Raw genomic sequence first — 40,414 nt, 5'->3', positions numbered from 1 at the left:
CGAGAGCCATTCATCTCATCACTTCCGCTATCGCGGTAAGTGAGAGGCTTCTGTCAGTTCAAGCTAAATTAAGCGATTGTTTAGATATTGCGAATTAGGAATCATATCATCTCAGGACTTACGCAACTGGTACATTAGTAGGGTGCGTCAGATGTTGAAAATCTGTTCTTTTTGACTCAATTATCGCTTCTGACGCACCCTACACGAGACTTTGATGATGACACTTGCGTAAGTTCTACATCTGCTTTTCAATGACAGTCATGGTGATAGCCGAAGACTGAAGTTGTGTTTATATATATTTTAATATGTTTAAACCTGGTGAAGCAAAACAAATCTTGAGCGTTCCCTGTTCCCTGTTCCCTGTTTTCTGTTCCCTGCTGTATATCTTCATTATTGGCTTTTAACTACGAACTCAAACATAATTACTCTTCATTATTGCTGTTGCTGAAATTCACCTTTTCATAAATTTCATCTAGGGAAATTTGCAAATCAACGGTATTAAGCGATAGGTTAGCAGATTCGCCTTCTAATTCTGTAAATAACCATTGCTCCTGCCTCCTGCCCTCTGCCTCCTGCCTCCTTCAATTTTGCCTTCTTCTACTAGCTACCTAGCACCATGAACAACCCATCTTTGATTTTCCTCATCCCATAATAGAGATAACTGCACAGAAGCCGATGATCTTCTACCGTTTTTCATGAAGTACGTCAACCTAGTATTAACTGTAGCTGTTTGTTCATTACCTTCTACTATACTGGTTTCTTCAATATTGACACTTTCTACCTGTCCTTGCCACCAGCCTATATAAGAACTATAGCCATTGGGGTGCAGTCGGCGATTATTTTGAAAACTAGGACTTAACTGATTCCACGCCGTCTGATATTCTCCTTGATTGATAGTTGCATAATAATTTTCTACTGCTTGTGTTGGTGAGGGGCGAGACACTTCTGAAGTTTCATAAGTATCAGGTGTGGTGGTTTGGGGATTCTCAGCCGTGGGTGAATCAACTGGGGTGCTAACAGGTGGTAAATTTCTGATGACAGGACGATTTATCTGTGGTGTAGAGTTTTGGTTAGTGTCTTGATTTGTGGTGGTTGCAGGAGGGTTAGAAACTGGAGGTTGTATATTTTCCGTAGTGTTGTTGTTGATGGTAGATTCACTAGAGGGTATTGTTGATTGTGCTACTGGTTGATTTGGTCTAGTTAAGGCAAAACCAATTAAGACAGATGCACCAATTAAACCCCCAGCAATTAAACTACCAAGTAAGATTCCCCGATTGCCATTGTTTTGAATGCTATTGGTTTGAGTCACAGGTTGAGAAGATGGAGAAGCACTTGGGCTAACGGCGACGGTTTGGGGTGGTGTGGCAGTAGGTGGTACTGTGGCTACTGGGGGATGCTGATAAGGAATGGTTGGCGGTTGTGGTTGTGGTTGTTGATAAGGGATGGTGGGGGGAAAGCTGACAGCACCTTGTTGCAAAGCTTCTAACATTTCTCTAGCTGTGGCGAAACGTTCTCTGGGGTGGTAGGCGATCGCGCGATCAATTACAGCTGCTAATGTAGGGCTAACACTCAAGGCGTATTGATGCCATATAATTTCCCCAGTCCGAGGATCTGTTTCTAATTCCTGTGGTTGTTTCCCCGTCAGCACATAAATTGCTGTCACGCCTAAACTATATAAATCACTAGAATACACTGGTCTACCTGCGGCTTGTTCACTCGGCATATATCCAGGCGTACCAATGACAATTGAACTGGTAGGATTACCTTGGGAATTGACAACTGTTCCCATTGATTCCCGCACCGCACCAAAATCAATTAATACAGGTTTGCCATCACGATGACGCAAAATGATGTTATCAGGTTTAATATCCCGGTGAATTATCCGTTTAGAATGGACGTACTCTAAAACTGGTAATAAGTTAACTAAAATTTCTCTAACTGCGCTTTCAGTAAATAAACCTTGCTGGCGAAATTTGGCTGTGAGTGTTTCCCCTTCTATCAATTCTTGAACTACATAAAATTGCTCGTTAGATTGAAAATAAGCGTATAAAGTCGGGATTTGGTCTGTGTAGCTACCCAAATCTTCTAAAATTGTGGCTTCCCGTTGAAACCGTTCTTGTACTAATTGGTAAATTTGGGGGTTGTTGTGAATCGGTTTTAGCTGTTTAATTACACAACGACGGTTAGACGGCATTTGGGTATCTTCGGCAATAAAAGTTTCCCCAAATCCCCCTCCTCCTAAAGTCCGAATTACTCGATAGCGATTGTTTAATAATGTTTCCATAAATATAGGAATCCGATTTGATTAATAAAATTATTTGTGTAGGTAGGGAACAGGGAACAGGGAACAGGGAACAGGGAATGGGGAACAGGGAACAGGGAACAGGGAATGGGGAACAAGGGGGAGAGGATTTTCCCTTTTTCTCCCTGCAAAGAGTCCCAATTCCTCTTTTTTCCCAATCCCTAATCCCCAGTCCCCATTCCCTTAAGTTCCCAACATTTGTAAGTTGTGCAAGGTGGAATAAAGTCCTCCTGTTTTTAACAGTTCCTCGTGGCTACCTTGTTCGATTAATTCACCTCGCTTTAATACAAAAATCCGATCTACATCCCGAATTGTAGATAAGCGGTGAGCAATAATAATTGCAGTTCGTCCGATTAATAACTCGTTTAATGCTTGTTGTATTAATGCTTCTGTAGCCACATCTAAACTCGCGGTTGCTTCATCTAAAACGAGAATTTGAGGATTCCGAATTGCTGCACGGGCAAAGGCTAAGAGTTGCTTTTGACCACTAGAAAGATTTGTACCTCTTTCTCGAAGTTGGGTATGATAACTTGCGGGTAATTGTGCTATGAACTCGGCGATGTTGGTTTTTTGGGCTGCTGCTTCAATTTCTTCTGGGGTATAGTAATCACCCAAGGTAATGTTACTTTTAACGTCACCCGCAAAGACGAAACCATCTTGTAAGATGACGGACATATAACGGCGTAGTTCGGCTTGGGGTAACTCTCGAATATCTACGCCATCTACAAGAATGCGCCCTTGGGTGGGTTCGTAGAGACGACACAACAGGCGGATAATCGAACTTTTACCCGCACCTGTAGGCCCGACTAATGCCACTTTTTCGCCGGGATGAATCACAAAATCTAAGTCTTTGAGAATGTAATCATCATCTTTGTAGGCAAACCAGACATTTTCAAACCGGATTTCTCCCAATTGCGGTGTCTGGTGGGTGTCTTCAGATTCTAAATTAGCGATGATTTCGTCGATGTAACCGAATTGTTGATCGAGGAGGGAAAAGCGGGGATTGGCGCGATCGCTTATTTCTATGGGTTCATCTAAAAGATCACTCACCCGTTCCATTGCTGTAAAACCAGATTGAATTACAGTGAATTTTTCGGCAAAATCCCGCAACGGATCAAACAATCTTTGGGCATATAAAATGAATGCAGATAATGTCCCAAAAGTCAAGTTATTACCTAAGAGTAACCAACCACCCAACCATAAGACTCCGGCGATCGCAATTAAACCAATCCATTCTAAAGTTGCAGAAACTGCCGAATCGTAAAATATAGTTTCATCTGTTCGCTGGTTGTAACGTTGGTTAGTGGCGCGGAATAATTCAGCATTATACTGTTCTCGCCGGAACAACTGCACAACGTTAATTCCCATGACATTTTCTTGTAACTGGGAATTTAAAATGGATAGTTCTTCTCTGGCTTTATAATTAGCTTGGCGATATCGTCGCTGAAAATAAATAATTAACCCACTCACTGGTAGCAACATCACCAGTAGTAAAGCCGCTAGTTGCCACTGAATGGAAAACATCAAACCCAAGATTACCAGCATCGAGAACATATCAGAGATGATGCCAATAGCCCCGGTAGAAAACACATCCCCTAATACTTCTACATCGCTAGTGATGCGAGTGACTAATTTACCTACAGGTGTACGGTCAAAAAAACGTACTGCCAAAGATGTCAGATGATGAAACAAATCTTGACGAATTCCGGCAGTAATTGTCTGTCCTAACTTCTGTAGTAAGTAGCCTTGAACACCAGTAAGTATTGCCCGCAGCAAGATAGTAGTGAGCAATAAACCTTGGATGATATAAAGTCCTTGAAACAAAGGACGATTTTGCAGAAATGTGTACGTACTAGGTTCATTACGAATTAAAGATACAGCCTGTCCAATTAACAGGGGCTGCACAGCATTAGCTAAGGCAATCGGTAACAGCAGTAACATGGCTGTGATTAGCAGTTTGCTGTTACGGCGGGCGTAAGGTACGAGACGAAGGAACAGTCGCCAGTCATTGTTACGCCAATGGTGTTTTTTGTAAGATTTGCGAGATGATTGGTAGATGCTCATAGTAGGAGCATTATATTAATTTTTACAATACTAGCAGCAGTTATTTATCCGTCTCACGGTGACATTGGCATTTTGGTTAATTTTCTGCCTATCATGCCTGAGATAGAAACCGCAAGATTGAGATTATGGATTTTTGACAGTGCAGTTAGATAAGATAGTAGCGATCGCTCGTCCTGAGAATATACCATCAAGGCGGGTCATTGAGAAAGTGGGTATGAAGTATCAAAAACACGCTCACTACTACGGTGTAGATGTAGTGTATTACACCCTATCTCAATCAGAATGGCGACCAAATGATGGTTTTTATAGAATTTTGTGACGGGTGCGAAATTACGGGAAATACAGAGGAGTAGGGGAGCGGAGGAGAAAAACTAATAACTAATGACTAATGACTAATAACTAATGACTAATGACTAATGACTAATGACTAATAACTAATAACTAATGACTACAATCAAGTGATAACTTGGTTGATAGCCAATAACAATTCATTAACAGTGTAGGGTTTAGATAAAAAACTATCAGCACCAGTATTGACTATTTCCTCCAGTTTATTTTGAGATATCAATCCACTGGTAGCAATAATTTTGACTTGGGGGTTAATTTTTTTTAAGGTACGAATAGTAGTGAATCCATCTAGTTCTGGCAGGATGATATTCATGAGGACAGCACTAATTTTATGTGCATATTTGGCGTAAAGTGCGATCGCTTCCACGCCGTCACCAGCAACCAGGGTTGTGTATTCCTTGCTTTCTAAAGATGTTTTCGTCACTTCCCTAATTCCCGGTTCATCATCCACAATTAAAATTAACTCTCCTTTGCCTGTAGCGGGTGACAAAAAATCTGTTTTAATTTCTGTCGTATCTCCCACGGCTGGCAAGTAAACTTTAAATGTAGTACCATTTCCTACTTCACTATGGACATTGACAAAACCACCATGACTTTTAATAATACCAATTGCAGTAGACAAACCTAAACCAGTACCTTGTCCGACTGCTTTGGTAGTAAAAAACGGCTCAAAAATTCTATCTAAATATTCTTCAGGAATCCCCACGCCTGTATCTGATACTGTAATGACTATGTATGCTCCCTCTTTAGCCTCCAAATTCATGCGGACATAATTTTGATCAATTAGTAAATTTTCAGCCACAATTTTGAGAGTGCCACCATGAGGCATTGCATCACGGGCATTAACACAAAGATTCATCAGTACCTGGTGGAGTTGGGTACTATCTCCAGAAACTTGCCATAAATCCTTGGCTATATCTGTGGTAATTACAATAGATTTGGGGAATGTTTCTCGCAAAACTTTAGTCAGTTCGACAATGATGTGTTTGAGTTGCAAATGAATGCGTTTACCTTCGACACCCCTGGCAAAAGACAGTATTTGTTTCACTAAATCCGCACCGCGTTTAGCATTAATTTCTAAAATTTCTAACAAATGTTGAGTACGTTCATCGGCATCAGGAAACTTCAGTGGCAGTAATTGCGCTCCTGCTAAAATTGGGGTCAAAATATTGTTGAGGTCGTGAGCAATGCCACTAGCTAAAGTGCCAATACTTTCTAGGCGTTGGGTGCGAAACAATTGGGCTTCTAAATGTTTTTTCTGAGTAATATCTGTATCTACAGACAAAATTGATTTAGCTTTTCCCTGTTCGTCATGGACTAGACTCCAGCGACTAGCCACGATAATTTCTTTACCTTTTTTGGTAACTTTATTTAATTCCCCTTGCCAGTTACCTTGAGATATCACCTGTAACAGTGCAGCTGCAATTTCTGGAGTAGGTTCTATAAACAAAAGTTCACTGACATTTTTGCCGATAGCCTCTTGCGCCAGCCAGCCATAAAGTTTTTCTGCGCCTTGATTCCAAAACAGAATTTTATTTTCTAAATCACGGACACAAATGGCATCAGTAGTGATATCTAGTAATGCTGCTTGTTCACGGATTTTTGCTTCTGCGAGTTTGCGATCGCAAATATCAATACTCGCGCCAGTTATACCGACGATTTCTTGGGATTCATTCCGCAATGGTTCAACAGTTAAGTCGTAATATTTCGTGCCTTCATCCGTCGTAATTGCTACTTCATCTCTTGTACCTATACCTGTAGATAGGACATGATATTTAATTGCTGTCAGACGTTGGGCATCTTCATCTGGCATCATTTCCCAGTCTTGTTTACCCAAAATTTCCTCGCCTGTCCACCCAGCCAAGGGGTTATAAACCCAGGTATAACGTAAGTCTCTATCTTGATTAAAGACAAAAATAGGAGAGTTTTTTAAGGCTACCCGAAATCGTTCCTCACTCTGGCGGAGGGCTTCTTCAATGCGTTGGCGTTCAATGGCGTAGCGCATCGAGCGCAGCAATAAGTCGCCTGTAACTTGTCCTTTGACTAAATAATCCTGCGCTCCTGCTTGCATCGCCCGTAATGCCAAGGTTTCATCATCTGTACCAGTCAAAACGATAATCGGAATTGTCTTAGCTTGGCGATAAGCTCGCACAAAGGTGTCTAGTCCTTGGCTATCAGGTAAGGATAGGTCTAATAGAATGATATCAAAGGGTTGACTTGCTAAAAGCTCAAATGCCTCAGAAAGTTGCTCGACTGCTTGTAACTCTACCTTAGTTTTATTTACCTCTTTTAATAACTCTTGGATTAAAAAAACATCCCCAGGATTATCTTCTACTAATAAGACTTTGAGAATTTTACCTGCCATAACCTCTACTCCGGTGGCAGTTTGACAATCGCAAACCAAAAGTTTTCTATAGCTTGTACAATTCTAACGAATTGATCAAAGTCAACGGGCTTAGTTATGTAACAGTTAGCAGCTAAGTTATACGCCTTTAAAATGTCTTCTTCTGCTTGGGAAGTTGTCAAGACAACGACAGGAATACGTTTGAGGTTGTCATCAGTTTTAATTTCGGCTAATACTTCCCGCCCATCTTTTTTAGGTAAATTTAAATCTAGTAGCACTATATCAGGTTGAGGTACTTGAGCATATTGTCCCTGTTTTCGCAGGTATGCTATGGCTTCCACTCCATCTTCAACCACATTGAGGTTAACTGAAATTTGACTATCTTCTAGGGCAATACGTGTTAGTTCGGCATCGCCTGGATTATCTTCTACTAACAAAACCTCAATTACCATAATTTCTGCTGTTATATTGACGATAGTTAACTGGCTGGCTCTGGAATTGAGAAGTGAAACACCGAGCCTTGACCCGGTTGTGACTCAACCCATATACGACCGCCGTGACGTTCTATAATCTTCTTACATATTGCCAGTCCAATGCCAGTACCTGGGTATTTACTTCTAGTATGTAGGCGTTGAAAAATTGCAAAAATCCGGTCAGCATATTGCGGTTCTATACCAATACCATTGTCTTGGACTGAGAATAGCCATTGGGCATTGGGGACTGGGGACTGGGTATTGGATTTTTCTCCTCTGCTCCCCTGCTCCCCTGCTCCCTTGCTCCCCTGCTCCTCTGCTCCCCTGCTCCCCTGCTCCCCTGCTCCCCTGCTCCCCTGCTCCTCTGCTGTGCCTAACTCTCTGGCTACGCTGATATGAATGTGGGGTGGAATGTCTTTGCGGAATTTGATGGCGTTTGCAATCAGGTTTTGAAATACTTGGGTGAGTTGGGTGGGATCTGCTGTTACTGTTGGTAAAGGATCGTGGGTGATGACTGCACCACTATCTTCAATCGCAATTTTCAGGTTGGCGATCGCTGTTGCTAAAATATCAGCAGCATCAACTGACACAAAGGGTTTTCCACGGGTAGTCAGTCGTGAATAGTTCAATAAGTCGTTGATTAAGGTTTGCATCCGTCGCGCCCCATCTACAGCATAGGTGATGAACTGTTGAGCATCAACGTCTAGTTGCGGTTTATATCTCCGTTCTAATAGTTGTAAGTAGCTAGTCACCATCCTTAACGGTTCTTGCAAGTCATGGGATGCAACATAAGCAAAATTTTCTAGTTCCGCGTTAGAACGTGCTAGTTCTTGACTTTGACGGGTTTGTTCTTCTAATAGCTGCGCTTGCGATAACGCTATACCCATTTGGTTGGCTAACTGCTGCAATAAGTCTAACTCAAAGCTTGTCCATTGCCGGGGTGAGGCGCACTGATGGGCGATTAATAAACCCCAGATACCATCTCGATGCAGAATTGGAACTACGAGGTTAGCTTTGACACCAAACTGTTGCAAAAATTCCCGATGGCAATCCTGAATATCTGCCTGTTTAATATCAAAAATTGCGCTGACTCTACCTTGACGATATTTATCTACGTAGTCTTCCTGAAAACAGGGGTCAACAATGTTTTTTCCGAAAACTACAGGCCAGCCAGGAAGTACGGCTTCTTGTTCTACTGTTCCTGAACCATCAGCCCACAGGCGAAAAATCAATACTCTGTCTGCTTGTAAAAGTTTCTGCACTTCTTGGACTGATGCTTGCAGAATTTCTTTAATATCAAGGGTTTCTCGAATTTTGAGGGTAATTTCGGCGAAGAGTTGCGATCGCAAATTTTGTCTTTTCAGTTCTTCTTCTGCTTGCTTGCGCTCAGTAATATCTGTGTGAGAACCTACCATCCTGACTACATTACCGTTTTCATCCCAACGCGCCTGTCCTCGATCTAAAATCCATTTATAGCTACCATCTTTGCACAGTAGGCGATGCTCGGTAATATAAAACGGTGTTTTTCTCTCAAAATGGTCTTGAATTGCTTGCATTACCCAGTCTAAATCATCTGGATGTACACGCTTTGACCATTCCTCTATGTAATTGCTGATTTCGTCCTCGGCATACCCCAAGATTTGTTTCCAACGTGGGGAGAAAAAGACTTCATTTGTTTTTAAGTTCCAATCCCAAATACCATCATTGTTACCTTGTAAAGCTAAATGCCAACGTTCTTCACTTTCTCTGAGTGCGATTTCTGTCTGTCGCCTTGTGGTAATATCTTGAAAATAAACTGATAAACCGTCTTTACCGGGATAGGCGTTAACTGCAAACCATCTGTTCAGGGTTGGATAGCATTCTTCAAATGCGACACTCATCTGTTGGGCGATGGCTCGGTGATACTCTTGCTCAAATAAGGTTCCTATTAATTCGGGAACCGCTTCCCAGATATTTTTGCCTAATAGCTCAGTTTGATTTTTCTGCAATAGCCTTGCTGCTTGACTATTGATATAAGTGAATCGCCACTGTTTATCTAAAGCAAAGAAACCATCGGTAATACTTTCGAGTATATTACGAATGCGATCGCTGACAGCTTCCGATTCTAAGCGTGCTATTTGCTCTTGCTGCATCAGCTTTTCTGTAATCTGAGATACATCTGTCACACTGCGCCGCAATTCCAATTGGTCAATAACCAAGCGACTTAAAGCTACCAGTGCGTCTACTTGTTGTTGACTGAGTTGTTTTGGCTGATGGTCAAGAACACAAAGAGTTCCTAACATCTGACCTTGGGGCGTGAGTAATGGCACACCTGCATAAAAACGGACATAGGGATATGATACTACTACGGGATTAGTAGACAGGCGAGCATCTGCTAAAGCATCGGGAACTACGACAACCCCCTGTTTTTCTTGACATAAGTAAGAAAAACCAATACTACGGGGCATTTCTGACACTTCTATGCCCAGTTTCGCCTTAAACCACTGACGATGTTCATCGATGAAATTGACTAAAGCAATGGGTGTACCACAAATAAAAGCAGCCAACCGAGCCAAATTTTCATAAGCTTCTTCAGGTTCAGTGTCTAGAATTTGGTACTCGCGCAACGCTGCAAGTCTCGCTTGTTCCTCTGAATTAAAATCAAATTTCATAAAATTTTTTTAACAATTTTTTAACTCTAGATAAACTAACTATCAGAACTTTGTGATTAAAATTTTTTGATAAAAAATTAGCCTTAGACTAATCACAGTGTAGACAAAATTTAATAAAAAATCATACAACGTAATTTCAATCATGGTAGGGTGTATTAGCGACAGCGTAACGCACCTTTTTCAAGCCTTTCTGACTCTTGGTAGGATATGTTATCCATAATCAAAAAACATCCCCAACTTTTTGACAAAGCCGGGGATATTTCCGCAAAAATATAATGAATTAAGCTGGTGTCAACACAGCCTCTCTGATACGCTCAACTAAATCATGTAAATTACCTGTATTGAGACGATAACTCAGAGGATGAGCAATTAACCGGGCTGTACTTTCATACAGAGTAGTAATTTCAATCAAACCATTTTCGCGTAAAGTCCGCCCAGTCGAGACTAAATCGACAATAGCCTCAGACATCCCCGTAATTGGGCCGAGTTCTACAGAACCGTAAAGTGGTACTATTTCCACAGGTAAATCTAAACTCTGGAAATATTCACTAGCACAGTTGACATATTTAGAAGCAACCCGACTGTGAGGTGGTAAATCTAAAGGTGATTTGTAAGGACTAGAAGCTTTCACAGCTACCGACATCCGACAATAACCAAACCCCAAATCAACTAAATGGGCAACTTGTGGTTGTTTTTCCTTAAGAACATCGTAACCAATAATACCGATTTGTGCCTGACCGTATTCCACATATACAGGCACATCTTGACCTCTAACTAATAAGCCTTTAGCTTTTCCGCTAGCGTCAGTAATTTGTAGTTGGCGATTGCCTGAGTCTAAAAAAGCACTAAAATCTAAACCTACAGATTGTAGGAGGCGGATGCTATGTTTAAGAAGTTCCCCTTTCGGTAAGGCAACAGTTAACATTCTATTTCTTGGTATCCTTGGCTATGGACATTAAATGTCCTGATTTAAGCATAGGACTTACGCAATCATGATGATCAAACTTTTTTGTAGGGTGCGTCAGAATCGATAATTTGGTAAAAATCAACAGATTTCCGACATCTGACGCACCCTACTAATGTGCCAGTTACGTAAGTCCTGAAGCAGTTCAATAATATTGAGAATATCTCTATTGCTTACTCAACAGCATGAGAATTTTATTAGTGGATGATGAAGTAGAACTAACAGACCCTTTAAGCCGTGTTTTGACACGAGAGGGTTATACCCTAGATGCCGCTTATGATGGTACAAGTGGAAGCATCATGGCACAGTCAGGTAGTTACGACTTACTTATTTTAGATTGGATGCTGCCAGGAAAAACAGGGTTAGAGATTTGTCAAGAATTGCGCCAGCAAGGGAAAATTACACCTGTGCTGTTTCTGACGGCTAAAGATACTCTAGATGACAGGGTACAAGGTTTAGATGCTGGTGCAGATGACTATTTAGTTAAACCTTTTGAATTACGGGAGTTATTAGCTAGAGTTCGCGCTTTGTTGCGTCGTTCTGGTTCTCAAAGTTATGAAGCGACAACGACTAGATTAACTGTAGCTGATTTAGAACTAGATTGTGAGAATCAAGTCGCCTACCGTCAAGGGCGAGTCATTGAATTATCGCAGAAAGAAAGCCAGTTGTTACTATACTTTATGGAACATACTGGACATTTACTAACTCATGCTCAAATTATGCAGCATCTCTGGCAAGATGAAGAACAACCCAGCAGTAATGTCATAGCTGCATTAATTCGGTTACTGCGGCGGAAAATTGAAGTAGGTAAGGAAACACCTTTAATTCATACAGTTTACGGTAAAGGCTACCGCTTCGGAACTGCTTCTGTGGAATGAGTGCAGTATTAGCCAGCTTGGTTTGTAGTCAGGACTTTAGTCCTTAATTAATTTTCTCAGGACTAAAGTCCTTACTACGAACTTGTTATAATAAATCGCCGTATCTACAAAAGGTTAATTTGTGTTTTAATTTGATGCTGTAATTGTTCACGCAATTGATGGGCGCGTTGATAAACTGCTTTTCGTCCTTTGCTGACATGATTACAGTCTGTGTTGATGTTGACTGTTGCTACTGGTTGAATAATATAACGCAAGCGAGTTTTCATCGCCCAAACACCCATTGAGGGAAAGAGAATTAACATCAACATCAAAGGTGATAAGGGACAGAATGGTAATTTCAAGAATTTTTGTAATTTTTTCAGGTTAACTGTCCAGGGATGTAAAGATTCGTTACCGATGCAAATGACTGGCAAAATCGGAATATGATAGCGATCGCTCAACTGTAAAAAACTCACATCAAACTTTTGTAGTTGGTAGCGTTTCCCCCAACCTTTTAACGGCCCTCGTACACCTTCCGGTGCATATAACAAAATCTTACCTTGAGAAATAGCTTGCTCAAAATTACTTAACTCTGCGCGCACAGCCCCTAAAACCTGCGACCATTTAGGAGGTAGCCACCACACTACCCAAGGATGCTCAAATAATGATACTTCTGCTAAAGGTTGTGCTGTCCAACCTCGTGCTTCACCTAATAAATAACCTAAACAGATAAAGTCCCAAGGAAAACACATCCCTGCATGGTTCATCGCTACAATTATCGGCCCTGTTGTGGGTAAGTTCTCGATTTGCTGCAATTCCCCACGAAAATAATACTTCACTATTGGGGCTAAAATTTCTTCACGAAATGCTTTTTGATAGTGAGGGTTAAATTCTTCAATATCGTTTCTAGGTGAACGACAACCCAAGCGCAACCAGCGAATTACAAAAGCTAGATAAAATCCTCCTGGTATTAAAAATAGTAAATATTCTCGCCAATGCCAACCATCTGGCTCTGCGTGATAATGTTGCCAATGGCGGTTAAATAAAATTAGCCAGCCGGGAGGATACCATAAACAAAACCAGTCAAACCAGTTAAATTTATATTCGTGGTTTGAGGGTTTTTCTAGTTGGTTTTGTATCAGGTTTTGAGAGTTTTGATTAACCACAACTACTGAGTAGATAAGATATCATTTACTATTTGGCTGATATCTTAGCTTGATAAGTTTGTTGTGTGTATCTGGCTGTAGGCGTAAGATTTATTACATGAGAGTTATTCTGTTGGATTTATTTTTTAAACGCAAAGGTACGCGGAGGAAACGCGGAGGGGCGCGGAGGTTTAAGAGTGGCTTTGTGTTTGGTGTTTGTTAAAATTGGGATGCTATGAGTTGAAGTTTATGGGAGTGGTAGGGATGTTATTGGAGTTCAAGCGCATCTATGTTCCACCTGGACAAAAAGTATTGTTACGAGATGTCAGTTGGGAAGAGTTGGAAGCAATTCTTGAAGAGTTGGGAGAACATCGGGCTGCCCGTATTGCTTATGATAGGGGAATATTAGAAATTATGTCTCCTTTGCCAGAACATGAATACGGCAAAGAAATTATTAGCGATTTAGTTAAAGCACTATTAGAAGAATTGGATATTGAGTTTAGATGCTTAGGCTCTACAACTTTTAAAAATCAATTCATGGCTCAAGGAATAGAACCTGATCAGTGTTTTTATATTGCCAATGAATCTAAAATTCGTGGTAAGAAGCGACTAGATTTAACTGTCGATCCTCCGCCAGATTTAGCTTTAGAAATTGATATTACTTCGCGCACACATCCGAATATTTATAAGTCACTACAAGTTCCAGAACTGTGGCGATTTGAAAATGGTAATCTACAAATTAATATTTTGCAGGATGGTGTTTATATTGAGTCTCAAATCAGCTTTAATTTTCCTCAAGTGCCTTTAATAGATGTCATCCCCCAATATCTTGAAGAAAGTAGAATCATCGGCAGAAATGCCACTCTCAAAAATTTTCGATTTGGGTAAGGCAGCAAATACAATAAATCTAAGATTGGTTAGGCAATATGACAATTATAGTTTCAGACACTATCACCCTGGAAAATTTTTTAAAACTTCCATACATAGATGAGTCACCAGCATGGGAGTATCTTAACGGTAAGGCAATTCAAAAAACTATGCCAGGTGGAAAAAATAGCCTTTTGCAAAAACGTTTAGTTGGAGTTATTGATACAGCAGGCAGTAATTACGAAGCTTTCCCTGAGTTGCGTTGTACTTGCGGAAATCGTTCAATCGTGCCTGATGTTGCGGTAGTTGCTACTAATCAAATACCATTAGATGAAAATGGCGATATTATTAGCACTGGTATTGATTTTGCACCAGCTTGGATAATTGAAATTCTTTCTCCTGACCAAAGTCAGACTAAGGTAACAGGTAATATTCTTCACTGTATGAAACATGGTACTCAACTAGGATGGTTAATAGACCCTAGTGAACGCTCAGTTATAGTTTATCAGTGTAATTGTCTACCAGATTTATTAACTGAATTAGATGTATTACCAGTCCTAGCAGATATGAATTTAACTCTTTCTGTTAATGACATCTTTGCTTGGTTGCAAAGAGTCAAATAATAAATTTCGTTAGCTAAGAGATGCAATTAACTTGACAACTCTTTCTTTCACTTCATCTCTAACACGCCGAAAGGTTTCTATTGACTCTCCTTGTGGGTCATCTAATTGCCAATCTTCAAATACTTCTCTTAACACCCACGCTTCTGGTAAATTCACACCGCAACCACATAATGAAATTACTATATCGTAATCTTCAGGATTAAAATTATCTAACGATTTAGAATACTGCTGACTAATATCAATACCAACTTCTGACATGACTTCAACGGCAATTTGATCTACTTCATTGATTGCCAAGCCTGAACTTGTAACGGTAATTTTTCCCTCTCCTAATGTTCGTGCAAAACCCTCTGCCATTTGAGAACGACGGGAATTATGCTTGCAGACAAACATCACGTTTTTCATAACTTATCCCTCTAAAGTTCAACAGAGGTGATTTTCACCTCTGTCTAGATATTTCCATCTATGCACAACAAGATTTATTGGCTGTCTTCACTTCTCCTACTGCAACTGTAGCACCCACATTATTTTCTGGTGCTGTGTCTGCTACTTTTACTACAAAAACCTCCCAACGGTTACCATCTGGGTCTGTCATCCAAACTTTATCTTGCAAAGCGTAGCAACAATCAGTATTGTCCTCTGTAAATAATGCTAGTCCTGCATCAGTAAAACGTTTGATGGCTGATTTCACTTCTTCGGTACTTTCAACTTGTACACCTAAATGGGACAATGCGCCGCCAGTCTGCACACTGTTAGTGACATTCAGCGTTAGGTTTAAAGCTGGGTTACTCACATCAAATTTGGCGTAGTCAGCTTTATATTTTACAGGCTCTAAGCCAAACATAGCCCGATAAAAGGTCACGGACTTCTCAAGATTAGTCACATTTAAAGCGACATGGGTTTTCATCACTGTCATAATTTTTATCTCGGTACTATTTAAAATATTGATAAGCATCAATATTTATCCTTATCAATATATTGCTAGGATATATTGATATCTGTCAATATAAAAATATGAATTTTCCTCAATCAATGTCTAATTGTTGTAAATCGGTACTTTCAGGCTTTATCAAACCTCAAGAAGCAGTCCAAACAGCAGCCATCTTTAAAGTTTTGGGAGAACCGGCTCGTTTGCAATTGCTGAGTTTTATAGCGAATCAACCAAGCGGTGAAGCCTGTGTATGTGAGTTAACAGAACCGCTTGGACTATCCCAGCCAACAGTTAGCCATCATCTCAAGGTGTTGTATGAGGCTGGTTTGTTGGCAAAAGAACGACGTGGTACTTGGATTTACTATCGCCTTATCCCTGAACAAATTGAAGCTTTGCGTGAGGCTTTGACGTTACCTCGCAAAACTTCTTAATGTCTCTTACTGAAAAGAATTAATACAACGTGGATCTGGCAAACTCGCTTTTTCTGGTTCGCGCGGAAACCAGGGTGCTGTTCTTTTACAAAATTCCACTAGCATTAACATAACTGGGACTTCGATTAAAACGCCTACTACTGTGGCGAGTGCAGCACCAGAATTTAAGCCAAACAGCATGACAGCTGTCGCGATCGCAACTTCAAAATGGTTGCTAGCTCCAATTAATGCGGCGGGTGCAGCGTCTTCATAGGAGAGATTGAGCTTTAATGCTGCCACATAACTAATGAAGAAAATAAAATTAGTTTGAATAAACAGTGGCACAGCAATTAATAAAATGTGTAAGGGATTGTTGACGATTAATTCACCTTTAAAGGCAAATAGCAAGACTAAAGTAATTAGCAAAGCGGTAATGGCAACAGGACTAAGATACTTTAGAAATTGCGCTTCAAACCATTCTCTACCTTTATATTTGAATATCCAGTAACGGCTATAAATCCCAGCAATTAAAGGCAAACCGACATAAATTAACACTGATAAAACTATTGTTTGCCAAGGTACGGTTAAATCATTTGCTGCTAGTAACCACCTGCCCAAAGGTGCGTATAGAAATAGCATGGCAAGAGAGTTAACTGCTACCATGACTAATGTGTGTCCCTGATTACCGTAAGACAGATAACCCCACATCAACACCATCGCTGTACAGGGAGCAATTCCTAGTAAAATTGCCCCAGCTATGTAGGAATTTGCGATCGCAACTTCACTACCTCGAATTAATTCTGTACCAGTAATTAACGGACGAAATAGCCAGCCTAAAAAGAACTGGGCAAAAACTACCATTGTGAATGGTTTAATCAACCAGTTCACCACCAGGGTAAGAATTACAGGCTTGGGGGTGCGGATAGCATTGACAGCTTGGCTAAAGTCAATTTTCACCATGATGGGGTACATCATGAAAAATAGACATACCGCAATCGGAATTGAGACTTGGTAGACGCTGATTGCATCTAGTTTTACCGCTACCTCTGGAAATAACCTCCCTAGAGCGATTCCGGCGAAAATGCACAAGAATACCCACAATGTCAAGTATTTTTCAAAAAAACTGAGATTACTCTTGGTTTGACGATTTAGACTCATCGCTTTTACCTTGATACATCGGTTTTTAGTCTCCGTCTCCACCTTTCCAGGCGATCGCTTTACTCGGTTTGGGATTGGGTAACTTCAGTGAAACTACTGCTGCCCCTAGTACAAAAAACATCGATGTCCACAGACAACCTACTAACCCCAACCATTGATAGACCAAACCTGATAAAACCGTTCCAGCCAACCGACCGCCAGAGTTAGCCATATAATAGAAACCAACATTTAGGGCTACTTTGTCATCATCGGTAAATGCCAACACCAGATAAGAGTGAACCGCAGAGTTAAAGGCAAACACCACACCAAAAAGCAGCAGTCCCCCGACAATGGCAATATTAGCGGGTATACCTAATTGTAGAGCTAGAGCGATCGCCGCAGGTACAGATGTGAGAGTAAAAGTCCAAAACTGGATAGTTTTAGATTGTGGTGGACGACCAGAACCAAACCGCCGAAGCAATGTTGGGGCTGATGATTGAATAATGCCATAGCCAATCACCCACAACGCCAAAAAACCACCAACTTGATAAAAAGTCCAACCTAAAACCTCACGCAAGAACACTGGCAAAGCCACCACAAACCAGACATCCCGCGAACCAAATAAAAAGAATCGCGCCGCCGAAAGAATATTAATTTCTGGACTCTTAGAAAACAGTTGGCTAAACTTAACTTTCTTTTTAATTTTGCCCATCCCTTTCGGCAGCATCAAGCCAGTAAACATCAGCAGGAATAAACCAGCAGCCATCACTAACAGGGCATTGACAAAACCAAATCCACCTAACAAAGCACTACCGACAAAAAAACCAACTCCCTTGAGGGCATTTTTAGAACCAGTCAGCACCGCCACCCATTTAAACAAAGAAGACTGGGCATCTTGGGGAACTACCAAGCGAATTGCACTTTTAGAACTCATCTTAGTTAAGTCTTTGGCAATTCCAGAAAATGCTTGAGCCGTCATCACATAAAGCACAGCCAACCACTGCGCCCAGCTAGGGTTCAGATATGCCAGCATCACCAAGGAGAAAATCTGTAACCCGATGCCAGTATAAAGAGTAACCTTTAATCCTAATTGTGAGCCAATCCAACCGCCTAAAAAGTTAGTGACAATACCAAAGACTTCGTAAAACAGGAATAAAGAGGCGATTTGTAAGGGAGTATAGCCAATTTTGTTGAAATAGAGTAACACTAGCATTCTCAGCGCACCATCAGTGATAGTGAACCCCCAATAGGCCAGTGTTACCAGAATATAGTTTTTGAAATTTGCTTTAGAGGCTGTAGTAGTCATGGGGAATGGGGAGTAGAAGCAGGGATGAGGGGGATGAGGGGGATGAGGGAGTGGGGGAAGATGGGGGAGAAGAGGGAAACAAGGGAGAATTGTTTACCCAGTCCCCAGTCCCCAGTCCCCAGTCCCTAGTCAAGAGTCCCTAACTAAGACTCAATGCAACTTTACGGGCGAGTTCAACCATGCGGTTGGCATAACCCCATTCGTTGTCATACCAAGCCAGAATTTTTACTTGTGTCTCGTCAACAACCATTGTGGAAAGGGCATCAATAATCGATGAACGAGGATCATCTTTGTAATCAATAGACACCAAAGGACGTTCCTCATAACCCAGGATGCCTTGAAGTTCTCCTTCAGCAGCAGCTTTTAACAGGTTGTTAATTTCTTCTACTGTGGTTGGTCGTACAACCTCAAACACGCAGTCTGTTAAGGAAGCGTTTAGTAGTGGCACTCGGACTGCAATACCGTTGAGTTTACCGTTGAGTTCGGGATAAATTAACCCAATGGCTGTTGCTGATCCAGTTGTAGTAGGAATGAGAGATAAACTTGTCGCCCTGGCGCGGCGCAAATCTTTGTGAGGTGCATCGACAAGTGTTTGAGTATTGGTATTGTCATGGATGGTGGTCACTATCCCATGTTTAATACCTAAACCTTCGTGAATGACTTTCACTACTGGTGCTAAACAGTTCGTGGTACAAGAAGCCGCAGTTAAAAGGTGATGCTTGTCTGGTTCATAGAGATAGTCGTTAACCCCCATGACAATATTTAAGGCTTGTTCCTTCACTGGAGCAGCTACAATTACTTTCTGTACTCCCCGCTTAAAATAAGGCTCAAGGGTTTCAGGTGTGCGAAACTTGCCGGAACATTCCAGCACTAAATCAACACCGAATTCTTCCCAAGCTACATCCCCCGGTTTGCCATACTCACTAAAGCTGAGGGGTGTACCATCAATTACTACCCGTTCACCTTCTGCTTCTACTTCTGGTGTCCAACGTCCATGTACAGAATCAAATTTGAGCAAGTGGGCGGCTGCGACTGCACCACCTTTGATTTCGTTAATATGGACGAATTCTAGTTCTGGCCAGCCCCAGGCGGCTCGTAATGCTAGCCGTCCAATTCTACCAAATCCATTAATACCAACACGAATTGTCATGAGCTTAGATAAATAAATTTCTGAAACTAAAACTGCTTTTGTTTGCGTAACAATTCACTCAGTGTTAGGTCTAACTGCGCTTTACCACCAAATACTGTGCCGGCTTTGCCTTGGTTTAAATGCACATAATCAATTTGATAAGCTTCCTGTGGTAAAGGTACATAACCGACACTGCTAGCAGTCTTTGGTGCTTGCTTAATGTAAAAATCTACAAATTGGTAAACTGAGCTTTTATGTTGGGCTGACCAAGGATTAACGTAGATAAATAAAGGTCGAGAAAGTGGTTGATATTTGGATTTTTCTACAGTTTCTCTAGATGGCAAAATTGCACCTTTACCACTATCTACTGCTAGCACTTTTAGCTTATTTTTATGCTCTTCATAGTAGGCGTAGCCAAAATAGCCTAAAGCATTTGGATCTTTACTAATTCCATCTGCCAAAATTTCATCGTCTTCACTGGCTGTATAGTCATTGCGGCTGGCTTTGGCTTTTCCGGTGACGGCTTCTGTGAAATAGTCAAATGTTCCTGACTGTTTACCAGCACCATATAAATTCAATGGGCGATCTGGCCAAGTTGGGCGGACTTGATTCCAACGGGTGATTTTTCCTTCAGCCGCAGGTTGCCAAATCTTTTTCAGTTCCGCAATTGTGATGTCTTTCGCCCAATCATTCTGAGGATGGATGACAACAGTTAAAGCATCAAAGGCAATGGGTAATTCTATATACCTGACACCGTTTTTATTACAGGCTGCCATCTCTGCCTGAGAAATTGGTCGAGAGGCATTATTTATATCTGTTTTCCCGGCACAGAATTTCTCAAATCCGCCACCTGTACCGGAAAAATTCACCTGTATTTGCACATTATTTTTAGCGTTGGCTTGGAACTCTTTGGCGATCGCCTGGGTAATGGGATACACCGTACTCGAACCATCAACTGTCACTTTTGCCACCTTCTCAGAATTAGCTACTTCCGTAACTTTTGCTGGTTGTTGAGTTTGAGTTGATGAGTTGGATGTGGCTGTACAACTACTTGCTACAGCTAATATCCCAAATGCGAGAGCCAATTTCTTTGCTACTGCGTTCATTGACCTCACCTGGACGGGTGATATAAATTGTATATTTATATCATTTCAAAAAAAATTGATATGTCAAGCCAAGTCAGGCTATATACACAAATATTCATCAAAAAAAGTTGATATATCAGGAAATATTATCACAGGGGCGTGCAGGGAGGGTTTGCCCCAAATGGCGGTAATCTGCTAAATATGCTTCTAATACGGCGAATTGAGGTAAATTCAGGCTGTAATAAATCCAACGTCCTTGTTGACGGGAGTTAACTAAGCCAGCTTCTTTGAGAGTCTTGAGGTGAAAAGACAATTTTGATTGACTCACCCCCAAAGCTTCGCACAAGTCACAGACACACAATTCTCGCTGGCGTAGCAATTCCAATACATTCATCCTAATGGCATCGGAAAGGGCATGAAAGCCAGCAGCAATTAAGTCAGAGGTGTTAGCAGTGGGGGTTTGCATGAGTTAATTCGGTTAACAATATCCTATTGTGAAGCTCATACCAGGGCTTCCGGGCGATAACGAATACCAGCTTGTTTAATGCGATTTAAGGCTTCACCCAAGCGATCGCAATCTGCAATCAAGCTAATACGCACATATCCCTCACCGGCTACCCCGAAAGCGTTACCAGGGGTGACAACAACGCCTGTCTGTTGCAACAAGTTCAATGCAAAATCCGTTGAACCCATACCTACAGGACATTTCACCCACAAATACATCGTAGCTTTGGTTTTAGGAATATCCCAACCCAACTGTCCAAACCCTTCAATTAAGAAATCACGACGGGTGCGGTAGCGTTGCTGGACTTCGTGCAGGTAAATATCAGGCAGTTGTAAGGCTGTCTCGGCGGCAGTTTGCAAGGCGGCGAAAATTCCATAATCCAAGTTGGTTTTTAATGTCCGCAAGCCTTGGATAATATGACGATTACCGACAACAAACCCAATGCGCCAACCAGCCATATTATAGGTTTTAGATAAAGTGTGGAACTCTACACCAATATCTTTTGCCCCAGGAATTTCGAGTAAGCTAGTGGGTTGATAACCATCAAAAGCTAGTTCGGCATAACATAAGTCATGCACTAGAAGAATTTCATATTTTTTAGCAAATGCGACGATTTCCTCAAAAAACTCGCGGGGTGCAGTGGCGGCGGTGGGGTTGCTGGGATAGTTGAAATAGAGTATTTTAGCTTGTCTGGCGACTTCTTCAGGAATGGCGGTTAAATCAATTAACCAATCATTTTCCGGTTTCAAAATCAAGCTGTGGATTTTACCACCAGCAATTACTGGCCCGCGAAAATGGGCAGGATAGGCGGGGGAAGGAACTAATACCACATCGCCAGGGTTAATATAGGCGATCGCTAAATGACTTAATCCTTCTTTAGAACCTAATAGGGGCAAAGCTTCACTATCAGGGTCTAACACTACATCATAGCGACGCTTGTACCAAGTCGTAATCGCACGGCGGAAACTGGCAGTTCCTTCAAACGGGGGATAACCATGATTGCTGGGGTCTTGCAAAGCCTTCATGGCTGCTTCTACCACTGGCTGTGGTGTTGCACCATCAGGGTTTCCCATCCCTAAATCAATTAAATCAATGCCTTGCTCTCTAGCCTTAGCTTTTAGTTCATCGAGACGGGCAAATACATAAGGTGGTAGTTGCTGTATCCGATCTGCTGGGGTAATCCAATCCAAACTCATTCCTCAACCTCGTCAGTTATTCCCCTGGTGGAAACACGATTAACCAAGTCTCTACTATCTGTTGGTGCAGTGGTAGAAACCATCGCCGCCATTAACTGTTCCAACGCAACTTTAAATGGTAGTCGATGAATGTCAGATTCAGGTGCTAACGCGACTTCGGCGGCTGTTTGCAGTTCACCGAGGGTAATATTGCCCAAACCCAAATCTGCTAATTTTTGCGGCAGTCCAATCTCTGCGTAAAACTTTAAGAGTTGTTGTCTAGCTGCGGCTGCTAATTGGTTGCCTTGTACCATTTCTTCTAGACGCAGTTGGACTAAAATCCCGAAAGCGACTTTTTCGCCGTGGATGCTGCTGTGTCCGGCAATGTGAGTTAAACCGTTATGGACTGCATGGGCGGCGACGGTGCGACATTGCGCCCCACCCAAGCCACCAATTACCCCAGCGAGTAAGACAGTAGCATCAACAACTTCTCGCCACATTTCACTCCCTGGCTGTTGTAGGGCTGTGGCTGACTTTTGAAATAAGATATCGCGTAAAACTCGCGCTTGTTGAACTGCGGCAATAATTAAAGTTTGTTCTGAATGACCGCTACTAACTGATGCTTCGTACCATTTAGCGATCGCATCCCCAATACCCGCGACTAATGTATGTGGTGGTGCTGTTTGAATTAAATCATAGTCAAGAATGAGTAAATCAGGACAGCGAGACAACGCCACATCATAGAGAAATGCGCCTTCCTCAGAATAAACATTCGATAACGCCGTCCAAGCCGCACAGGTAGCTGCTGAGGTGGGGATGGTAGCGACTGGTATCTGTAATTGATGGGCTACTAATTTAGCTGTATCTAAGGCTTTACCACCACCAACACCGATAATTAAATCAGCTTTATGTTCTTTGGCTGCTTTTCTCAGAGATTTTAAGCCAACTTCCGAACAATCTGCACCATAAGCAGCTTCAGCCACGTGTAGATTCTGATTTTCTAAAACAGGTTGTAAAATCTGCTGACTGATAGCCAGCGTGTTATTACCTGCCACAATCAAGGGACGACTGCCCAATTTAGCAATTTCTGCGGCGGCGGTGTCCAATATATTAGACCCTCGCATCACTTTTGCCGGGGCGATTGTGAGTGTGAGTATGTTAGTAGAAGTTTGAGTAGACAATGTTTGAGTAGATATTGGATTAGACATATACTCTAGTTTGCCAAAACCTTAATGTTTCTTCATAAAATTAAATTTATAGACATGGTGAATAGCGATCGCTTACTCACCAGTTTTGTCTTGACTGTTGGAGTCATGCGCGGGTATTGCCCATGCCCCAGAAATTCCGAACTATCAAAGTTTTGAATAACTCTATGGTTTTTTAACGATACCACTATCAGAATGCGCTATGAAAGTAAATATTAGCGTGTTTCACAGATATGAGACCGTGTTAGCTGGTGTTACCCGTACATGACACTGTTAAATTTCTGTAGATCACATCTTAATCCAAAATTAACAAATATTGTATATCTAAATACAAAAAAATCATTTTCAAATGTTTTTGCAGTTAGCGTTGATGAAAAACTCAGTATGGACAATCAAACCGAATATATTGCCGCTCTCATCAATTTACACCGTGGACTTAACCGCCAAGGGCCAGGTGATGCAGACTTCTCCCGCCACATACTGAATAATCTTCCGACTTTACCAGCAAAGCCGCGCATTGTGGATCTGGGATGCGGTAGTGGTGCAGGTGCATTGCTGCTGGCTCAATACTATCAAAGCAAGGTCATAGCGGTGGATACCGCCGCGATTTTTATCGAGGAACTCACAGTCCGCGCCCAACAGGCTGGACTTGAGCATCTGATCACCCCAATTCATGCGGACATGGGTAAACTTGATTGGCCAGATGCTTCCGTTGACCTGCTATGGTCGGAGGGTGCTGCATATAACCTAGGATTTGAATATGCTCTGAAACTCTGGCGTTCCCTGCTGGCAAATGATGGTATCGCCGTTGTATCAGAGATGAGTTGGTTTAGTGATCAAGTACCTGAGCCGGCGATCGCATATTGGCAGACAGCCTATCCGATGATCGGTAGTGAGCAGGAAAATATTCGACGGGCGACAACAGCAGGTTTGAGCGTGCTTTCCACTCACAGATTACCTAGTAGTGCTTGGTGGATTAATTACTATGAACCACTGCGCGAAAAAATCAAGCAGATAGAAATTACCCCAGTTACTCAAGCCGTTATTCATGAAATCGAAGAGGAAATAGCACTTTTCGAGAAATTCAGCGATTTTTATGGCTATACTTTCTATATTATGCGACCAACACCGGATACAGTTACGACTTCAAACCTCATTGGCAGTTCTTGAGACTCTGCGGACTGAAGACATGAGGATGATTTAAGACTCGCTCTAGAGAGTTACAAAAGATTTATTTAAATACCAGTCTTTTGGGACGGCAATAGAAACTTAAAGAAGATAAAATATAGTGATAACTTTCAATTAAAAACTTATTTAAGTTACTCAATGTCACCTGATATAAAATAGCATTAGTTTGTTTTTTTCGACATCATAAAATCACATTGCTTCTGTGGTCATATATTATTTTATTATGCTGCGGTTTCCAAAAATATCAATTCATCCCGCATTAATGCAAAGTCAATGATTTTTCTAGCTATGGAAAACCAGGATATTCCGAGCCATCTTGAACATATTTACTTACGTCACAGACTATCCTCAGACTTGCCTGTTCATAATTAGATAGGCAGTTTAAGTCATAAGGGCCTCCAATAAAATAATCACTTTTTAGTTTATTCCTTAAATCAGTACGAATTGTCACAGTACCATCGATTAATGTAGAACTTTTAGTAATAAGACGCTCTGCTGCTAATGTGAGAATATTTAACCCGACAATTCCACCTAAGAGGACTACTAAAGTAGAGCTAATGAAGGAAAAACTTTTAAAATTTATTGGTTTCATGAGTTTATCCTCTGTTATTTAATAACAGCTAGTAAAGTTATGTAGTTGCTACTTCCTATAATTAATTAAATAGGAATGAAAATATTTACACAGCCAAGAGACAGATATTAATATCTACCTATTGATGGTGGTAATTTTAAGAAGGTATTAGGAGAGGGATAAAAGGGGGGATAGGGGGTGAGGTTTGAGAAACTTTGAAGTTAATCAAAATACTTCTCAAACAACCTATTAGACTTATCCGATTTGCGGATAAGCCTAGGAAAAAAAGATGGATTAAGCGTCAGCTTTTGGCAATTGAGCAAATTTGTCGGGATATATTTCGATTGCCATACTATTATCCTCACGACTAGCGAGCGATCGCTTCACTTCCCCCAGGTAAACTGGTATAGAAAGCCCTGGTTCTGGGTGGATGATAGTCCGCGCCCGAATCGTTAATTTATCATCTCCTTGTCTACCAGACCGACCGAAAGAATAAAGATTACTTGCAGCTTGAAGTAGTGTAGCTTCTACCTGAGAAGGTGTAATCTGCGGTGATGTGGCAATAACCGCCTGATTTGAACCGTTATCATAAACTAAGGTGTACCTGACTGCACCAGGAATAACAGTCCGACTTAAAGGCACCAGTGACAGTGCAAATAAACCAGCAGTCAGCACCAACATAAAGCCAGTCGTACCTACTAGCCGAAAGCGGATACCCCATTTAAACAGAAAAGCGAGAATTGCCAAGGCAGCAAATACCAGAGTGGCAATACCCGACCATTGAGTATATTGAAGAAAGTCAGCTGTTGTGAGCATACAGATTGGCTACTTAGGTGTTTTGAATCCATAACCGACACACCTATTTTACTGAGTAGCTTGTCCCTATATGACATCACCTTGATTTTTTAGTTAATTCTTGGTAAAAAAAATCCTCTAATTCTTTGTCTACATCTATGGCGTAGCGTAATTCTCTTTCTTTAATATGAGGAAACCATGTCACCCCAAATCTTTTCCGTAAACTGCCCCCTACTTGAGCAGCACGTCTGATATCATTTTGCATATATAAAGCAGTCAAAAAAGCAGACACTCTGGCTTGATCATGGAAATTATTTCTCGTACAACTACTACAAGCTTTTTCAATGGCTTGCGTTAAATTATCCCGATTGACGTTTCCTGATGTTTCTTGAATAAAATCTCTAATCTTGAGTTGAACTTCAGGGTTAGAGAGTAGTTTCACAGATTCTAATAGTAGTGTTTTGACAAAAAGTTTAGGTATCCCCATATTAATACACTATTACTCATACGCAAGTAAGCACCGCTACATATTCTGATAGTTTAGGCGATTTCATCACTTTTGGTAAATAATGATGTCGAAATATACGCCTAACATAACCTAGAATAATTAAATTTTTAATAGAGATATTTATGGCAAGTAATAGAGATATTGCCATTACTTAATATAGAAAGTTTCACCCAGAAATCCATCGGACATTGTTCTATTGAATTGCCTGTTCTAATTTGAATATCTTCAGATAATTGGCACTGTTGAAATTGTCCTTTTTCATCAAACCAGATATTGCCTTGAGCTTTACAGGGAAAATTAGATGTTCCTGAAGCACTAGCAACTTGTAATGTTGTATCTTGTCTGAGAGTACAACTGGCTAAAGAACCATTGCTATAACGATTAATAGTACCTGGTTCACAACTAATAGCAGCTTGGGCAGGTTGAGGTAGAGAAAAACTCACACTAATTAGACTTAATGAAGTTAGCACATAAGCAAACTTGAGAGATGATAGCTTCATAGGAATAGATAGAATTATCCAAGGCAAAAATCCAAAAAAAGTCATCTTTGTTAAGATGACCGTTATGCAGTAAACCTAAAAAGATTTCTACACCTTCCCAACAATCAACAAAAATGGCTAACTCATGTTAGCCAAATTCAAAGCCACAAAATGGAATATAAACATCATTTTATTTCCTAAGATATCTAAATAACCGCAGTATAACCACTGAAATTTCAATATTGGTTATCAATGGGCTATCAAGTTAGTGATTAGTGGAATCTACTACCAGGCTAATCATCATTGTTTATGAATTTTTTATCTGGATTGTAGTGATAAGCAGTACCACAAATAGCTGCCATCAGTAACCAAGAGATAGTATTCAATCTAAAGTCAAATAAAGTGATATCAACTGTATTAAATAGCAACCATGCCACAAAAACCACAAGGTAACTGAAAATGATTAATTTATCCTTTGGAACGAGATATTTTGATGGTTGTAACAGTTGGATACCGGCAAATAATATCCAACCTAGTAACCCGAAAAATAACACAGCACTGGGTAATCCGGTTTCGGCAGATAGCATTAAAAACAAGTTATGAGGATGACCTAAATCAATATTCATCTGCGCTTTATAAAGGGCGGGAAAATTACGTAAACCCCATCCAGTCCAAGGATGTTGTTGAGTTAAATACCAAGCAAATTCCCATTGGGTTTTTCGCATTAAAGCCACTGGTCTATCGGGATATAATTGATCGTTGAGCCTAGCCCAAAAGAACACCGGAACAATACGACGGAAGAGTTGAGCAATTGGTGAGGGTGCAAAAGCGGCTAAAAGTACACTAGCAACTACGGCAGTAACTCCACCGACTAGCAAACGCCAACCTAGATAAACTGCGAATGCTAAACAAGTCAGAATTGCGATCGCCCATCCATTCCTGGAGTTAGTTAAAATCAACGCGGCAAAGTCAGCAATTAAAATGATGGGCAGTAGAGAGTAGGGAGTAGGGCATAAAAATTGACGATTCTTCCTGATACCCAGTCCCCAGTCAAGAGTCCCCAGTCGCCGTTCTAGCAATAAACCTAATCCTAGGGTAAAGACTATTGCTAAGTAAGCAGCAAAGATGTTGGCGTGCATGAAAATGGCAGACATCCGTCCTGGGGGATTTCCTCCGGGTGCGATCGCTACATCTAACAACAAAACCTGTAACTGCCATGACCAGCCCAACCACCACTGCCCAAAGCCTATAATTACAACAGGCACAGCACCAATGACAAATATCCAAGCTATTTGCCTCAATTGAGCAGTAGTTTGGATTAAGCCGCTTAAACCAGCAAAAAATAAGAAAAACGGCAATAAATTAAATAATCCAACGAAAGCGGCTACTTTATCTAGAGCAAAGCTAGCGGATATCAATAATAAAACACTAAACAGCGCAAATCCCCAGTTAATGGGACGGTGGATAATTGTGCGAAATTGACGCAACCAAGTGAATAGTGTTGCAAATCCCAGGCTAACGGCTCCCAAAAGCGGACTTAAGGGAAATATGAGTAGACCGATTTGCAGGCAATTCCAAGGCAATTGTAAATTAGGGTTGGAATGGTAAAAACCTGTCTTCAAGCTAACTCCCAACATTCAGTACGAGTGAGACGAATTTGTGCCAAAGTAAACACCGTAGGAATGATCCGACCGTAATTAGTGGTGATCATTCTCCACCCTAAATCCGCAAAAAACCAAGCCCACATCATCGGCCCCACAAAAGCAAACACACTCCGCACTGCTGTGTATCGAGCAGCATTTAAACTCATACCTCGGCGCGCCATTTGCAATGCTACATAGCTTTGAAATTGTGCTGTTGCAGCTTGAGAACCTTGAACAACAGCTTGTGTAGCTAGTTGATAAGTAGCAAAGTGGATAGCAAATTGACGGGCAATTTGTTGCAGCACAAAGGGTTGAACCACAGAAGTAAACGCCAGTGCGCTACCACCCTTTAATAGTAAGCCCAAGGGATCACGCTGCAATAAAGGCGGTAAAGGTTGTTTAATGTCTGAGTTCACAAGTTGATTTTGTAACTGAACAGTCAATTTTTGCTGTTCCTGTTTTGGTAGTTTTTTCCAAACTTGTCCCAGCAGATACAAAAATACTTCTGCTTCTAAATCAACGGTTGCTAAATCTTGAGAATAAGGAATTTTTAAATACTTACAGACTTGAATGAGTGCTTGACGGTATGTTACTTGTTCTGTGCGTCCCCGTAAGACTGTCATCCCATCTGCCGCTAAAAACCGAAAACGATTTTCTAATGAATCGAGCCAAGCTTGGCGATTTTGACTTTGGATTTCGATAGGTTCAGGTGTGTGAATATAATCTAGGGGATTAAACTTACGACTAAACAAAATTGCTGTTAAGTCTTGCAATTCATCGTCTGTTGCTAGCTCTAAGGCCGTTCTTAGCTCATCCAATTTCCCTTCCTCCCTTCGATACAGATTTTCTGTACCCTATTCTACTAGGGGATTGGGGAGTCAGGGGAAGATGAGGGAGATGAGGGGGATGAGGGAGATGTAGCTTGCTTCTCTTTCCCTACGGGACGCTCCGCGAACAGAGACGCTACGCGCTCGCGCAGCGTATCCGTAGGATTCACCCGGAGGGTGGGAGATGAGGGAGCGGAGGAGAAGAACTTTTACCAATGACTAATGACTAATGACTAATAACTAATAACTAATAACTATTGACTTATGAATGATGTTGTGGTGATTGGTGCTGGTATGGCAGGTTTAGTCTGCGCCCAGCAGTTAACTCAAGCGGGATATTCGGTGTTAATTGTGGAAAAGTCCCGTGGTTTAGGTGGACGAGTGGCGACACGACGCTTGTATGAAACTTCAGCAGATCATGGTGCTTGTTATCTGAAACCGCAAGGTGAATTACTCACCAGATTTGTGAATTTGTTGTCTGAAAACAAAATTTTAGAAGTTTGGACAGATACAGTTTATCAGTTCACTCCAGATACAGGTTTATCTGCACCCCCAAACCGCACTCCTCGCTATGTTGCACCTGCGGGGATGAGTGCGATCGCTAAATTTCTCGCCCAAAATTTAAATATTTTGCTGAATCAGCGAGTGACAGCTATTAACCTCACTCCTGAACACACTTGGCGGCTTACCCTAGAAGCCAGCAATGAGGAACTGACTGCAAAAGCTTTAGTGATAGCGATTCCCGCACCACAAGCTTTGATGCTGTTGCAACCATTAGGTGTAGGTGTCTTGGGTAGCGAGTTTCTGGAACATTTGAAGTCTGTGGAATTTTATCCCTGTATTAGTGTGATGAGTGGCTATCCCACAACATCACAGCCCCTACCAGACTGGAAAGCTATCAGCTTTATCGATGATCCTGTTTTGGGATGGATTGGTTTAGACAGTAGTAAGCGTCATCTATCTCAACAGCCTGTATTTGTGGTGCAAAGTAGTGCTAATTTCGCGCAACTCCATCTAGAAACATCGGATTTACAGCCTTTAGGACAGCAGATGGTGCAGTATGCTGCCCAAATTTTAGCACTGCCTTGGCTGAATGCCCCTGAGTGGATACAAGTACATCGTTGGCGTTATGCTTTCCCTCGCCTTCCTTGGCTAGAAACTGTGTTATCTGCCCAAGCTTCCCTTCCTCTAGTTTGCTGTGGAGATTGGTGTGGCGGCAATCTGGTAGAAGGGGCAATGTTATCTGGACTAGCTGCATCTCAAGAAATTAACAATAATTTAGACCAGCTACTTTTACCAGATATAAACTTTTTCAAAGTTCTGACTAAATAATTACATCTATCTTTAGACTGGTTATTCTATCTAGTAAGTCTCTTGTTTGTGGCTTACTAATTTTTTTTACAAAATTGAAATATTCCTCAACCAATAAATGCCCAATTTCAGCTTTATTTCGGGTATGTTTATCTGAGTTTTAATAAGCAATTTTAACAATCATGGTAGTGTTACTTTCTTTAGTGCTTAATTATCATTAATCTTTTTTATATATTTTTACATTGATCCCTCAAGATAAATGATGAGTTTTGTGTAGTTTTTACTCAAAAAGACTTCAATTTGAAAAAAGTAAAATATAAATGTAAAGCAACAGTTTTTCCAGAGGCGATTGAGGATTATTTCAACTTCTACACTGCCAATCAGTCTCAAATACCAGCAAATCTCTAGCAGCAGATACGTGGTATTCTACCTACATAAAAAGTTGGGTTACTGTCGGAGCGTATAAATTGAGGTAACTGCTCAGTGGCTACTAAGAAAAAGTTGCCATTGATCGAGTTGATTCTCTAGACAATTGGTCAGTAAATAAAAAAGGAGTTAAAAATTTATGAGAACAGTAGTTAATTTAACACAGCAATCAGTCCTTGGGGAGATTGAAAATGTTTTAGACACATATCCATATCATCCTTATCAACAAGCTTTTGCTCTTCCTGATTTGCGCCAAGAGCTAATTACTTTTGTCCTCAGCCGAATACCAAGCTTTTACAGTCCAGTATTAGAGGAGCAACCAACACTACAAAACTGTGAACAAGAAAGTCAACTTATTCACAAGTTACCTCGGAGTCCATTAGAGCAACAGCTACACTTACAACGGTTGATTCATCAAGGTATTTATTCTATCTTCCAAGAAAAGTCAGAGTGGATTAGTCATCACCTTTGCCAATCAGTTGTAGCAGCTTGTGAGCCATCTCATTGGTTTGGTTAATACGCCTAAAAAAATCTTTGGGATAGGATGCAAAATTTAACTTTCTGTTACAGGGTAATAGCATCTACATTATTTTTAGATAAGCTCTTGCCAAGAATCAATTCAGTATACAATTCATGGCAAGGGCTTATGAAAAAGTATAAGATGATAGCTGATTTAGGTAGATGCGATCGCTCATTTAATACCTGACACACATCTTGCACCTTTTCCTTGATGATAATTTTTGTAGGGTGGGCATTTGCTTGCAAGTTGTTCAAACCCTTAGTTTTAGGTTGTTGGCAATGCCCACCTTACGCTTATTGAGAATGGTGCAAGATATAACCTGATGTACATAAAAATTATCGCCTGATTCTACATTGAATATATCTGAAGTTACAAATTAGGCGATATTTGATCATGAGCTACTCTCTACATTGAAACACATGGAAGATGAAACTACTTACCTTAGCTGTTGACGTTCTTCCTCTAGAAAGAATGGTTCAAAGGAGTCAGATACAGAACGTTCTTGTTCTTCATACTCTGGTTGAATCATATCAAAAACGTAGATAAGTTCACCACGAGCTTGATCTGGTGTTCTCCCCCAAGCAGGACAGGTTGATACAAATGGTAGATGGGTAACAAATGTGCCATTCTCGTCGGAACGGTTCAAATTGGTGTAGTCTTGCTGCGGCTTCATAGAGCTTGTGTGAGGTTGGAATTACATCTTCAGTGTATAAGCAAAATCCCACAAATAGGAAAATTCAGGTGCGATTTATTCTCGGCGAAATCGCCCTGTGGCAATTAATATCAAGGCCATATCATGACCAGAAATATAAATTACCAAGATTCTATCTGCAAAAATCTGAAGCTTGTTAATAAAGAAATCCTCAATTCCTCTTGGGTGATTGTGCGTCTACTTCCTGATATGCAACGTGTAACTGTTGCTAGCTTCCGCAGTCGCTCTTATGCAGAAACTTATTTACGAAGTTTACGTCAACTTTTCCCTGATGCTTACTTTGTGGTGGTTTTTGATTGTGAATACGAAGAAGCTGTAATTTAACTTATGTGAAGCGATCGCTTGATAAACAATTATCCTCACTTGCACACAACTCGCTACCACAGGCGATCGCTCAATAACTGCACCATACTCATCTCTAAAAGTCAAAGTTTCCTGACCTGGCTGATTTTATGTCTTACGGTAGATGACACATTGTATAAAACAACAGCTAGTGTTAGCTATCTGCTACAGCTGACAACCTTCTCAGCAACTAACCACAGATGCTCGACAGTATACTTCTTAAAAACTGAAGTTCGTTCAGCACTACAAGAACCTTTAACTTCTACAGTTTTTGTGTTATCTTTGACGATTTTAGCTTGGTAAGTACACAGAGAACCAGAGCTTTTTTCAACAGTTAATTCTCCTAAAATCGTATTGTTGTCTAAGCTTTGTTCGAGAATTTTTCCTGAAACTTTGTATTTAAACCAATCCCAACCATGATCAAGGATTAAATCTCTTTCTAAAACTTGAATTGCAGATGGCAAAATTCCCCATCCTCGATAAACTTGATTGAGACAATTGATGTCACCAGTCCGTGTCAAAATTGATCTGAATGAATCTTCATCCAGTAGCCCGTAATATCTGCCTTCTGGTAAATCTATCGCTGTAGGTGCAAATCGATGCCCTCCAAAATGGCTAGATTTCCAAATGCGAACATTTTCTAAATTTAAACTCACAATATTCGCAGCAGCATGAAAATAAAAAGGATTACCGTATCTAGCACAACACTTGTCATGACTACCGTGGGTACATACCAAAATATCTCTAGTCACACTGGTTTCTAATTCATAACCAGGCATTTTTCCGCACAACCATTTTTTTACAACTCCTGCTACCTGTTCTATATGCGGTAGCTTAAACTCGTATTTATTATATTCACGACTTAACCCTTCTTGTTTTTGATAAATCAATAGGGTTGTGTAATCTACTTTATTTGTTAAATCATTAGCAATTAACAGAAATCTAATTGGTAGTTTAGATTGATTTACTTCCTCTACCAAAATCTGTAAATTTTTTGGTACCCACTTAGAATTAAAAGCATTTGATACCCAAGGTAGAGGACATTCCACCAGAATATAAGTTTGGTAATCAGTCGCGCTACCAATAACTTCTTCTCCTATTTGGCGTGTATAGTCGGAACAAAAAAAATTACTCATTTTTCTGTTAGTTGAATGATTTTATAGACAATATTTCTCAAAAATGCAAATTGTATTCCAAGTTACAATTCTTTCATCTCACAAAGGTAAAAACGCATAATTGGCATTTACTGGTTAAACCCAGGTAGGCACTTTATAGCATTCTTTTCCAAAAAATTCTTCTCTATTAAGAAAAATTCTAGAAGAGGAGGAGAAATTTTTTGAGGTAGTATCGGAGAACACATAGTCCAAAATGAAGTTGTGAAACCGTAACACCTAAATAAATTAGATGAAATTCTGACTATAGATAGTAGCCAATACAGTATTTCTAATTAATTGCTTGTTCTTAAAAGTTTGGATAGCAAGAGATATTGTGTCAACTATCTGTATGAAAAAATTACCATTATTGTCCTTCAACAACAGTAAAGATAATGATAGTAACTTTTGAACAAGAAAATACTCTTGATATTGTGCTTGGCTATTAATTAAAAATGCTGTGATTAGCAAACTCAGTTGTAACTTTTTTTTCATTCCAGTGCAGTGAGTTTGTCTGGTGGATAGAAGTTGCAAAAATTCGCAACTTTTTGAGAAAAAACTTAATTTCCTGGTATGAAGGTATGTTTAAAAACATCCTATCCTCAATGAATAGATATTTCATCCGCCAAATTCTTACTTAAAGTATGATTTCTTGTTCATGCTTTCAGTGTCTCAATTACAGGTTAGAGAAAAGCGGAGAAACTGAACAAATGGGTTATAGCTTCTGCCAGCTTATTTTTACTTGTGCAAATCAGAGGACTTTTGAGACATCTATCTTTGAATGTAACTGAAGTTTGTCATTAATGCAAGTTTTTTTTAATATGCAGACTAAAATTTTATGGAATACGACTGCTAAATCCCATCCATCTCAAGACCTACAGCCTTTTGCATCGAAATTAATCTATGATATTCATTGTCAAAAGCTAGACTTTTATTAAGAATAATTATCAATAAACAGAGAAGCTATAGGTAGTTCCCTTTCAATTGTGATGCTGAAGCACAAAACCATTTAATTTAAAATCAATGCCGAAGCTTTATGATAATTTTTTGAGAAATAAATTTATGGGAGTTATCTTAGCCCTAGATTTTGGCGGAACTAAACTAGCCGCAGCAGTAGTTAAACCTGGATCTAGAGAATGGTTAGGTTATCAACGTCAGCTTTCCCCAGTTGATGGAGATGCTAACACAGACTTAGAAATTATGCGATCGCTCATTCATTCCCTGCTGCAAGATACCACTCCCTCAGCCATAGGAGTCAGTTTTGGCGGCCCTGTAGATGCTATTACTGGCACTGTCAGATTATCTCATCACGTTCCAGGCTGGGAAAACATCCCCCTCAAAGACTTACTAGAAAAAGAGTTTGGCGTACCTACCAATGTAGACAACGATGCCAATGTTGCAGCTTTGGGAGAATACAGTTTTGGTGCAGGACAGGGATATGATAGCCTGTTTTACATTACCATTAGCACTGGTGTAGGTGGTGGTTGGATACTCAACGGTAAACCCTGGCGGGGTGCAGCAGGTATGGCGGGTGAAATTGGACATATAGTTGTCGATCCCACTGGCCCTGTATGCTTGTGTGGTAAACGGGGATGCGTAGAACGTTTAGCATCTGGGCCTTACATGGCGCAAAACGCCAAAGAGATTTTAGCCAACCAAGCACCTCAAAGCGGAGAAATACTGAGAAACTTGGTAGACAATAATCTAAAATTATTAACAGGTCAGATAATTAGTGAAGCAGCCAGCAAAGGAGACAACATAGCTCAAACTGTGTTGCAAAAGTCTGCTTGGGCTTTAGGTGTGGGAGTTGGCAATGTTGCTAATTTGATTAATCCACAGCGTTTTATTTTAGGTGGTAGTGTCACCAAAGCAGGTGATAACTGGTGGACTGTACTACAGAAGACAGCCAGAGAAACTGCTTTACCAGAAGTGATATTTGAAATTGTACCAGCAGCATTAGGCAATGATGCGCCATTATGGGGTGCTGTAGCCTTAGCTGAAACACTACTAACTCAAACAGGACTAACGCAACTGTCATAAACATTTTAATTGCTTGTAGTAGGGGCGGGTTCACCAAAATCCCTGTTAATAATTGATGATATCTGTAAACCCGCCCCTACTTTAGTCCTCAACTATCTGTGAGACACTACACCCACAAAATCAAAACTGAAAGTCCTACCACTAACTTATATAGCAGAAGATTTATTTTCTGAGACTTGAATAAAAGACTCAAATTCACCTTGGGGTGTCCATTGTACCGCCCCATCTTGCGCTGTCAGAAATAACTTGGTTGAAGTTTTGCTGAGTTCCGCCAAGGTATTAGAGTCTAAATTACCATAACCAGCGATCGCCACCTGTGGTTGAAGCGAGATAACTAAATCTTTTAAAGACTCAGAATTACACCATAATACCTGGGGATTAGGCCAACCACCAGCTTTCATAATTCTTTCTACCTCTTTAGCTTTCACATTCCCCACTAATAACCAAGTTTGTCCAAAAACCTGCAATTGTAAAATCGGTTGTTCATTAATTAATTGTGCAACTGTAGAACCTGTATTGATAGGTTGTCCCACAGGCAACATTTGATAAAATCCCTTATCCTTTTGTAAAACTTGTGTAATTGCTTGATTAGTAATAGGATTGTCTTTGTTTATGGCATAAGCATAGAAATTTTTAATCGGTAGATTTTGTAAAACTTCCAACCAAGCATCACTATTATTTCTTTGAAAGTCAGTAGCAATTCCCCAATCTATATGATTAATACCTTGTTGTTGTAAAAACGGTAGAATTGTGAAGCGTCCAGTACCCTCATCACCACTATTAATTAAAGTGACTTTACCTTGATCTTGAATAACTATAACAGGCTCGGCACCAGCTTCTAGCAAAGTTATCCTCGTTAATGTATTTGCAGAATGCCAAGCCGGAAATAAGACTAAACCAACCGTAATTAAAGTGGCAAATACCCAACGTTTCTGCCACCAGCCTATAAAGCAGACTAATAAAATTAGTGTATAAGCTGTTAATAATTGCCAAAGAGATAAACTACCTACAGCCACTGAACTGCTTGGCAGTTGGTTACAGAATTCTACTAATTTAATCAGGCAGTATGTAGGCAGATGTAAAACACTAGCTACAGAACTGCCGATTTCTGGTGAAATTAAACTAATTACAGCACTGACCATACCACCAATACTAATTATAGAAATGAATGGAGTAGTCAGGACATTTAGTGGTAAAGAATAAACTGCAACAACACTAAAATTATATAAAATTATCGGTAAAGTCCAAATTGTAGCGGCTAAGGGAACGGCAATCAAAGAAGCGATCGCAGGTGGTAGCCAACCCAATTGATTAATAATTGCTGGTGAACTCACCACTAACCCCAGCGTCGCTAAAAAACTCAACTGAAAACCTAAATCCCAAATCCACAAAGGATTAAATAACAATAATAAAGTAGCAGCTAATAACAGCGAACCTAACTGTTTTACCTTCCTATTTAACGCCAAACCCAGCAAAGCCGCAAAACCCATAATTACAGCCCTGAGAACAGCAGCTTGAAACCCTGTTAAAAACAGGAAAATAATTAAAGCTAGTGAACCAAGGCTAACTTGTATAGCTTTGCTTGCACGCTTTGTCAGTTGCAAAATTACACTCAAAATCAGCGAAGTTTGAAAACCGGAAGCCGCCAAAGCATGGGCTAAACCAGCTTTAACAAACATATCGCGGATGTCGTAGGGTAAATCAACAGCTTTGCTACCTAAAACCATTGCACTGACAAGAGAACCTTCGGGAACATCCAAACCACGAACTTGCGATCGCACAATTCGCTCCCGAACTTGCCACCATCCCCATTGACGATTCTCATCTACAATATTGATTTGCCGCCCCATCAAACCAGCAAACGCGCCCTCTTGCTTTAAAAACTTCTGAAAGTCAAACCCACCAGGATTAGATGCACCTTTTGGTTTGTACAACATCCCAGTGATTTCAATAGTTTCTCCAGGATATAACCCAGTAGCCTGAAGTAATGGCACTGTCACATATAACTTGCCCGTGACTCCTTTTTGAGTTTCTTCCGTATCTTTTTCGTTTTTGATTTGACCTAGCTGAGATGCTTCCAACCAAAATTGTCCTCGTTGACTCCGAGTCACACGCGGACTACTCATTATTTCGCCACGCACAATCACCAATTGTTCTTGACTATTGCTATTTGCTGGTGGCACAAATTGACTAATATCTGTTTCGCCTACTGCCGGCACTCGCCATTGCAAATAAAAACTAGCTAACAGCCCTATCAAACCAGCTATTAAGCAGATTCGCGCATGAGGGATAAATTGCCAAAAGTTAGCTGTTACCTGAACCCTACCCTTACCCGCTTCAGATGACTGTGCAAGTTTTCTTACCTTGGTATATCGGCTTCCAGAAAGCACTGCACCCACGATTCCCAACAGCAAAACCCACACCCCACCCCCAGGAACAGCCGTCAATAACAGTCCTAAAATATAGGCAATACAGATAATCACACCAGCACTCTGAAACATATCAGCCCAACACCCTCTTGTAGAGACGCGATAAATCACGTCTTGTTGACTACACCAATAAACCTTAACTCAACCCTATTGGGGTTTCATCATAGTGCAATCCGTGAATACAAACAAAGCCCGCGATCGCGGGCTTTACCTTATAAAATCTAACTCCAACAAAGTTAAAGATTTAATCGTATTTGTTTAGAGTTGCCGTAACTCCTCTATAAAGAGATACCCAAGTTGAATCCTAAGACAGCATGGAGCAATAAAACACCGAGTGTCACACTACCCAAATAAGCATGAGCAGCCCGTAAAGCTTTTTTATTCCCAGCAAAACCACTCAAAGAAATCACACCATTAATTAACAAAAGTAATAGTACGAGTGAACCAGTCCAAAAGTGAGGACTTTCAAACAGTGGTTGATGCTGCATCACTAAAGATAAAACTCCGCCAGTATAACCACCAGCCAGGAAGATAAACAGCCAAGGTGCTAATTGACGATGCGCCATCCGACTTTTCAAAGCAGCATCTTTATCTTTTTCCTCAAGTAATTTTCCTCTCCAACCAGTCACCCCCACAAAACTACCCACCACAAAAATCACAATCCCCATCATCAAAGGATGCCCCCAATGCACAATCGGCTCAGGAACTCCTAGAGAACGAAACCAAGCCGCGATGGGTTCTAGCACCTCACTCCAATTCACCATAACTCCAGCACCATCAATATTTGTTAGCTAAATTACAGATAACCCTCTTTCCATGAATGAGGGTTAAGAAATCTTATTAAGTTTTAACAAATATGAAGCACCAGTTTCTACTATGCTACTCAGGCATTTTTCAACAACGGGAAACCCAACTTCTCCCGTTGCTCAACATATAAATGAGCCACCTTCCGAGCCAAATGCCGAATCCTAGCAATATAGCGAGTTCTCTCCGTTACAGAAATCACGCCTCTAGCATCCAGTAAGTTGAATGTGTGGGAACACTTCATTACGTAATCTAGGCTAGGTAAAACCAAACCCTTCTCCGTTAACTGGGTAGCTTCCTGCTCATACAAATTAAACAGCGTCAGCAGTAACTCAGGATTCGACGCTTCAAAGTTATAAGTACACTGCTCAATTTCACCCTGGAGATGGACATCACCATAGGTAATGTTATCCGTCCAATCAATTTTAGTAATAGCCTCCACTTCCTGGAGATACATCGCCAATCGCTCTAAACCATAAGTAATCTCAATGGATACCGGACGGCAATCAATACCCCCACATTGTTGGAAATAGGTAAATTGAGTAATTTCCATCCCATCTAACCAAACTTCCCAACCAGTACCCCAAGCACCCACCGTTGCATCTTCCCAGTTATCTTCCACAAACCGAATATCATGGTCTTCTGGACGAATACCCAAAGCCCTCAAGGAATCAAGATAAATTTCCTGAATGTTGTCTGGTGAAGGCTTAATCAAAACCTGGTACTGATAATAATGCTGGAAGCGATTAGGATTTTCACCATAACGTCCATCTGTAGGACGACGACAGGGTTCAACATAAGCAACCGCCCAAGGTTCAGGCCCCAAAGCCCTTAAAAAAGTGTGGGGATTTTTTGTCCCTGCTCCCTTTTCCATGTCATAAGGCTGGGCAATCAAACAACCGCGCTCACTCCAAAACTGATGCAGTGTAGCTATTACCGACTGAAAATTCACGCTCTACCCTCCTTACTCAGCACAGTGCATACACCATTGTTGCCTAGAAAGCCCTACTGTGGTGACGTTGAAGGGACAGAAAAAAAGCCGAAAAATTTTTTTCGGAAAGAGTTGACAATCCAGGTGAGGTTAGCTATATTGAATAAGTGCCGATGAGACGAGCGCAGCGAAGCGCAGTCCGGGGCAACCGAACCT

At 40.8% G+C, this 40,414-nt stretch carries 36 protein-coding genes and 1 pseudogene; 10 read left to right on the top strand and 27 right to left on the bottom strand.

Annotated features, from left to right (window positions below):
* Positions 1 to 604 precede the first annotated feature (604 nt).
* Both A3775_RS00405 and A3775_RS00400 read right to left on the bottom strand, forming a co-directional pair.
* The gene (locus A3775_RS00405) at positions 605 to 2,284 is read right to left on the bottom strand and encodes a serine/threonine protein kinase (RefSeq protein WP_066423403.1); all 1,680 of its coding nucleotides are present in this window, start codon (positions 2,282 to 2,284) and stop codon (positions 605 to 607) included.
* A gap of 201 nt (positions 2,285 to 2,485) precedes the next feature.
* Positions 2,486 to 4,366 carry an ABC transporter ATP-binding protein gene (locus A3775_RS00400; RefSeq protein WP_066423401.1) on the bottom strand — a complete coding sequence of 627 codons (1,881 nt, stop codon included), beginning with the start codon at positions 4,364 to 4,366 and terminating at the stop codon, positions 2,486 to 2,488.
* Between the two features lie 133 nt (positions 4,367 to 4,499).
* Here A3775_RS00400 and A3775_RS23310 point away from each other — a divergent pair, with 133 nt between their 5' ends.
* The gene (locus tag A3775_RS23310; RefSeq protein WP_198161116.1) at positions 4,500 to 4,685 is read left to right on the top strand and encodes a GNAT family N-acetyltransferase; all 186 of its coding nucleotides are present in this window, start codon (positions 4,500 to 4,502) and stop codon (positions 4,683 to 4,685) included.
* A 135-nt stretch (positions 4,686 to 4,820) separates the two neighbouring features.
* Here A3775_RS23310 and A3775_RS00395 read toward each other — a convergent pair whose 3' ends face one another.
* From A3775_RS00395 to hisG, 4 genes are all read right to left on the bottom strand, one after another.
* Positions 4,821 to 7,079 carry a response regulator gene (locus A3775_RS00395; protein ID WP_066423400.1) on the bottom strand — a complete coding sequence of 753 codons (2,259 nt, stop codon included), beginning with the start codon at positions 7,077 to 7,079 and terminating at the stop codon, positions 4,821 to 4,823.
* 5 nt (positions 7,080 to 7,084) lie between these two features.
* Positions 7,085 to 7,510 (bottom strand): response regulator, encoded by a 426-nt coding sequence (locus tag A3775_RS00390; protein WP_066376180.1) that lies wholly within the window; start codon positions 7,508 to 7,510, stop codon positions 7,085 to 7,087.
* Positions 7,511 to 7,536: 26 nt separating this feature from the next.
* Positions 7,537 to 10,182, bottom strand: a complete 2,646-nt coding sequence (locus tag A3775_RS00385; RefSeq protein ID WP_066423398.1) for a GAF domain-containing protein — start codon at positions 10,180 to 10,182, stop codon at positions 7,537 to 7,539.
* 280 nt (positions 10,183 to 10,462) lie between these two features.
* Positions 10,463 to 11,107, bottom strand: coding sequence for an ATP phosphoribosyltransferase (gene hisG / locus A3775_RS00380; RefSeq protein ID WP_066376184.1), 645 nt, complete (start codon positions 11,105 to 11,107; stop codon positions 10,463 to 10,465).
* 224 nt (positions 11,108 to 11,331) lie between these two features.
* Here hisG and rppA point away from each other — a divergent pair, with 224 nt between their 5' ends.
* Entirely contained in the window at positions 11,332 to 12,024 is a 693-nt protein-coding gene (rppA, locus tag A3775_RS00375) for a two-component system response regulator RppA (RefSeq protein WP_066376186.1), read from the top strand.
* Positions 12,025 to 12,128: 104 nt separating this feature from the next.
* Here rppA and A3775_RS00370 read toward each other — a convergent pair whose 3' ends face one another.
* Positions 12,129 to 13,169 (bottom strand): 1-acyl-sn-glycerol-3-phosphate acyltransferase, encoded by a 1,041-nt coding sequence (locus tag A3775_RS00370; RefSeq protein ID WP_082803641.1) that lies wholly within the window; start codon positions 13,167 to 13,169, stop codon positions 12,129 to 12,131.
* 243 nt (positions 13,170 to 13,412) lie between these two features.
* Here A3775_RS00370 and A3775_RS00365 point away from each other — a divergent pair.
* Both A3775_RS00365 and A3775_RS00360 read left to right on the top strand, forming a co-directional pair.
* Positions 13,413 to 14,053 (top strand): annotated as a pseudogene (locus A3775_RS00365) (Uma2 family endonuclease).
* A 21-nt stretch (positions 14,054 to 14,074) separates the two neighbouring features.
* Positions 14,075 to 14,638 (top strand): Uma2 family endonuclease, encoded by a 564-nt coding sequence (locus tag A3775_RS00360; protein ID WP_066376193.1) that lies wholly within the window; start codon positions 14,075 to 14,077, stop codon positions 14,636 to 14,638.
* Positions 14,639 to 14,647: 9 nt separating this feature from the next.
* Here the strand turns inward: A3775_RS00360 and arsC are convergent, their stop codons facing one another.
* Together arsC and A3775_RS00350 are read right to left on the bottom strand one after the other, a co-directional pair.
* A complete protein-coding gene (arsC, locus tag A3775_RS00355) occupies positions 14,648 to 15,043 on the bottom strand; it encodes an arsenate reductase, glutathione/glutaredoxin type (protein WP_082803640.1) in 396 nt (131 codons plus the stop codon).
* Between the two features lie 58 nt (positions 15,044 to 15,101).
* On the bottom strand, positions 15,102 to 15,593 hold the full coding sequence (locus tag A3775_RS00350) for an ArsI/CadI family heavy metal resistance metalloenzyme (RefSeq protein WP_231866909.1): 492 nt from the start codon (positions 15,591 to 15,593) through the stop codon (positions 15,102 to 15,104).
* 59 nt (positions 15,594 to 15,652) lie between these two features.
* On the opposite strand from A3775_RS00350, the gene A3775_RS00345 reads away from it, so the two are divergent.
* Positions 15,653 to 16,000, top strand: coding sequence for a helix-turn-helix transcriptional regulator (locus A3775_RS00345; RefSeq protein WP_066376195.1), 348 nt, complete (start codon positions 15,653 to 15,655; stop codon positions 15,998 to 16,000).
* 6 nt (positions 16,001 to 16,006) lie between these two features.
* Here A3775_RS00345 and arsB read toward each other — a convergent pair whose 3' ends face one another.
* The 7 genes from arsB to A3775_RS00310 form a co-directional block, all read right to left on the bottom strand.
* Positions 16,007 to 17,137, bottom strand: coding sequence for an ACR3 family arsenite efflux transporter (arsB, locus tag A3775_RS00340; protein WP_066423390.1), 1,131 nt, complete (start codon positions 17,135 to 17,137; stop codon positions 16,007 to 16,009).
* Positions 17,138 to 17,162: 25 nt separating this feature from the next.
* A complete protein-coding gene (gene arsJ / locus A3775_RS00335; RefSeq protein ID WP_066376198.1) occupies positions 17,163 to 18,422 on the bottom strand; it encodes an organoarsenical effux MFS transporter ArsJ in 1,260 nt (419 codons plus the stop codon).
* A gap of 139 nt (positions 18,423 to 18,561) precedes the next feature.
* Positions 18,562 to 19,572: an ArsJ-associated glyceraldehyde-3-phosphate dehydrogenase gene (locus A3775_RS00330; protein ID WP_066423389.1), complete on the bottom strand. Its 1,011-nt coding sequence runs from the start codon at positions 19,570 to 19,572 to the stop codon at positions 18,562 to 18,564.
* Between the two features lie 26 nt (positions 19,573 to 19,598).
* Entirely contained in the window at positions 19,599 to 20,657 is a 1,059-nt protein-coding gene (locus A3775_RS00325) for a PstS family phosphate ABC transporter substrate-binding protein (protein ID WP_066423388.1), read from the bottom strand.
* A gap of 115 nt (positions 20,658 to 20,772) precedes the next feature.
* Complete coding sequence (locus A3775_RS00320; protein ID WP_066376200.1) at positions 20,773 to 21,102, bottom strand: helix-turn-helix transcriptional regulator; 330 nt, start codon at positions 21,100 to 21,102, stop codon at positions 20,773 to 20,775.
* Positions 21,103 to 21,137: 35 nt separating this feature from the next.
* A complete protein-coding gene (locus tag A3775_RS00315; protein WP_066376202.1) occupies positions 21,138 to 22,337 on the bottom strand; it encodes an aspartate aminotransferase in 1,200 nt (399 codons plus the stop codon).
* Complete coding sequence (locus A3775_RS00310; RefSeq protein WP_066376204.1) at positions 22,334 to 23,524, bottom strand: iron-containing alcohol dehydrogenase family protein; 1,191 nt, start codon at positions 23,522 to 23,524, stop codon at positions 22,334 to 22,336. The genes A3775_RS00315 and A3775_RS00310 overlap by 4 nt, the downstream gene beginning before the upstream one ends.
* A gap of 381 nt (positions 23,525 to 23,905) precedes the next feature.
* On the opposite strand from A3775_RS00310, the gene A3775_RS00305 reads away from it, so the two are divergent.
* Positions 23,906 to 24,691, top strand: coding sequence for a cyclopropane-fatty-acyl-phospholipid synthase family protein (locus A3775_RS00305; RefSeq protein ID WP_066376206.1), 786 nt, complete (start codon positions 23,906 to 23,908; stop codon positions 24,689 to 24,691).
* 304 nt (positions 24,692 to 24,995) lie between these two features.
* On the opposite strand, the gene A3775_RS00300 is transcribed toward A3775_RS00305, so the two are convergent.
* The 6 genes from A3775_RS00300 to A3775_RS00275 form a co-directional block, all read right to left on the bottom strand.
* On the bottom strand, positions 24,996 to 25,301 hold the full coding sequence (locus A3775_RS00300; RefSeq protein WP_066376210.1) for a hypothetical protein: 306 nt from the start codon (positions 25,299 to 25,301) through the stop codon (positions 24,996 to 24,998).
* A 273-nt stretch (positions 25,302 to 25,574) separates the two neighbouring features.
* Complete coding sequence (locus A3775_RS00295; RefSeq protein WP_066376212.1) at positions 25,575 to 26,096, bottom strand: Ycf51 family protein; 522 nt, start codon at positions 26,094 to 26,096, stop codon at positions 25,575 to 25,577.
* Positions 26,097 to 26,172: 76 nt separating this feature from the next.
* Positions 26,173 to 26,517 (bottom strand): hypothetical protein, encoded by a 345-nt coding sequence (locus A3775_RS00290; RefSeq protein WP_156481546.1) that lies wholly within the window; start codon positions 26,515 to 26,517, stop codon positions 26,173 to 26,175.
* A gap of 173 nt (positions 26,518 to 26,690) precedes the next feature.
* Positions 26,691 to 27,083 carry a hypothetical protein gene (locus A3775_RS00285; protein WP_066376251.1) on the bottom strand — a complete coding sequence of 131 codons (393 nt, stop codon included), beginning with the start codon at positions 27,081 to 27,083 and terminating at the stop codon, positions 26,691 to 26,693.
* A gap of 272 nt (positions 27,084 to 27,355) precedes the next feature.
* On the bottom strand, positions 27,356 to 28,699 hold the full coding sequence (locus A3775_RS00280) for an O-antigen ligase (protein WP_066423386.1): 1,344 nt from the start codon (positions 28,697 to 28,699) through the stop codon (positions 27,356 to 27,358).
* Complete coding sequence (locus tag A3775_RS00275; RefSeq protein WP_066423384.1) at positions 28,681 to 29,523, bottom strand: YaaW family protein; 843 nt, start codon at positions 29,521 to 29,523, stop codon at positions 28,681 to 28,683. Before A3775_RS00275 ends, A3775_RS00280 begins: the two co-directional genes overlap by 19 nt.
* Positions 29,524 to 29,796: 273 nt before the next feature.
* Here A3775_RS00275 and A3775_RS00270 point away from each other — a divergent pair, with 273 nt between their 5' ends.
* Together A3775_RS00270 and A3775_RS00265 are read left to right on the top strand one after the other, a co-directional pair.
* On the top strand, positions 29,797 to 30,864 hold the full coding sequence (locus A3775_RS00270) for an NAD(P)/FAD-dependent oxidoreductase (protein ID WP_066376222.1): 1,068 nt from the start codon (positions 29,797 to 29,799) through the stop codon (positions 30,862 to 30,864).
* Between the two features lie 544 nt (positions 30,865 to 31,408).
* Positions 31,409 to 31,786, top strand: coding sequence for a hypothetical protein (locus A3775_RS00265; RefSeq protein ID WP_066376224.1), 378 nt, complete (start codon positions 31,409 to 31,411; stop codon positions 31,784 to 31,786).
* A gap of 439 nt (positions 31,787 to 32,225) precedes the next feature.
* Here the strand turns inward: A3775_RS00265 and A3775_RS00260 are convergent, their stop codons facing one another.
* A complete protein-coding gene (locus A3775_RS00260; protein WP_066376226.1) occupies positions 32,226 to 32,462 on the bottom strand; it encodes a hypothetical protein in 237 nt (78 codons plus the stop codon).
* Between the two features lie 123 nt (positions 32,463 to 32,585).
* On the opposite strand from A3775_RS00260, the gene A3775_RS00255 reads away from it, so the two are divergent.
* Positions 32,586 to 32,825: an SPOR domain-containing protein gene (locus A3775_RS00255; protein WP_066423381.1), complete on the top strand. Its 240-nt coding sequence runs from the start codon at positions 32,586 to 32,588 to the stop codon at positions 32,823 to 32,825.
* 176 nt (positions 32,826 to 33,001) lie between these two features.
* Here the strand turns inward: A3775_RS00255 and A3775_RS00250 are convergent, their stop codons facing one another.
* Entirely contained in the window at positions 33,002 to 33,979 is a 978-nt protein-coding gene (locus A3775_RS00250) for a sucrase ferredoxin (protein WP_066423378.1), read from the bottom strand.
* A gap of 1,077 nt (positions 33,980 to 35,056) precedes the next feature.
* Between A3775_RS00250 and A3775_RS00240 the strand changes: the two genes are divergently transcribed.
* Positions 35,057 to 36,034, top strand: coding sequence for an ROK family protein (locus A3775_RS00240; protein ID WP_066376240.1), 978 nt, complete (start codon positions 35,057 to 35,059; stop codon positions 36,032 to 36,034).
* Positions 36,035 to 36,180: 146 nt separating this feature from the next.
* Here the strand turns inward: A3775_RS00240 and A3775_RS00235 are convergent, their stop codons facing one another.
* The 3 genes from A3775_RS00235 to glyQ form a co-directional block, all read right to left on the bottom strand.
* Positions 36,181 to 38,535, bottom strand: coding sequence for a ComEC/Rec2 family competence protein (locus A3775_RS00235; RefSeq protein WP_066423376.1), 2,355 nt, complete (start codon positions 38,533 to 38,535; stop codon positions 36,181 to 36,183).
* A 206-nt stretch (positions 38,536 to 38,741) separates the two neighbouring features.
* Positions 38,742 to 39,227 carry a DUF4079 domain-containing protein gene (locus A3775_RS00230; protein WP_066376244.1) on the bottom strand — a complete coding sequence of 162 codons (486 nt, stop codon included), beginning with the start codon at positions 39,225 to 39,227 and terminating at the stop codon, positions 38,742 to 38,744.
* A 119-nt stretch (positions 39,228 to 39,346) separates the two neighbouring features.
* Positions 39,347 to 40,219: a glycine--tRNA ligase subunit alpha gene (gene glyQ, locus A3775_RS00225; protein WP_066423374.1), complete on the bottom strand. Its 873-nt coding sequence runs from the start codon at positions 40,217 to 40,219 to the stop codon at positions 39,347 to 39,349.
* Positions 40,220 to 40,414: the final 195 nt, after the last annotated feature.

It is taken from the genome of Anabaena sp. 4-3 (genome assembly GCF_001597745.1).
In the GTDB taxonomy this organism is placed as follows: domain Bacteria; phylum Cyanobacteriota; class Cyanobacteriia; order Cyanobacteriales; family Nostocaceae; genus Trichormus.
Note: the sequence above shows the minus strand (reverse complement) of the source record. Positions and strands in the feature narration are given on the sequence as shown.

Bases quoted from the DNA above. Each gene is read 5' to 3' on its own strand.
- A3775_RS00405 (WP_066423403.1), bottom strand. From the start codon at position 2,284: ATGGAAACATTATTAAACAATCGCTATCGAGTAATTCGGACTTTAGGA.
- A3775_RS00400 (WP_066423401.1), bottom strand. From the start codon at position 4,366: ATGAGCATCTACCAATCATCTCGCAAATCTTACAAAAAACACCATTGG.
- A3775_RS00395 (WP_066423400.1), bottom strand. From the start codon at position 7,079: ATGGCAGGTAAAATTCTCAAAGTCTTATTAGTAGAAGATAATCCTGGG.
- A3775_RS00390 (WP_066376180.1), bottom strand. From the start codon at position 7,510: ATGGTAATTGAGGTTTTGTTAGTAGAAGATAATCCAGGCGATGCCGAA.
- A3775_RS00385 (WP_066423398.1), bottom strand. From the start codon at position 10,182: ATGAAATTTGATTTTAATTCAGAGGAACAAGCGAGACTTGCAGCGTTG.
- hisG (WP_066376184.1), bottom strand. From the start codon at position 11,107: ATGTTAACTGTTGCCTTACCGAAAGGGGAACTTCTTAAACATAGCATC.
- rppA (WP_066376186.1), top strand. From the start codon at position 11,332: ATGAGAATTTTATTAGTGGATGATGAAGTAGAACTAACAGACCCTTTA.
- A3775_RS00360 (WP_066376193.1), top strand. From the start codon at position 14,075: ATGACAATTATAGTTTCAGACACTATCACCCTGGAAAATTTTTTAAAA.
- arsC (WP_082803640.1), bottom strand. From the start codon at position 15,043: ATGAAAAACGTGATGTTTGTCTGCAAGCATAATTCCCGTCGTTCTCAA.
- A3775_RS00350 (WP_231866909.1), bottom strand. From the start codon at position 15,593: ATGCTTATCAATATTTTAAATAGTACCGAGATAAAAATTATGACAGTG.
- A3775_RS00345 (WP_066376195.1), top strand. From the start codon at position 15,653: ATGAATTTTCCTCAATCAATGTCTAATTGTTGTAAATCGGTACTTTCA.
- arsB (WP_066423390.1), bottom strand. From the start codon at position 17,137: ATGAGTCTAAATCGTCAAACCAAGAGTAATCTCAGTTTTTTTGAAAAA.
- arsJ (WP_066376198.1), bottom strand. From the start codon at position 18,422: ATGACTACTACAGCCTCTAAAGCAAATTTCAAAAACTATATTCTGGTA.
- A3775_RS00330 (WP_066423389.1), bottom strand. From the start codon at position 19,572: ATGACAATTCGTGTTGGTATTAATGGATTTGGTAGAATTGGACGGCTA.
- A3775_RS00325 (WP_066423388.1), bottom strand. From the start codon at position 20,657: ATGAACGCAGTAGCAAAGAAATTGGCTCTCGCATTTGGGATATTAGCT.
- A3775_RS00320 (WP_066376200.1), bottom strand. From the start codon at position 21,102: ATGCAAACCCCCACTGCTAACACCTCTGACTTAATTGCTGCTGGCTTT.
- A3775_RS00315 (WP_066376202.1), bottom strand. From the start codon at position 22,337: ATGAGTTTGGATTGGATTACCCCAGCAGATCGGATACAGCAACTACCA.
- A3775_RS00310 (WP_066376204.1), bottom strand. From the start codon at position 23,524: ATGTCTAATCCAATATCTACTCAAACATTGTCTACTCAAACTTCTACT.
- A3775_RS00305 (WP_066376206.1), top strand. From the start codon at position 23,906: ATGGACAATCAAACCGAATATATTGCCGCTCTCATCAATTTACACCGT.
- A3775_RS00300 (WP_066376210.1), bottom strand. From the start codon at position 25,301: ATGAAACCAATAAATTTTAAAAGTTTTTCCTTCATTAGCTCTACTTTA.
- A3775_RS00295 (WP_066376212.1), bottom strand. From the start codon at position 26,096: ATGCTCACAACAGCTGACTTTCTTCAATATACTCAATGGTCGGGTATT.
- A3775_RS00285 (WP_066376251.1), bottom strand. From the start codon at position 27,083: ATGAAGCTATCATCTCTCAAGTTTGCTTATGTGCTAACTTCATTAAGT.
- A3775_RS00280 (WP_066423386.1), bottom strand. From the start codon at position 28,699: ATGTTGGGAGTTAGCTTGAAGACAGGTTTTTACCATTCCAACCCTAAT.
- A3775_RS00270 (WP_066376222.1), top strand. From the start codon at position 29,797: ATGAATGATGTTGTGGTGATTGGTGCTGGTATGGCAGGTTTAGTCTGC.
- A3775_RS00265 (WP_066376224.1), top strand. From the start codon at position 31,409: ATGAGAACAGTAGTTAATTTAACACAGCAATCAGTCCTTGGGGAGATT.
- A3775_RS00260 (WP_066376226.1), bottom strand. From the start codon at position 32,462: ATGAAGCCGCAGCAAGACTACACCAATTTGAACCGTTCCGACGAGAAT.
- A3775_RS00255 (WP_066423381.1), top strand. From the start codon at position 32,586: ATGACCAGAAATATAAATTACCAAGATTCTATCTGCAAAAATCTGAAG.
- A3775_RS00250 (WP_066423378.1), bottom strand. From the start codon at position 33,979: ATGAGTAATTTTTTTTGTTCCGACTATACACGCCAAATAGGAGAAGAA.
- A3775_RS00240 (WP_066376240.1), top strand. From the start codon at position 35,057: ATGGGAGTTATCTTAGCCCTAGATTTTGGCGGAACTAAACTAGCCGCA.
- A3775_RS00235 (WP_066423376.1), bottom strand. From the start codon at position 38,535: ATGTTTCAGAGTGCTGGTGTGATTATCTGTATTGCCTATATTTTAGGA.
- A3775_RS00230 (WP_066376244.1), bottom strand. From the start codon at position 39,227: ATGGTGAATTGGAGTGAGGTGCTAGAACCCATCGCGGCTTGGTTTCGT.